Here is a 57671-nt window from a genome sequence, read left to right as displayed (position 1 = left end):
AACGCGAACCTTGTTGCCCTCGTCGTCGAAGCGGTAGCCGACACGCGTGACGACCTTGTTGCCGTCCTTCTCAACGACCAGCTGGACGTTGGAGACGTGGATCGGCGCCTCGGTCGTGACGATGCCACCGGCCTGCGAGCCCTTGGCGGTGGGGCCGGCCTTGGTGTGCTTCTTGACCCGGTTGACACCCTCGACCAGGACGCGCTCGTCGCGCGGGTAAGCGGCAATGACCTTGCCCTGCTTGCCCTTGTCCTTGCCGGTGATGACCTGAACCGTGTCACCCTTCTTGATCTTCATGCTTACAGCACCTCCGGAGCCAGCGAGATGATCTTCATGAACTTCTTCTCGCGCAGCTCGCGCCCGACCGGGCCGAAGATGCGGGTACCACGAGGGTCGCCGTCGTTCTTCAGAATGACGGCGGCGTTCTCGTCGAAGCGGATGTACGAGCCGTCCGGACGGCGGCGCTCCTTCACGGTGCGAACGATGACGGCCTTGACGACGTCACCCTTCTTCACGTTGCCACCGGGGATCGCGTCCTTGACGGTGGCGACGATGACGTCACCGATGCCCGCGTAGCGGCGACCGGAGCCACCGAGCACACGGATGCAAAGGATTTCCTTCGCACCAGTGTTGTCGGCGACGCGCAGTCGCGACTCCTGCTGGATCACGTCTATCTCCTGATCGTCTGCCGGTTCCCCAAGGGCCGTTCGGTGAACGGCCCTTGGAGCCTGGCGGAACTGTCCTGCGGGGTTAGCCCCGCAGGAAAATTACTTGGCCTTTTCGAGGATCTCGACGATGCGCCAGCGCTTCGTCGCGGACAGCGGACGCGTCTCCATGAGGAGGACGCGGTCGCCGACGCCTGCGGCGTTCTGCTCGTCGTGGGCCTTGAGCTTGTTCGTACGGCGGATGACCTTGCCGTACAGCGCGTGCTTCACGCGGTCCTCGACGGCGACGACGACGGTCTTGTCCATCTTGTCGCTGACGACGAGACCCTCACGGGTCTTGCGGAAGCCGCGGGCTTCAGCGGTCTCGGTCACGTTGCTCTCACTCATCAGGCGCTCTCCACCGTCTCGATGCCCAGCTCGCGCTCACGCATCAGGGTGTAGATCCGCGCGATGTCCTTCCGGACGGCCTTGAGCCGACCGTGGTTTTCGAGCTGACCGGTCGCCGCCTGGAAGCGGAGGTTGAACAGCTCTTCCTTGGCTTCGCGGAGCTTCGCGAGAAGCTCCTCGTCACCCAGTTCGCGCAGCTCGGACGCCTTGGTACCGGCCGACATCACGCTTCACCTGCCTCGCGCTTGACGATCCGGCACTTCATCGGCAGCTTGTGGGCTGCGCGAGTGAGGGCCTCACGGGCGATCTTCTCGTTGGGGTAGGACAGCTCGAACATGACCCGGCCCGGGTGCACGTTCGCGATCCACCACTCGGGAGAACCCTTACCGGAACCCATGCGGGTCTCGGCGGGCTTCTTCGTGAGCGGGCGGTCCGGGTAGATGTTGATCCAGACCTTGCCGCCACGCTTGATGTGGCGGGTCATCGCGATACGGGCGGCCTCGATCTGGCGGTTCGTCACGTACGCCGGCGTGAGGGCCTGAATGCCGTACTCGCCGAACGAAACCTGCGTACCGCCCTTGGCCTGACCACGACGCTTGGGGTGGTGCTGCTTGCGGTGCTTGACCCTACGGGGGATCAGCATGTCGGTCAGGCCTCCGTTCCGGTGCTCTCAGCCGGAGCGGCAGCGGCGGCGGGAGCGTCGGCCTTGGGGGCCTCGGCAGCCGGCGCGGACTGCTGCTGCGGCTTGCGGCCGCGGCCGCCACGCTCGCCACCGCGGCCACCGCCACGGGCCGGGCGGTCGCCGCCCGGGCCGCCACCGCGAGCCGGGCGGTTACCCGCACGGGCAGCGGCGTTCTCGGCGCGGACCTCGGCGATGTTCTTGACGTCGCCCTTGTAGATCCAGACCTTCACACCGATACGGCCGAAGGTCGTCTTGGCCTCGAAGAAGCCGTAGTCGACGTTCGCGCGGAGCGTGTGCAGGGGCACACGGCCCTCGCGGTAGAACTCCGAGCGGGACATCTCGGCGCCGCCGAGGCGGCCACCGCACTGGATCTTGATGCCCTTGGCGCCGGCCTTCATCGCCGACTGCATGCTCTTGCGCATGGCACGGCGGAAGGAGACGCGGGAGGACAGCTGCTCGGCGACGGCCTGGGCCACCAGCTGAGCGTCCGTCTCCGGGTTCTTGACCTCAAGGATGTTGAGCTGGACCTGCTTGCCGGTCAGCTTCTCCAGGTCGCCGCGGATGCGGTCGGCCTCGGCGCCACGGCGGCCGATGACGATGCCCGGGCGCGCGGTGTGGATGTCCACACGGACGCGGTCACGGGTGCGCTCGATCTCCACCTTCGAGATGCCGGCGCGCTCCATGCCGGACGTCATCATCCGACGGATGGCGACGTCTTCCTTGACGTAGTCCTTGTACAGCTTGTCGGCGTACCACCGGGACTTGAAGTCCGTGGTGATGCCGAGCCGGAACCCGTGCGGGTTAACCTTCTGGCCCATTACCGGGTTCCTTCCTTGCTGCTGACGACCACGGTGATGTGGCTGGTCCGCTTGCGGATCCGGTAGGCGCGGCCCTGGGCACGCGGACGGAACCGCTTCAGGGTCGGGCCCTCGTCGACGTAGGCCTCGGAAATGAAGAGGCTGTCGGCGTCGGTGTGGTCGTAGTTGTGCGCGGCGTTGGCAATGGCGCTGTCCAGCACCTTGCCGACCGGCACGCTCGCGGCCTGCGGGGCGAAACGCAGGACCGCCTGAGCCTCCGTGGCGTCCATGCCACGGATGAGGTCCACCACGCGGCGGGCCTTCATGGGCGTGACGCGGATGTACCGCGCCTGGGCCCTGGCTTCCATGGTTGTCCCTTCAGTGTTTGTCATGGTCGTTCACCCCGCGCTAGCGGCGCTTCGACTTCCGGTCGTCCTTGACGTGACCCCGGAAGGTGCGCGTCGGCGAGAACTCGCCGAGCTTGTGGCCGACCATCGACTCGGTGACAAACACCGGGATGTGGGTCTTGCCGTTGTGCACCGCGATCGTGTGGCCGAGCATGGCCGGGACGATCATCGAGCGGCGGGACCAGGTCTTGATGACGTTCTTGGAGCCGGCCTCGTTCTGTACGTCCACCTTCTTGATGAGGTGGCCGTCGACGAAGGGCCCCTTCTTGAGACTGCGCGGCATCTAAACCCGCTCCTAGCGCTTCTTGTTCGTCTTGCGGCGGCGGACGATGTACTTGTTCGAAGCCTTCTTCGGCGAACGAGTACGACCCTCCTTCTGACCCCACGGGGAGACCGGGTGGCGACCACCGGAGGTCTTGCCCTCACCACCACCGTGCGGGTGGTCGACCGGGTTCATCGCAACACCGCGGACGGACGGGCGAACGCCCAGCCAACGCTTGCGGCCTGCCTTGCCCCAGTTGATGTTGCTCTGCTCGGCGTTGCCGACCTCGCCGACCGTGGCGCGGCAGCGCTGGTCGACCAGACGGATCTCACCGGAGGGCATACGAAGGTGGGCCATGGTGCCCTCCTTCGCGAGCAGCTGCACCGAGGCACCGGCGGAGCGGGCGAACTTGGCGCCGCCACCGGGACGGAGCTCGATCGCGTGGATCGTGGTACCGACCGGGATGTTGCGGAGCGCCAGGTTGTTGCCCGGCTTGATGTCGGCCCCGGGACCGTTCTCGACGCGGTCGCCCTGCTGCAGGTTGCGCGGGGCGAGGATGTAGCGCTTCTCGCCGTCCGCGTAGTGCAGCAGCGCGATGCGCGCGGTGCGGTTGGGGTCGTACTCGATGTGCGCGACCTTCGCCGGCACGCCGTCCTTGTCATGGCGACGGAAGTCGATGACTCGGTAGGCGCGCTTGTGTCCGCCACCCTGGTGGCGAACGGTCACACGACCGGAATTGTTACGGCCGCCCTTGCTGTGCAGGGGGCGAACCAGCGACTTCTCCGGCGTGGACCGCGTGACCTCGACGAAGTCGGCGACGCTGGAGCCACGACGGCCCGGCGTAGTCGGCTTGTACTTGCGGATTCCCATTTCTCAGTCCTCGTCCGATATCGGACGATCCGACCCGCTTACGCGGCCGGACCGCCGAAGATGTCGATACGGTCGCCCTCAGCGAGGGTCACGATCGCTCGCTTGGAGCCCGCGCGCTGACCGAAACCGGTCTTGGTGCGCTTGCGCTTGCCCTGGCGGTTGATCGTGTTGACCCCGGTGACCTTGACCGAGAAGACCGCCTGGACGGCCTGCTTGATCTGGGTCTTGTTGGCGCCCGGGGCCACGATGAAGGTGTACTTGCCCTCGTCGAGGAGCGCGTAGCTCTTCTCCGAGACGACCGGCTTCAGCAGCACGTCACGGGGGTCCGTGAACGACTTGCTGATCGGCGTCTCGACGGTGTTCTTGCCCTCGGTCTCGTGGCGCTTCGCCTTGGCGATGCGTGCGACCTTCTTGGCCTTGGCGGCCTTGGAGGCAATGCTCGGGTGACGCGTAGCCATCAGGCTTCGCTCCCTTCGGTGTCAGCGGCCTGGGGGCCAGACACGAAGGACTCGAAAGCGGCCTGGGTGAAGACCACGTCGTCCGAGACGAGAACGTCGTACGTGTTCAGCTGGCCCGGCTCCAGGATGTGGACCTGGGGCAGGTTGCGCGCGGAAAGCAGCGCGGCCTCGTTGGAGCGCTCGATGACCAGGAGCACGTTCTTGCGCTCGCTGACCTTGCCGAGGAAGCTCCTGGCGGCCTTGGTGGAGGGGGTCTCGCCCTCGATCACGTCGGTGATGACGTGGATGCGAGCGTTGCGGGCCCGGTCGGTGAGGGCGTGGCGCAGGGCCGCGGCCTTCATCTTCTTCGGGGTCCGCTGCGAGTAGTCGCGCGGCGTCGGGCCGTGCACGACGCCACCGCCGGCGAACTGCGGGGCGCGGGTCGAACCCTGACGGGCGCGGCCGGTGCCCTTCTGGCGGTACGGCTTCTTACCACCACCGCGGACCTCGCCACGACGCTTGACCTTGTGCGTGCCCTGACGGGCGGCGGCCAGCTGTGCGACGACGACCTGGTGAAGCAGCGGGATGCTGATCTTCTCTACGTCGAAGATCTCGGCCGGGAGCTCGATAGTCCCGGCGGTGTCGCCGGAGGGCGACAGAATGTCAATGGTGCTCATAGTGTCCTCAGGCCCCCTTGGCCGCGGTGCGGACCAGGACGAGGCCGCCGTTCGGACCCGGGATGGCTCCCTTGATGAGGAGCAGTCCCTTCTCCGCGTCAACGGCGTGAACGGTCAGGTTCTGGGTGGTGACCCGCTCGTTGCCCATGCGGCCCGCCATGCGGACGCCCTTGAACACACGGCCCGGGGTGGCACAGCCACCGATGGAGCCGGGAGAGCGGTGCTTGCGCTGGACACCGTGACCGGCGCCGAGGCCACGGAAGTTGTGGCGCTTCATGACACCGGCGAAGCCCTTGCCCTTGCTCTTGCCGGTCACGTCGACCTTGACGCCGGCCTCGAACACCTCAGCGGTGATCTCCTGGCCGAGCGTGTACTCGGAGGCGCCCGCGGTGCGGATCTCGACGAGGTGGCGACGCGGCGTGACATCGGCCTTGGCGAAGTGGCCCTTGAGGGGCTTGTTCACCTTGCGCGGGTCGATCTCGCCGAAGGCGATCTGGACCGACTCGTAGCCGTCACTGTCGTTCGTACGGACCTGGGTCACGACGTTGGGCCCGGCCTTGACGACAGTCACGGGAACAACACGGTTGTTCTCGTCCCAAACCTGCGTCATGCCGAGCTTCTCGCCCAGGATGCCCTTGATCTGCTTAGCCATCTTCAGCTCACCGACCCCTAGAGCTTGATCTCGATGTCGACACCGGCCGGGAGGTCGAGTCGCATCAGAGAGTCAACGGTCTTGGGGGTGGGGTCGAGGATGTCGATCAGGCGCTTGTGCGTGCGCATCTCGAAGTGCTCGCGAGAGTCCTTGTACTTGTGCGGCGACTTGATGACGCAGTACACGTTCTTCTCAGTGGGCAGCGGCACCGGGCCCGCGACCGACGCACCAGTGCGGGTCACCGTCTCGACGATCTTCTTCGCCGAGCTGTCGATGACCTCGTGGTCGTAGGCCTTGAGCCGGATGCGGATCTTCTGTCCCGCCATGGCTACTCAGTAGTCCTGTCTCTAGTAACGCTCTGCACCCCGGCAAGCTCTTCTGCTCGCTTCACTCTTCGATTCCTCCGACCCACGCGGTCGGGTGTGTCGCGCTCTCACCGACACAGAAGTCCCAAGGTTCGGAACTTCCCTACTGGGAAAGCACGGCCCTTCCGGAACCGCAAGCCGAGGGCGAAGAAGCCCACCGGGTGCCTGGTCGGCGCCGCACTGACACTTCCCGAAAGATTCCCGTACGTCCGCCCCAGCGCTGCCGTTAAGACAGTTGGGACGACGAGTACCGTGGGACTCGCTTCCGGTCCTCCCGACGGGAGGCGCGCAGCATCAACACTCGACCGAGCAACTCGGACAGTCTGCCATATGGGGCAGGGCGCTGGCCAATCGGGGCGTAGAGATTACCCGGGGAGTGACGCAGGTCAAACACGGACACGTCTCAGGGCAGCTCGGCCCATGTGCTCATCGTTTCCTCCAGCGTCCAGATCCGCACTCGGGCCTGCACGCGCGACGCGAAGAGGTCACGCTCCGCGACAATGCTCAGGTCACCAGTGCCCAGCTGTTCGGTCGCGGCATGCTCGCACAAGTCCATTCCCGTACGACCCCCGTCGCAGAGGGTGGTCAGGAAGGTGCCGTCCCAGGTGCGCTCGCGAAGGCGCCACGGAGCCTCACCCGCCGCGGTCCTGCGCAGAGTTTTCATGAACACATCGGCGCAGTGGCGGCGAGCCCCGCCCGCACCGACCTGGAAGACGTGGTTTCCGGTCTCGACCACGGTCGCGGTGGGCAGCACAAAGGTCACCCCAGCTCTCAGCCGGACGTCCATCTCTGCCAGAACGTCCGCCCGGCGATCGTTCATAAAAGGAACATCGAGGATCTCGACGAAGACGGAAGTGTCCAGAAAATCGACGACGGGCAGGTCGAACCCAGTACCAGACCGCTTACTCACGCGCTCACAGGCTCCTCAGGAAGTCCTCGACGGTAGCCACTCCCGCATCACGGGGGCGTACGGCATCGAGCAGGCGCCCCTTACTCACGGCGTCCCCCAGATCCCCCGCAGCGAGGAGATCCACGTAGCCAGGCAGTTCCGTGAGCCGTGTAAGGCGACTCTCGCCGGACTCCGGGTCCCGGCTGCACACGACGACGCCAGAGTGGTCCTCGGCCGTGAGCGAGTTCAGCAGGGCAGGGCTGTGTGTGGTGAACAGGACGTCGATACGACGGCGCTGCGACTCCTCTTTCATCAGATGGAGCACACGGGAGGCCTGCGTGGGATAGAGACCGTTCTCGATCTCCTCGATCACCAGGTGGCGCTGAGCCCCCGGATGCCCCTTGTCGTCCTCTGCCGACGCACTGAGCAGCGCCGTGCCGAATGCCAGGAAGCGCAGCATGCCGTCGCTGAGGAGTCTGGCCGGGACATCGTGCTCGATCCCGTGATAGCCCGCCTCCTTCAGGATCAGTTGCACATCGCCGAGTCGCGTCTCGACCTTGCCGATGGCCCGCACGGGAAACTCCGGCATGCCCGCCACCAACTCCTTGAGCCGGGCAAAGGCCGCAGCGTCCCTTCTCATCAGCTCCACGACGGCTGCGCTGAGGTTGTCGCCGCTGCGCCGAAGATCCCCGTCACGGGAGTTCACGTACTGCCTCATCAGATGCGGGACCGGATCCAGCAGGAAGACCTCGCGCAACACATGGAGAACGTCCTGTACAGCCTGGTGCACGAGCCTGGCCGCCTCGGTCGTGGCGGGCACTCGCAGAGGTACCTGGCCCGTCAGCAAACGGTCCGAGGAGAACGGGACACCGGGATCCATCCCGCGCCGGCCGTTGAAGCACCGCACGTTGAGATCACTGCGACGCTGATCCACAGGGTCGCTGACCAGCAAGGGCCGGCCAGCGCCCAGACGTCGTCCTGCATAACGCACGCCTTCCACCGCCGTCAGTTCCTCATGCAGCACGCGGACCTCCGGGACGGTCGCGATCTCCACGTCGAGGTCGTACACGGCGTCTCCGGACCGGACCCGGCACCCCAGTCGGAACGAGTGCTGCCCGAGCGGCGCGCACCCATCCGCGCCACCTCGGATCGGCTCCTCGCCGCCGCTGCGCGGACCATCCAGAGCGTCCCGCAGCGAATCCCCCGGCGCAGCCAGACGAGAGAGCACCATAAGGGCGTCCAGGGCGTTGGACTTGCCGCTGCCGTTGCGACCAATCAGTACCGTGAGGTCGTCAAGCGGAAGACGCTGCTCGGTGAAGCTCTTGAAGGAGGTCAGGCGTACCTCCTCCAGACGGGGAGTCTCCACCGGGCACCTCTCTCACTCACGCGACACGGCTGCGGTCCCCCTCAGCTAAGCAGCAGCTTGCTCGACCCGTCCAACACCTGACACGAAGCCGGACCAGGTGTCAGGAGCGAAGGTCAGGCGGGGTCCGGCGATGTTCTTGGAGTCGCGGACGAGGATGGTGTGCGGGGTGGTGGCTATCTCGACGCAGTCGCTGGGGTTACTGCTGTCGCTGTAGCTGCTCTTGAACCAGTGGAGTTCCGAGGTGCTCATAGTGCTCCCAGCGCTTGCTCGATGAAGGCCAGCGACTCCCCTGGTGAGAGAGCCTGAGCCCGGATGATGCCATACCGCAGTTCGAGGATTCGGAGCTGGCGTGGGCTTTCGACAGGGCGACCGCCGAACTCGTCGTCGGTGCGTCCCGCTCCCGTGCCGTCCTTGAACTTCAGCACCTGAATGCGACCACTTGTTCCTGGGTGGTCCGCACGTGCGGTTGGCATCACCTGGAACTCGACGTTCGGCAACCTGGCCACCTCCAGCAGGTGTTCAAGCTGTCGGCGCAGCACCGTTGTCCCGCCGATGGGGCGTTCGAGAGTCACCTGCTCCTGGACGAAGCTGAGTTCCGGAGCGGGCTCCCGCTCGAAGATGACCCGACGAGCCATACGGGCGGCAACCGCCCGCTCCAACGCCTCCGTTGACAGCTTGGGCCGCCACGTCCCGAGGAGCGCCCGTGCGAACTCCTGTGTCTGCAACAACCCATGGATGTTGTGGTTGCTGTACAGCTGAAGCTCGACCGCGTTGTCCTCCATCTTCTTCAGATCCCGCACCTTCTTCGGGTACTGGGCCTTCTCCACATCCTCCTTGAACGCCTTCAGATGCCCACCCGCGTTCAGGACGTCGTCGGCCCGGTCCAGGAACTCCACCCGAGGGATCCGCACCCCGCGCTCGATCTTGCGGATCATGTCCTCGCCGTATCCCATGACGTGGGCGAAGTCGGCCACCCGCATCCCGGCCTGCTCTCGGCAGCACCTGACGAGTCGCCCCACCGCCTCCACCAACGGCGCGCTCTCGTCGCCGGGTTCGAGGTCCCAGCCGGCCTCGTCCACACCCTCGTTCTCGTTGCTCACGCTTTCGTCGTTCATGGCCACCCACCTCCAACGCGCACCCGTACCCGTACGTCGTCCGAGACAGCCGAGACAACGCGAGACAACGACGGGACAGCGCGGATACGTACAGGCGTCATCGCACGTCAAGGCAAGCAGCCTCGGCCACGCTGAGTGACGTGAATCAAGAAACAGCCGAGCCCGAGGCCCAACTCCCCAACCCCGTCCGCAACTTCAGCGCACTCCTGCCACCCACACCCCGGGGAGCGCACCAGGCCCGCCTGCTGGCGGTACGGCAACTCCGCGACTGGGAAATCCCATTGGCCCCGGCGGAGCAGATCGTGGCCGAGCTGGCGGCCAACGCGGCCACGCACGGCCGCGTACCGGGCCGGGACTTCAGACTCACGCTCTACGTCGTCGCCGCCACCCTGCGCATCGAGGTCACCGACACCTGCGGCGACCGCCTGCCCCGCCCCCAACACCCGGCTGCGGAAGCCGAGTCCGGCCGTGGGCTCCTCCTCGTCGAGGCGCTGGCCGACCGCTGGGGCGTAGCCCGGGGGCCGCGCCCGCGCAAGACGATCTGGGCTGAACTGAACGTCGCACCGGAATCACCGGAGCCACCGATCTCCGGAAACCCGAACTCCGGTGAAAGTGACGCCCTTCCCCAAGAACCACGACGGTGAAAGAACCCCCACCAAGCCCCACCCCACCCTCCCGCCGACTCGGCCCGCCGCTCACCCATCTGGGTGAACATCGTCAACTGGGCTGGATTCCGGGCAGGTTGCGTGATCTACGCTCAGCGCAAACAACTCCAGACATACGACGGCCCTCGCCGGGACTGGCATCCCAAGGCGAGGGCCTGACCACCAAGGAAGCAGCAACCTTCCCGATGGATACACGCGACACTACCGCGCCCCCGCACGCCCGGTCCCGGCACACCGCCGACAAACACCCGAACCAGCGGCACCGGACACCCGGAGTTGGACTCACACACGACAACTCCCGCCACACCACCCGCTTCACGGTGATCGGCAACCACCTCGCCCAGCACCCGGAGTTGTCGGCCCTGGCGATCGGCCTCGGCGTCCACATCCAGTCGCTCCCCGCAGGCTCCCGCGCCGACATCAACACCCTCGCCGCCCGCTTCCCCGAGGGCAGGACCCGAATCGCCGCCGCGCTAAGGGAGTTGGAGACCCACGGCTACCTCCGCCGCGAACGCCACCGCATCCCCGACGGCCGCATCATCACCCGCACGATCTCCTGCAACCAGCCCGGCGGCGGACGCAGAGACCACACGGAACCCCACGCACCCCACACGCCACCAAAAGCGCCCGCGCCCCGGCGCGAACGGGCACCCCGCAAGCCCCTACCCGCCGTACCGCGCCCCGCGTACCCGGCTCCCGCCCTCCTCCAAACGGCCACCGATCTCCTCACCGACCTCCGCCGCCACACCCCGGACCTCCTCCTGTCGGCCTGCGACACGGCCCACCTGGCCCAGGGGGTCGCGGCCTGGCTGGAGCGGGATGTCACCCCCACCGCCGTACGCCACGCACTCACCACAGACCTCCCACCCGAAGGCCTACGCCGCCCCGCAGCCCTCCTGGCCCACCGCCTGACGGCCCAGCTCCCGCCCCCACCACCGTTCCGCGCCCCGACACCACCACCAGCGGTCCGAAACCCACTCCAGAACTGCGACAACTGCGACCGCGCCTTCCGCTCACCCACCCCAGGACGCTGCCACGACTGCCGAACCGATCTCCCGAAGGCCGCCTAGCATGAAGGGGACGATCCAGTAGGGCCATGAGGGGGTTTCCCTCACCCCAATGCTCGGGTGTGCCGGATGGCAGGGGCGGCGGCCGGTCGGTCAAGGTTGTGAGACATGCAGGTCAAGCAGGTCGGACAGCCGCTCCACGGGGAGATCAGAACGTGCGTATCGCCACCGTCATTGCCTTGACCCTCGCCACAGGCATCGCCGCGCCGGCCGCGTCCGCCGCCGGCGCCGACCGCACCACCGACGGCCTCTGGCGCATGGACGGCTACGGCACGGTCGTGGCTGTCGGCCACGGCAGGTACGAGGAGTACCAGACCACCGCAGTGAGCTGTCTGAAGGGCGACACCGCCCGGCGGACGGGCCCGGGGACGTACACGCTGGACGGCGACGTCCTCACAGTGCGGCCGGGCAAAGACAGGAACCACGCGTCGGTGGCGGTGGCCAGTTCGGTCGGCCACCGGAACCTGCACCGCATCTCCTCCCTGCCGCCGGCCTGCACTCACCCCACCCCCAAGGACCCGCTGACCACCTTCGACGTCTTCTGGCAGTCCTACGAGGAGAACTACCCGTTCTTCGCGGCCAAGGGCATCGACTGGCACGCGGTACGGAACGAATACCGCCCGCAGGTGCACAAGGACACGACCAGGACGGAACTGTTCGGCATCTTCAGCAGGATGGTGCGTCCGCTCTACGACGCCCACGTCGCGGTCCAGGACGGCGACCGCGTGTTCGCCGAGGGCCGCCCCGGCACGGCGGTGCCCGACGAGGAACTGGACGCGAAGGTCAAGAAGTTCATCGAGACGCGGGATCTGGCGAAGGCCCCGTACCGCCAGGACTTCGCCAATGGCCGTATTACGTACGCGGACGTGGCGGGCGGCAACCGTCTCGGCTACCTCCGCATCTCCGGCTTCGACGGCTACCTGCCGGACGAGGACGCGTCGTACGCGGCCCAACTGACCGAACTGGACCGGGCGTTGAACACCGTCCTCACACCGCAACGCTCACGTCACCTGCACGGCCTGATCATCGACCTGCGCATCAACGGCGGCGGCTCCGACGCCCTCGGCATCCACATCGCGGAACGCCTCACCGACACCCCCTACATCGCGTACACCAAGCGCGCCCGCAACGACCCGGCGAACCCGAACCGCCACACCCGCCCCGAGCCGATCCCGGTGCTCCCGGCCCACGCCCCGCACTACACCGGCCCGGTGGCCCTGCTGACCGGCGGCTCGACGGTGAGCGCGGGCGAGACCTTCACCCAGGCCCTGATCGACCGCCCCGGCCACACGATCCGCATCGGCCGGCCCACCCAGGGCGTCTTCTCCGACGTCATGGAACGCAAACTCCCCAACGGCATGACCGCCTGGCTCCCGAACGAGGAGTACCTGACCAACTCGGGCCGGACGTTCGACGGAGCGGGGATTCCGCCGCAGGTGACGGTTCCTGTGTTCACGAAGGAGGAGTGCGCGGCGGGGCGGGATTCGGGGTTCGATCGGGCGGTGGAGATGCTGGGCGATGACCGTTCCTGAAGGACTGCGCGGCTTCTACGGCCACCAGATCCCTCGCGTACCTCGACAGGATCGCGCCGCCTACGCCTCGGGCGGCATGCTGAAGGTGTCCGAAAGACCGGAGCTCGTCTCGCAGTTGAGCAGGCTCGCGAGAGTACGGCTTGAGCCGTGCAGGATGCGCAGGTTGTCCGTACGCGCCGCAGCGGCTGATTCGCTCGCCTCGTACCGGCTCCGCACTTCTCCCCGTATCAGAACGGGCGCGCCTGAACTCCCGCTGAACTTGCCACTGGTGCACTCGAAATAGAGAACGCCGACTTTGACACCGGCGAGGGCCAACTTCCCCATTCGGTATTCCTTGAAAGTCTCGGCGGCCTGACCTTTTCCGGGTGAATCCTCAGGAAGGTAGTAGCTGACCATCACAGAATCGAGTCCTGACGATCCTTTGTAGGCTCCGCAGAAGGAGATACTGGAGAGATCCCCGACTCCCCCGGCCTCGTACCGTGCGACCACCTGATCAGCGGTCCGTTGCGGATGTCCGATGAAGGAGGTCTTCACGGAAACGGGAATGTCGGCCACGCGCTTCATGGCCGCCTTGACCGAGGAACTCAAAGACCTGTCGCAGGATTCGCTCGCCGGGCTCCGACTCGGCGGATCCGCCGCCTTCGATCCCCCGCCCTGGCAGCCCGCCACAGTGAGAGCCACTGCGATCAGGACTGGTGTCATCTTCGGGCACTTCATCAGCAATACCATTCGTCTGTACGGTGGCGAGAGTGACCTCCCACGCGGCGGGCAACAACTCGCGTCAGGTCTTGGGAAGCGCACCCCGCTGGCTCTCTCCGTTGGTCCCCTTCCCGTACCCGGCGTCCAGGGCATCCTCCAGGTCCTGCCCGAAGCCGTCGTCATCGTTCGAGATGCCGTGACTCAGCATGAAGCTGTTCATCGGGGCTGCCGCCGCGACTTGGCCCGCCCGATAGATCTCGGTCCGCTGCTCCTGAATGGTGCTTCCGCTGTCCTGTTGCATCGTCTCCGCGCCGTCGCCGATCACGGTGCCGATCTGCTGCGAGATGGCGCCTTCTCCCGCGCCCATGAAGACAGGAATCAGTGTGCCTGCCACACCGACGGCAGCCACGGGTGGCAGGAAAGCCGCTCCGGCGGCGATGCCGACGCCCGCGCCGAACGAGACCCAACTCGCCTTCTGGCCCAGGCTCTTGTTGTATTCAGCGTCCCTCGCGAGCCCCTCTGCCCTGACCTGATCCGCCCTGGACTGATCGAGGATTCCCTGAATCTCCGCACCGGTACGAACGATCTCCCGGGCGTGCGGCTGATTGATGTGGTTCCCGTCGGCCTGCGCTTCCAGCGCGCTCGTTCCGTAGATCTGCTGAGCGGTCGAGATGTCCGAGTAGCCGTCCGGGTGCTGGCCGACCGAACTCAGGAACTTGATGGCATTGCTCGATCCGAACTGCGCATGGCCGGCCGAATCGGTCGGAGAGAACAGGCTGTCCGCCCTGTTGTCGTTCAGCGCCCAGTTCAGATCGTCGATGTAGCCGGCCCCCATACGACCGAGACTGTCCGTAAGGGGATCCTGGACGTTCTCCGGATTGCCGTACGTCGCCACGACCTTTTCCATGATCGCGGCCGAGGTTCCGTCCCGGACCAGCTTGGGCGCGGGGTCGTCGTACGCGTGCCCCAGCGTCGCTGCCTCCAGCGCGTGCCCTAGTGCGTCCGGTCCACTGTCACGGGCATGCGCGGCAGCGTCGCTGCCGGGAGCGACAAGGCTGTCCGGCGGCCACTCGAAGTCCTTGTTCGTCAACTCGTCGAAGTACGTGTAGTCGAGGGTGCCGGCCTTCACAGTGCCGTCCTCGTTGTACACCGTGGGCTTCATGTCGTCCGAGAAGAACAGTTTCGATGCCTCGGGGCTGTGCCCGAGCCCTTCCAGCACGCTGGTGAGCGGGTCGTAGCCGGCACCGGTCTTCCCCGACGGGTTGAATCCCCAGTCGAGGTCGGAACCCCCTGTCATCGGCTTGTTGCCCAGGAAGAAGTCGGGGTCCTTGTGGTGCAGTTGAACGATGTGTTCGGCGATGGGGTTGATGAACTTCGGATCGTAGTTCCCGTACCGAAGCAGCCCACCGAGGATCTGGTAACCGTAGGGGGAGTTGATCGCGCCCGGATAGAGCTCGATCTGCTTGGTTCCCAGCTTTCTGAACTCGTCCCCCCAAGTGGTCGGCAGATGAGGTTCGTTGGCGGTGTTGGTCGCCGTGGCGAGAGCGATGCCCATGCTGCTCTGGAGCTGCCTGGTCAGGGCCAGGCGCTGCTTGTCATCGCCTTCCGTGCCGTCGAGAGCCATACGGCCGTAGAACGTGAGCGTCTCCTCGGTTCCACCGAGAGACTTGTAGAAGGCGGTGGTGAAGTCGGGATCCTTCGCGTTCCACTTCATGAGGGAGTCGAACTCGGCGAGCTGCTTGTCGGTCATCTCCGTGCCGAGTTCGGCCAGTTCGGTGGCCCGCCGTTGCTCCGCGTCGTCCAGGGACGTGTATGTCTCATGGCCGAAGTTGTGACCGTCCTTGCCGTGGCTCTTGTTGAGAGCGCGAGCCACCGAGTCGTCGATCTCCTGGGCGTGGGCCACCAGGTTGGCGATGCGACTGGCCAGGTGGTGGGCCTCGTCGAGCTGCTCCTGGGTATGCGTGTCGTCCGTGGTGCGATCGTGCGGGAAGAACACGTGGATCACCGGGCTGCCGCCCTCGTTCCCGTAGTCCTCCACCTTTACGCCGAGCCCCGGCGCTTCCTTGTGGAGCGCGGTCTCCAACTTCTTCTGGATTCCGACGAGTTCGGTGTGGGCGTCGTCGAGAACCTTGTGGATGCTGCTGGCCTCGGCATGCGCGTCCTTGAACTCCTTGGCAGTCTTTCCCACGAACTCCCGTGTGACATCCGAGTTCACGCCGGCCCAGCGGGCACCGTCCGCCTTTGCCCGCAGGCCTGTTTCGGCCCTGGTCGCCAGATCGTCGAGCTTGTCGACGACGGATTTCCAGTCGGCGACACTGGCCTCCAGCTTCCCCAGATCGACTTCCGCCAGATTCGTCATCGTGACCCCGGACACGGCCGCAACCTCCGTTACTTGAAGTACTTGTTGAGCTGCGACACCGACAGGGCGGAGCCACCGGCGTCTCGCGCCGATGCCGCGATCAGTGCGTCGTCATGAGCGTGCGTCTTCTGGGTGTAGTCGAGGTGGTTCGAAATATGGGCACACGCCTGAAGGAGTGATTGCACCTGACTCGTCCATGTCGTGACGGTCTGCGACATGGCGGGGCCCATGGAGAAGTTCTGCGCCTTCAGTTCGGCAGCGGCCCGCATCGTGGATCCGTTGCCCTGCTTGTCCGCGCCCATACCGTCGACGTCCGCCGCCCTGCGGAGATCGTCGTGGAGGGTGAACGCTTCATGGCCGACAGCGCCGAGGTCGTCCTGGTGCACCACCAGATCACCACTGCTGCCGGCGCTGTCCGCGGGAAGCTGGTTGAGCCTCATGTGCGCCGAGCCCCTCTGGGCCGCGTCGGCCTTGAGCTGCTCCCACTCGTCCCAGGCCATCGCCCCGAGTCCTCCCCTGATCCCCGTACCCCGGCAACCGGCCCGACCGGCCACGGAGTTCTTACCAGATCCTCAACTTACCCAACGGCAGGGGCGACCTGACCCTCGAAGGTCACCCCTCATCGATCCTTCACAGCTGCCTCGTGCTGCCGATGCCGACTGCTCACGCTTGTCTGCGTCGGCACGCGACGAATACCACCGCACCCCCCGCGACCAGCACCGCGGCACCGCCGCCCAACCCGATCCAGCGGACGCTTTCACCGCCGCTCCCCGAGGACGAGGTGGTGGCCGGAAGGCCGTCCCCGTTCTCCGGAGCACCTGCGGCACCGGAGCCCGAAGCGTTCGCGCTCGGAGCCGCGGAGGCCTGGGCGGCGGCAAGGTCGGGGAGCGGGTACGCCCCGGCCGGACCGGGGTTCCCCGGGTTCTGCAGAGCGACACGAGGCCGGACGATCCCGTACCCGATCGAGTCGTTGCGCTTCGCGCCGTCCGTGGGGGCGCCGATGGTGTTGAGCAGCACGCGGAGGACCTGGTTGTTGGTCCAGGTCGGGTGCTTGGACCAGATCAGGGCGGCGGAGGCGGAGGCGATGGCCGTGGCGTCGCTGGTGCCGTGGGAGTGGCAGAGGTCCTGGCCGTTCGGACAGGCGTGGTACATCTCGTCGCCGGGGGCGGCGACGTCCACCTGTGGGCCGTACTCGGACTCGGCGGTCTTGTGGAGGTCCTTGCCCACCGATCCCACGCCGACCACGCCCGGAGTGGCGGCTGGGTACTCGACCTGGTTTCCGCCGGCGCCGCTGTTTCCGACCGCCGCGAAGACGAGCGCCCCCTTGTCCAGCGCGTACTTCACGGCAGCCGAGAGCTGGTCCGATCCCTTGGACGATCCCATCGAGATGTTGATGACCTGTGCCCCGGAATCGGCCGCGTAGCGGATCGCACTGCTCAGGGTCCGGTTGAACTCCTTGTTGTACCTGCCGGCATCCCATCCCCTGTCCGGCATGCGCACGGGGAGGATCCTCGCGCCAGGTGCGAGTCCGAAGGTGCCCTCGCCTCCGTTTCCCGCGCCGGTACCAACGATCAGGAGGGCCATCGTGCTTCCGTGGCCGTCGTAGTCCGCGTGTTCGTCGCCCGGTGAATCCGGCGCCTCGTCCCTGCCCGCGAGCACCCGGCCCTGCAGATCGGCCAGGTTGTCGTCCACTCCGGTGTCGATGACCGCGACCGTGACGCCCTTGCCCGTGCTGGTCCGCCAGATCTGTTCGGCCTTCATGGCGGTGAGGTGCCACTCCTGCTCCCGAACGGACTCCGCGTACGCGGGCGTGGTCACCATGCCCGTCAACAGCAGGCCCACGGTTGCGGAGACAGCACTCCCCAGGCGGGAGTTCCTCGACGTGCTGGCCGGCATCTGCTTCCTCTTGGTCACTGGGTCTGGGGCTGGGAGCTAGAGGGATGGGGGCCACAGAGTCGGTGGCCGAGGCTTGGTGTCCGAGCGGCCGGTGGCGCTCCTTGGCTCGGCTTCCTCACTCCGGTCGCCGGCCTTCTTGCCTTGCTCGCCGTTCCGTCTGCCCTGTTCGCCGTTCCGTCGCGTGTTCGACGAACGGGAACCGGTCGGCCCGGCCCCTGAACGCTGCTGCGACTGCGGACGACCGCCCATGACACCCTCGCCGATGCCTCGACGGCCGGCCGGCGTCGCTCGCTGTCCGGCGCCTACGCCTCCCGTACCCCCGAAGGACCTAGGCCCGGCCGGACCGCGAGCGGTCGTACCGCCCGTACCACCTGTGCCGGCTGTCTCACCACCGACGACAGTGCCGCGCGGCAGCCCACCGGCACGCCGACCGGTCGACGATCCGGCCGCCGGTGGCGTGGGGCGACCACCGGTGATGCCGTTGCTGCCCCTGTTGCCGGACGCCTGCCCTGTGGTCGGCTGCGCGGCTTCCCGTCCCAGCGGCCCCACAGGCCTGCCACCGGTCACCGGACGCACGGTCCCTGCCGCCCTTCGCGCGGGTTGAGCAACAGCACGCGCGCCGGCCGTCGAGCGCCCCGTTCCCGCTTCCAGGGGGACCGAAGACGGGTTCCGTACGCCGCCCGGCACCGTCGGCGGCATCACTCCGGTGGGCGCCGAACCGCTACCGCCAGCCCAGCCCTCGTCCGACGGTCCAACCGAACTCGTCGGCAGCACTGGCGGGAGCGGGAGCACTTGAACGCCGTCGACTGTCACCGCCACCTGGTCCAGTACTTCGAGCGAGGGTCGCTGAACCGTCGCGTGCGGGCGGGCTTCACCGGCCGCCCCTCTGGTGTCGTCAACGGCCCGCGTCCTCGTCGGACGCGCTGCGGCAAGCGAAGGTGCTCCGGTCTTGGCGCCGGTGGACGACGTACGGCCGCCCCCGGCCCCAGCAGACACCACTTCGTTCTCGTCGCGTTTGACGACGGCAGGCTGGAGATCTGTCGGCGGCGGCGGAAACATCGGCCGCTCCAACCCGTCCAGCTGCGTCGCCGACAGTCGATACGACTGGCCCAGCTTGAGCATCTGCGACGCGGCCTCCTGGCGGATCTTCTCCTTGTGCGCGGCGAGGGCGGCGAGTTCGGTCGCGGACCGGACGGTGACGGGCGTGGTGTCCGGGCCGTTGTGCGCCGGTGTCGCCTCGTTCAGGTTCGCCCGTGCGGTCTTCGTGTCGCGCGGGATCGACGCCTGAGCCTGGGCGATCGCATCGGACGCCTGGCCCAGCCACTTCGCCGCGTCGTCGCTGAAGTCACCCAGGCGGAGGGTGGAGTTGGCCAGGTCGTCGGCCCAGGTGCGGAAGACGTCGGCTCCCTCGCCCTGCCAATCCACGTACTGGGGGCGGACCTTGAGTTCCTCGCCGATCTTGCGGATCTCCTTGGCGGCCGCGGTCAGGCGGTCGGCGGCGGACCGCACCGTGCGCGAGTTCGCCTGGTCGAGCCACGCGAGCATCTGCTCGTGACTCATGTCCTCGAAGGGGGTGCTGCTGCCGGTTCCGTGCGTTGTGGCGGACATCAGATCGTGCCTCCCGCGTCGCGCCCGGTCGCGGTGTGGGATTTCTTCGGGAACCTGGTGTGGGGGTGGGGGTCGTAGGTGCCTCCGTAGTGCTTCGTCGTCTCCGCGCCGATCGCGGTCATACGGTCGCGGACGTCGACGTCAATGTTCCGGTAGCCCTTGTGCGAGGCCAGCACCGCGATGTTCATGCCCTCCATCGAGTCGGAGAGCAGCTTCGAGAACGTTTCGAGTTCGCCTACGACCGTCTCGTACGCGGTGAACAGCCCGGCCGCCTCCGACCATTGACCGCCACCCCCGCCGAACTGATGCCGTACGAGCTGCTCCTGGCCCACCTTGTCCGGGCCGGCGTCCGAGCCCTTCAGATCGTGGATCAACTGGTCGACGCGCTTCTGGAACACCGTGAAGGACGAGAACTCGGTGACGACATCGGCGGCGGCGCCCCGCACCGCGCCGATGCCCCCCGACGCCCACGAGGCCCCGAAGGTCGACCCCGGTCCCGGCCCAGGCTCCGATCCGCTGTCGCTCGGCAGCACAATGCCCTCCCCCGTACGTGGCCTGCTCCGTCGTTCCTGTCGAGGTGCTGCGCCTCTGCGACCACCTTAGCTACAACCAGTGACAACACGAACTCGCGCAGTAACACGGAGCGATCAGAACCGGCCGCCGTCAGTTGGGGGTCGGGACGATGCCGGTGAACAGGAGGAACGAGAACATGACGGTGCTGGGCGCGAGGACGGCGAACAGAGCACGCCGGGCGGCGGTCTTCTCGGTCTGCGGCAGGCCCCAACTGGCGAGCAGCAGCGCCAGGGAGGTCAGAAGCCCCACCTGAAGAATGGTGAAGGCAGTGTCGAACTTCCGGTTGAAGCGATCGGCTTCCGCACCGTTGCAGGAGTCGCAGGCCATGGGGGTGAGGCTGCCGATGATGTACGCGAAGAAGGCGGCGGGAAGGGTGACCACCGTCGCGATCAGCTGTCCCACCCGTGTTCCGCGTACCGAGGTGCCCTGTGTGATCGACATGCCCCCAGCCAACTGCAGGGCACGGGGCGACACATGAGCACGAGTACTCAGGCCCGGCGGCCTCTTTACCTCACTTGCACCCCAGGGTCTTGAGAGTCGCCGGGAAGTAGGCCCGCATGAACTTCTCGATGTCCTTGCGGTGAGTGTGGTCCGTGAGGGGGACTTGGAGGGTGAGGGTGAAGTAGTCGCCACCGTTGGTCTTGCATTTGGCGATCGAGATGGCTCCGTCGGTGCCGACGATCGACTTGTAGGCGAAGTCGATGGCGCGGGGATCCGTCACGTGCGAGACCGATCCTGTGCCCTTCGCCAGGTACATCAGGTCAGTCGGGTTCGGGTCCCACGAGAACCCGAGGTCAAGGACCGGGTCAGGGCCGGACAACAACACGCAGGGAGCCGTAATTGCTTCAGAACGATCCACACGGTTGTACTCGTGCAAGTCCTCGTCGGATGTCACCAACGGACGACTCACCGAAGGATCGACGGACGTACCACAAATAGCCTTCGGAATCTCGTGGTCGGCCGATTCGGCGCAGGATACCGCGAGGACCGTAACGGAAAGCACGGACAGCCCGAGACGGATACATGATTTCACTTGGGCTGTTCCCCGGAGACACCTTTGGCGTTCGCCATCCCGTCGGTCGCGGCTCGGCGAATTTCCTGCTGCGGGTTAAAGTAGGAACTGTTATCAACTCGATGTGTCTTGCTCCACTCTTCCGAGAGGCCCATGAGCTGTCCGTTCCTCCTGTAATAGACTTTGACGTTCTCTTCGGTCTGCTTGTCATCAAGCCTCTTCTGCTCATCCGCAAGCCATTGATCCGTCACATAGTCAAACCCCATCTGCACATCCCCACTACCCATAGGGATATAACTGATCGCCTTGTCGAAGAGCGGCTTGGCCTCGAATGCCGCGACCTTTGGGTCTCCAGCAGCCTGAACCCGGGCCTCCTCCAGAAAGCCGACGGTGCGGCCGGCCGCGCTGAGAGAGTCAGCCGAGTTCGAGTGGTCGTGGTGAATGGCGGACACCATGGCCTGGTTCATCCCCCCGTTCAACGTCCCGTACGCCCCCTCATCCTTGGACACCTGTTTCGCGACCTCGAAAAGCCGGTGCTGGTCCAAGGGGGAATGGGCGACGTCGACCTCACTCATCGCCGCATGCACCGTATCCCCATGGCTGATGAGCACATTGGCCATCGGCTTCCGTAGCGACGGCGGGAAATCGTCGCCGCTGTCCGACAGATACGTCAACGCCGACTTGAACACCGCGTCGTTCGTCGCCCGGTCCCCCACCCGCGCCCCGTGCGGATCCGCAGGATCGATCCCCGTCGCCGCCGCCTGCAACGCCGCCCCGAATCCCGCCCGGTCGTCCCCGTCCAACCGGGGGACATAGTGGCCGCCCTTCGAAGGACCCTCATCGTTCAGGGTGACATTCCAGTCGCGGTCCTTCATGAGGTATTTCATGTGGGCGTCGGAATGGAGATAACGTGCGGCCTCCGCGGGGTCGCGGCTCATGATGCCGAGCATGCCGTCTACGGGGTCGTTGGCGAACCAGCCGCCGCGCGCCCCGGCGTACGTGCCCTTCACCCGCCAGATCCCCGGCTGCTTCTTCTCCGCCGCGATCATGTCGTCGGTGAGGTCCTCGACCATCCCGGGCGCGTACCCGTGGCCCTTCCGCATCAGCGTGACCAGCGACTGGTAGCCGACCGCCTTGTCGAGGTGGAGGCCCTGGGCGTCGGTGGCGTAGTGCTGGAGGCCTGCGTGCCGCATGTCGGTGCGCCACTTCCGGTACCAGTCCGACTTCGGGTGTCTTGTCGCCGCGGCGAGCGTGTTCGCCAGGCCCGTCTCGATCGTCGCGTACGTGCCCGCACCGGCGCCGCCCTGGACGTGGATACGGTCGTTCAGTTCGTTCGTCAGTTTCAGCGTCTCCGTCGCGCCCAGGTCGTCCAGGAGTGTCCGCGCGAACACCTCGTCGCCGCTGTTGTCGCGGAAGGACCTTTCCAGTTCGGCGAGTTGAGTGTCCGTCAACTCGCCGCCCCTGCTCAGTTTTTCCAGGTACTGGTCCGTCTCCTCGGCCTCGTACCGTTCCACATCACCCATCGCCCTGCCGTTGAACCCCCGCCCTCCGGCGAGCAGTTCGGAATCGATCACGGCCCCCGCCAGCGCGATCCGGACGCCCGTGTCCGTGTCCGTCACATCGCGTACCGCCTTGGTGATGCGGTCCTGCCACTGCTGTGCGGCATGCGGATCGGCGGGAGTCTCCGGCTGGTCGGGGCCGGGGCTCACCACTCCCTGTTCCGAGACCCGCATGCCCGCCCGGATCGCGTCCCCCCGCGCCGCCTCCACCCGGCCCCGCAGCTCCACGAACCGTGCGTGCGCGTCCCGCAGCAGCGACGCGATCGCCTTGGCCTCCGTCTGCGCGTACCCGAACTCCTTGAGCGTGGTGTCGAAGCGGGCGTTCGCCGCGTCGGCGCTGAGCCCCGTCCACGACGTGCCCATGGAGATGCGGTGCACATCCCGCCGGTACGCCGTCTCCTGCTTCTCGAACTCTCCCGCCATGCCGTCCCAGCGCTCGGCCGCCGTGGTCAGCGTGGCGAGGTCGGTGGTCATGATCTCGTGATACGTCGGCATCGCCCTGTCACCCCAACCTCAGTACGTGTCCAGCGAGGACCGCTCGCGCAACGTCGACCCCACCGCCAGATCCGTACTCGTCAGCACCGCGTTCCCGCTCCGCAGCGCGTCCCGCTCCGCGCCGAGCCGGTCCATCAGGTTCTTCACCTGGTCCGCCCACGCCCCGTGCGCCTTCTTGAGAGCGGCCGAGGTGAGCCACCCGTCCCCGTCCTTCGCCGCGAACTCCCGTACGGCGGCGCCGATTTCCTCGTCCGCCCAGCGCCCCGCCACGAGCGTGTCGGGCCCGATGTGCTCCTCGATCGCCTTCGCCGCGGCCCGTTTCTCCCCCGGCGAGGACACCAGCTTCCCCGGAGCCGAACTCAGAGCCGAACTCGGAGCCGAAACGCCCAACTCCCTCGGCACCCCCGACACACCCAGCACACTCGACTTACCCGCCACACCTGCCACACCCGACACGCCCACCGCAGTCCCCTCGCTACACCCGCCGGCTCTCCAACGGCCCCAGGTACAGCGCCGGCAGACCTCCCGTGTCGATCACGAGCCGCTGCAGCACCACCGTCGGGTCCACCATCCAGAACTTCAACCGGTGGACCCCGGCCTTCGTCACGGAGTGTTTCGTCGACGTCGCGTTGACGTTGTCGGAGGTGTTGCGGGCCCACACCGCGTTCAACAGCCCGTCATCAGCACCGACGTTGATGTCGACGGTCTCGATCGGCCCGTCGTCGAGCGAGACGCCGTAGCGCAGACCGCCCGTCGGCAACGCAGGGTTACGAGGGGACAGATACGCCCACACCGTCACCTCGCCCCCGGAAGCCGCCGCCAACAGACTCACCTCGTACTCCAGCCGCGGCGAACCCGCCCCGCCCGGCGTCTGCCGCGGCAGCGTCACCGGCCACGGCGTCATCCCCGCCCCGGTACGCCCGATGCCGTCGATACGACGCCACCCGCCGACCACCCGGTCGTAGTGCTCCGCGTCGATCGCCACATAACCACCCGCCTCCACGAACCCCCGCAACCTCCGGAGCTCCCGAGCCGACGGCTTCTCCGCGACGCAGGTGACAGCCACCGACGCCCCCGCACCGGTCACCGTCAGCGCCCCCTCCGCGCGCCCCACCGGCACCCGCGCCCAGTCCACCGCCACCTCGACCCGCACCTGCCGCTCCACCCGCCCCCGCGACCGCTCCACCACCAGCCACGGCGCCGACGACGTATCGATCCGGTAGTCGAAGGCCGTACGCCCCTGGTTGAACACCTCGACGAACTGCTGCGGCCGCGTCTGATACGGACTGAACACAGGCAGCACGGCCCCCACCCCCGACGCGCCTCCCGGCCACCACACCCCCACCTCCGTACCCTCCACCGCCACCCCCATCTCCGCCCCCTCCCTCACCCCAACCCGCCGCACCGCCGGAAACAGCACGTCCGCCAACGCCACGTTGTCCCGCTCCGGCTGCTGCCACCCGGCATTGGGCCCGTACCGCTCCACATCCCCGTAGTCGATGTGCGGCTGTGTCTGGAAGCCGGCCCATTTCCCGCCCGCCACCTGCGAGTTGAAGCGCTCGGCCAGGGCGAAGTCGCGCGCGAGGGCCGCCTCCGCCGCGTCCGCCAGGGAGTTCGTCGCGGCCCGGCCCTGCGCCGCGTACAGCAGGTTCGTGAACTCGGCCGACCGCAGTTCATACAGGTTGGCGGTCGCCGCCACCGCGTACCCGACGAGTTCGAACCACGCGTCCCGCACCCCACCGCCCGGCAGTCGCCGCCCGATCCGCTCGGCCCTCCGCCCCAGCTCCCGCCACTCCTCCGTGACCCGCTCCAACTCCCGGTGCCCGAAGGCGAACGGCGTCTGCTGGTCGTCGTACACCACCTGGCCGTCGACGAGAGTGATCCGCCGGTTCAGCAGTTCCGGCTTGCGGCGCGCCTGCAACTGCCCGTACTCCGCCAGGACCGAGGCGACCTCCTGCGCATGACCAGCCCCGAAGTTCTGCCGTGCGTACCGCAGTTCCCACTCACCCAAGCGCTCCAGATCCCAACCCTCCGGATTCCAGGCGTAGTTGAGGAAGAACTCCGTCGGCAGTTCGTTCCCCTTCAGGTCGCCCACATTCGCGACCCACAACCCCCGATTCCCGTACGCGTGCGCCGCGTGCAGCTGCTCCCACACGTTCCGCAGGTTCGCCGTGTCCACCCACTTGTAGTTCCGCCCGGCGCCCACATAGTCGAAGTGGTAGTACAGCCCGTAGCCCCCGGCCCGCTCGCCCTCCCCCGCCGCATCCGGATGCTTGCGGATGTTCCCCCAGTTGTCGTCCGTCAGTACGACCGTCACGTCGTCCGGCGCCCTCAAGCCCCGGTCCCAGTACCGCTGGACCTCCTTGTACAGCGTCCACACCTGCGGGGTCTCCGCCGCCGGCCGGCCCGTCACCTCCTCGATGATCTGCCGCTGGGCCGCGATGATCTCCTGCATGAGTTCAATACCGTCGCCGTCGGGGAGGCCGGTGTCTCCGTTGCCGCGCATGCCGAGCGTGACGACACCCTCGAAGCCCTGGTCGACCATGCGTTGCACTCCGGCCCGCCAATAGGCCTGTATCGCCCGGGAGTTGAGCCGGTAAGACCACTCGCCCGTCCCGCCGTACGGATCGTGGCCCGGTGTCACGATCGCGCCGGAGGAGTCCCGGACGGCGGCCACCGCGTGCCGGTTCCACTCCTCGATGCCGCGCATCATCGGCGCTTCATGAGACGTGCCCATGACAACCCCGTACTCCGAAGCCCGCCGGTGGTTCTCCGGGTCGTCCTCCGCGAAGGCCCGTCCCCACACCGCCGGCCAGAGGTAGTTCCCCTTCAAGCGGAGCAGCACCTCGAAAACGCGAGCGTAGAAGTCCGCCGTAAAGCCGCCCGGATACCCCGGCGCCTTGCCCGGTCCGAAGTACGCCGGTGCCCAGGTCCCCAGCGCCGGGTTCTCGTCGTTGATGAAGAAGCCGCGGTACTTCACCGCCGGCGTGCCCTGCGAGTAGCGGCCCGGCAGCACCCACACCTCGCTCCGCCGCGTCGGCGGCACGTCGTCCCACCAGTGCCAGGGCGAGATGCCGATGCCGTACGAGACGTCGTACGCACCGAAGATCGTGCCGCGCGGGTCGCTCCCCGCGACGACGAACGCCCGCTCCACCCCCGGCATCGGGTGCTCGACCACCGTCTGGAGCGAGGTCTCCCAGCGGCCTCGGATCCCGGAGACGTCCAGTTTTCCGGCGGTCACCAGGCCGTCGATCAGCGCGCTGCGGCCGATCGTGCCGACCAGCACCACCTCACGCGCGAGCCCCCCACCGGGGCGTAGGCCCGTGACGCGTTCGATGTCGGCCCGCAGGTCCCCCGCCACCCGTACTACTCCGGGGTGATCGTCGGGGTCCACCACGACCGGGGCGCCGACGAGGGGGAAGGCTCCCGTCGTACGCGAGAAGGAGATGTACGCACCCGCCTCCACGGGCTGCGGGCTCCGCGACGACAGCATCGGTACCGCGGCAAGTCCCGCTCCCAGAACGGCTCTTCGACTGACGGACGCAGACATGGCACACCCCTCCACACCTCTCCGGACCTCATTTGCTCAGTGGCATGACAAATGGTGGGACGGGTGGCCGGGGGCGACAACAGGTCGTACCCGCCGAATAGTTTCGTAACAGCGGGCACGGCAACGACAAAGAGGCCCGTACGACCGAAGTCGTACGGGCCTCCCCGGAAACTACAACCGGGTCAGATCAGAACTACTTGTTGATCTTGATGACCTGGCCGGCGCCCACCGTGCGGCCACCCTCACGGATGGCGAACTTCAGGCCCTCTTCCATGGCGACGGGCTGGATGAGCGAAACGGTCATCTCAGTGTTGTCGCCCGGCATGACCATCTCGGTGCCCTCGGGGAGGGTCACGACGCCGGTCACGTCCGTGGTGCGGAAGTAGAACTGGGGACGGTAGTTGTTGAAGAACGGCGTGTGACGGCCACCCTCGTCCTTGGACAGGATGTACGCCTGGGCCTCGAACTCCGTGTGCGGGGTGACCGAGCCGGGCTTGATGATGACCTGGCCGCGCTCGACGTCCTCGCGCTTGATGCCACGGAGGAGGAGACCGACGTTCTCACCGGCCTGGCCCTCGTCGAGCAGCTTGCGGAACATCTCGATGCCGGTGACCGTGGTGGTGGTCTTCTCCTGCTTGATGCCGATGATGTCAACGGTCTCGTTGACCTTCAGGACACCACGCTCGATACGGCCGGTGACGACCGTACCGCGACCGGTGATCGTGAAGACGTCCTCGACGGGCATGAGGAACGGCTTGTCGACGTCACGCTCGGGGGTCGGGATCGACTCGTCGACGGCGGCCATCAGGTCGAGGACCGTCTGGCCCCACTCCTTGTCGCCCTCAAGAGCCTTGAGCGCCGAGACCTTGACGACCGGCAGGTCGTCGCCCGGGAACTCGTACTCGGAGAGGAGCTCACGGACCTCAAGCTCGACGAGCTCAAGGATCTCCTCGTCGTCCACCATGTCGGCCTTGTTCAGGGCGACGACGATGTACGGAACGCCGACCTGGCGGGCCAGGAGCACGTGCTCCTTGGTCTGCGGCATCGGGCCGTCGGTGGCCGCGACCACGAGGATGGCGCCGTCCATCTGCGCCGCACCCGTGATCATGTTCTTGATGTAGTCCGCGTGACCGGGGCAGTCGACGTGGGCGTAGTGACGCGTCTCGGTCTGGTACTCGACGTGCGCGATCGAGATCGTGATACCGCGCTGGCGCTCCTCGGGAGCCTTGTCGATCTGGTCGAAGGCCGAGGCCTCGTTCAGGTCCGGGTACGCGTCGTGCAGCACCTTGGTAATGGCGGCCGTGAGGGTCGTCTTACCGTGGTCGATGTGACCGATGGTGCCGATGTTGACGTGCGGCTTAGTCCGCTCGAACTTTGCCTTCGCCACTGGGGTCCTCCTGCGGAGTGGTTCTGGTACGCCTTACTCATCGGCGCCAGGTGATCTTTGCTGGGATGCCGCCCGCCGGGGTCTGCCCTCCCGGGTGAGACCCGGCGGTCGGTGTCAAGCCTAAAGCGTGCAAACGGTGTGTGTTACTCGCCCTTGGCCTTCGCGATGATCTCCTCGGCGACGTTCCGGGGAACCTCGGCGTAGGAGTCGAACTGCATCGAGTAGCTTGCGCGACCCGAGGTCTTGCTGCGGAGGTCGCCGACGTAGCCGAACATCTCCGAGAGGGGCACGAGGCCCTTCACGACGCGGGCACCGGCACGCTCCTCCATGGCCTGGATCTGGCCACGGCGGGAGTTGATGTCGCCGATGACCTCACCCATGTAGTCCTCGGGCGTGGTGACCTCGACGGCCATCATCGGCTCAAGGAGCACGGGGGACGCCTTGCGCGCGGCCTCCTTGAAGGCCTGCGAACCGGCGATCTTGAAGGCGAGCTCGGAGGAGTCGACCTCGTGGTAGGCACCGTCGAGAAGCGTGACGCGGACGCCCGTCATCTCGTAGCCGGCCAGGATGCCGAACTGCATGGCCTCCTGCGCACCGGCGTCCACCGACGGGATGTACTCCCGCGGGATACGGCCACCGGTGACCTTGTTCACGAACTCGTACGCCGGGCCGTCGGACTCGGTGATCGGCTCGATCGCGATCTGCACCTTGGCGAACTGACCGGTACCACCGGTCTGCTTCTTGTGGGTGTAGTCCACGCGCTCGACGGCCTTACGGATCGTCTCACGGTACGCGACCTGCGGCTTGCCGACGTTGGCCTCGACCTTGAACTCGCGCTTCATACGGTCGACCAGCACCTCAAGGTGCAGCTCGCCCATACCGCCGAGGATGGTCTGGCCCGTCTCCTCGTCCGAGTGAACGTGGAAGGAGGGGTCCTCCTCCGCGAGACGCTGGATGGCAATACCCAGCTTCTCCTGGTCACCCTTGGACTTGGGCTCGATGGCGACCTGGATGACCGGCGCCGGGAAGTCCATGGACTCCAGGATGACCGGGTTCTTGTCGTCACACAGCGTCTCACCGGTGGTGGTCTGCTTCAGGCCCATGACGGCGACGATGTCGCCGGCGCCCACCGCCTCGATCTCCTCACGCTTGTTCGCGTGCATGCGGTAGATCTTGCCGATGCGCTCCTTCTTGCCCTTGACGGAGTTCAGCACCGCGGTGCCAGTCTCCAGGCGGCCCGAGTAGACCCGGACGAAGGTGAGCTTGCCCAGGTGCGGGTCGCTCATGATCTTGAACGCGAGCGCGGACAGCGGCTCGTCCACGGACGGCTTGCGCTTGACGACGACCTCGGGGTCCTTGACGTCGTGGCCTTCGATGGCCTCGACGTCCAGGGGGGTCGGCAGGTAGCGCACGACCGCGTCGAGCAGGGGCTGGACGCCCTTGTTCTTGAACGCGGTGCCACAGAACACCGGGGTGACCGTGACGCCGTTGGACTTGCCGGACGCGATGGTGACGCGACGGATCGCGGCGTACAGCTGCTCCTCGGTGGGCTCGATGCCCTCCAGGAACAGCTCCATGATCTCGTCGTCGTTCTCCGCGACGGCCTCGACCAGCTTGCCGCGGTACTCCTCGGCGGCCTCGGCGTGCGTGGCCGGGATGTCGACGACGTCGTACATCTCGCCCTTGGCAGCCTCGGCGGACCACACGAGCGCCTTCATGCGGACCAGGTCCACAACGCCCTTGAAGTCCATCTCGGCACCGATCGGAAGCTGCATGATCAGCGGTACCGCACCGAGGCGGTCCTTGATCATGTCGACGCAGCGGTGGAACTCCGCGCCGGTCCGGTCGAGCTTGTTGACGAAGCAGATGCGCGGCACGCCGTAACGGTCGGCCTGACGCCACACCGTCTCGGACTGCGGCTCGACACCGGCGACACCGTCGAACACCGTGACGGCACCGTCGAGGACGCGCAGCGAACGCTCCACCTCGACGGTGAAGTCGACGTGCCCCGGGGTGTCGATGATGTTGATCGTGTAGTCGTTGTCCTCAAGCGGCCAGTGACAGGTGGTGGCAGCAGAGGTGATCGTGATGCCACGCTCCTGCTCCTGCTCCATCCAGTCCATGGTGGCAGCGCCGTCGTGGACTTCACCGATCTTGTAGCTGACGCCGGTGTAGAAGAGGATCCGCTCAGTGGTGGTCGTCTTGCCCGCGTCGATGTGAGCCATGATCCCGATGTTGCGGACCCTGGCCAGGTCAAGTGAAGTGGTAGCCATAAGGCTTCGGTCTTCTCTCGGTCTCGTCGTGGGTAGCGACTACCAGCGGTAGTGCGCGAAGGCCTTGTTGGACTCGGCCATCTTGTGGGTGTCCTCGCGCTTCTTGACGGCCGCACCGAGGCCGTTCGAAGCGTCCAGAAGCTCGTTGAGCAGACGCTCGGTCATGGTCTTCTCGCGACGGGCGCGGGAGTAACCGACCAGCCAGCGCAGCGCGAGCGTGTTGGCGCGACCGGGCTTGACCTCGATCGGAACCTGGTACGTCGCACCACCGACACGGCGGGACTTGACCTCAAGCGTGGGCTTGATGTTCTCCAGCGCGCGCTTGAGCGTGATGACCGGGTCGTTGCTGGTCTTCTCGCGCAGGCCCTCCATGGCGCCGTACACGATGCGCTCGGCGGTGGAGCGCTTGCCGTTCAGCAGCACCTTGTTGATCAGGGAGGTGACAAGAGGAGAACCGTAGACCGGGTCGATGATGACCGGGCGCTTCGGGGCGGGGCCCTTACGAGGCATTTTCTACTTCTCCTTCTTGGCGCCGTAGCGGCTGCGGGCCTGCTTGCGGTTCTTGACACCCTGGGTGTCAAGGGAGCCGCGGATGATCTTGTAGCGAACACCGGGCAGGTCCTTCACACGACCGCCACGCACGAGCACGATGGAGTGCTCCTGCAGGTTGTGTCCCTCACCCGGAATGTAGGCCGTGACCTCGATCCCGCTGGTCAGACGCACACGCGCGACCTTACGCAGGGCCGAGTTCGGCTTCTTCGGGGTGGTCGTGAACACACGCGTGCAGACGCCGCGACGCTGGGGCGAACCCTCAAGTGCGGGCGTCTTGTTCTTCTCGACCTTGTCCTGCCGGCCCTTCCGGACCAGCTGCTGGATCGTAGGCACTACTTCTCCGGTTTCTGTGTGCCGATGGTGAAGCTAACCTGGAACGTCGCCGACCCACGCGGTCGGGTGTGTCGAATCCCGCAGACTTTCGCCGGGCAGCAAAAGGGGCGCAGATTGCGGTGGCCAGTGTCGGCTCCCTTAGTGCGGTTCAAGGCACGCACGGGAGCCAGGGCACACCCCAGGCACAAGGTCTGAGCGTACCTACCTCATTCGCTGCGGTCAAAACAAATGGGTGGCGCCCACGGCTCGGCACGGGACATGCCGAAGCCGCGCCCCCTCCGCGATCTTCGAATCTACGGTACGGAGACGTCAGGCGGAGCTCGCTCCGGCCACCACCAGCAGCATCAGGAACAGGCTCCAGGCGCTGACGGCGAGCCAGCCGAGGACCAGCCCGGTCAGCGCCAGCCCGTCACCCACCTCGTCGCTCCGCCGTATCTCCGCGCGGGCGGTGTGGCCGAGGATCACCGCCGGGATGCCGGTCAGACCCAGCGTCGGCACGATCAGCAGGCCGCAGACCAGGGCGCCGACCGCCTTGCCGTTGGTCGGCGGCAGCGGGGCCGGCAGGAAGGTCGGCGGCACCGGACGGAAACCCGGCGGCGGCACCTGGACGACCGCCGTCTGCGGGCCCTGGGGCAGATCGGCGACCAGCAGCATCAACTCGCCGACCGTGCGGGCGTCGTAGGCCCGCGCGACCCGCTTCTCCAGCTCGTCCTCCCGCAGCCGCCCCTCGGCGAAGCCCGCCCGGAGCACGTCCACGGTGCGCTCACGGTCGGCGGTCGCGGCCAGCATCGACGCTCCACCGTGCCCCTGCCACGGCTGCTGCGGTCCCTGTCCCTGCCACGGTGTCGGGTACGACACGGAACACCTCCCCCGGCGCCGGAGACCGAATGCCCCCATGATGCTCCAACGTGCCGAATCGGGCACTGGTTCCCGCGCAACCCGAAGGGCAGCGGATCCGGCGGTGGCGTCCGTTCCTCACGGGATCGGTCGCTGCTCTACATCCCTCTCCGCGCTCCAAGATCACCCGATGTCGGGCAACAGCAAGCAACAGAAGATGTCATCCGTGATGCGTGGAAGATCCCTGTGCCATCAGCTGGGGGAGTCGGCGAGGTCTCTGTCCGTCGCCTGAATGACGGAGTTGAACAACCACAGCAGACGGTAGGCGCGGACAGCAGCGAGGAGCAGAGCGCCCTCCACGACCCAATGGACACCTCTCGGGTCCTTCTCATTGGTGTCGAGGGCGATGGCAAGCAGGCAGACGGCGGAGATGAGCAGGGTGGCCGACAGGACGCTCACCCAGTTCCGCCGGAACTGTGAGGCCAGTTGGGGCGCTGTGCGCAGGACCCGCATACGGCGGCCGGTGGCGGACGCGTACTGCGCGATGGCGGCGGTGACAAAGCTGCCCACCAGGGCTACGACAGTGGCGCCGGTGGTGTAGATCTCTATGCGCTGTTCACGGCCGGGTGCGCCGAACACATCGCCCCGTCCCGTCAAGGCGACCACCAGACCATGTCCACCGAGGACGATCGCGGTCACCAGCCAGTCCGCTGCCGGACGTGACCGCCAAGCGTTCACCAGCCTGCGTACAGCCTCCACCACACTCGCCATGCCCGCCCCTCCCCCACACGCCCCGACCAGGGTTTTCGCCCCAGCTACCCTCCAGGCTAGAGGTCGGCACTGACAGCGGCCCGCAGCACCCGTTCGTTCTCCAGGGAGACCCTCTCCAGCTCGTTCAGGGCCACCTGGAGGTCGATGGCATGGCCGTTGGCGGAGGAGAAGGGTACGACGGCCTTCGCGGTGATGCGCTCCTTGACGAAGTCGATCTTCTCGTCGTCGGCCTCGCTGTGCCAAGCCTCCATGCGCGCCTGCGCGGAGGCGGCATCTACGGCGTCGGAGTTGTCCAGCCAGTCCGCGATGTCGTTGGCGAACACCCGTGTGGAGTCGAGAAGTTGGTGGTGCCCACGGGAGCGCCGGAGAGGTGAGAGCACACCGGACTTCTTCGGCACCTCCAGCTTCAGCGTGATGATCATGTCCGGGTTGTCCGCGTGCAGGCTGCTGAGGGCGTTGCCGAGGTTGGAGCTGGCGCGCAGGGCGGTGGGGCTGTCCGGCGGCTCGGGAGCGATGCGCACGGTCAGTTGCTCGATGGCCGCCGCATGCGCGAGCTTCTCCCGGGAGCGGGCGTTGACCACCGGCCGCAGCTCGATGTTACGGACGTCAGGGGCGGCAGCGTGCACGTCGTCCAACCAGCGCTTCAGGGCCTGGGCCCGGGGGGCCGAAATGCCGCCGGCCATCGTGGCGACGACGTTGCCGAAGGGCAGGAAGTACACCGTCGTGACGTCCACCAGCTCCTTGTCCGCGGCGAGTTGGAGACGACTGAGGGTGCCGTCGACCTGGTCGATGAGCTGCGGCACGTCCTGACGGACCTTGGCGAGGAGCAGGTGCGATGCGGTCTGGAGGGTGTCGACGGCCCCGACCAGGATCTCGTCGCCGGTGCGCGATGTGCGCTGCGCGGGCGGCTGGGCGCACAGGCTGCGGATACGGGCTCCCCAGTCGCGGTGTGGGAGACGGTGGGTGGCGGGGGCATCCGCGTCGGCGATCTCGTAGAAGTGGATAACTCTGTTGCGGTTGCGTGCGGCCATGACGGTGCTCCCCCGTGGAGGTCTCGGACGACGTGGATCGACCAGCCTATCGAGAGGGCTGGCCGACGCCGAAACGATCAGGCCGGGCCGGACGGACGCCGCCGGGCCCGGCCCACGATGCCTACTCCTCCTCGAAATGGGCCTGCAGTTTCAGGGTGTTGGAGTTTTCGGTGAGGGTGCGCACTTTGTCCGCGGGGAAGCCGCCGGGCGCGGTCGCCTGGATCTCGACCGTGATCTCGACGTCCGCCCCGATGGCTTCGAGGTGCTGGAGGATCTCGAAGGCGTACTTGGTGGCCTGCTTGCTGTACTGCTCGGTGTCCAGCCGGGCGTGGGCGTAGAAGCGGGTCGGGACGCGGGGCGACGGGGCGGGCGCCGGGCCTGGAACACCGGGCGCGGGGCGGGGCGACACCGACGGTCCGCCGGAGCCCTGACCGGTGCCGGTACCTGTGCCGGAACCGCTGCCGCTGCCCGTGCCGTCGTCGGTGTCCTCGTCCTGATCAGCCTGTGCCTGCTGCCGGGCCGCGACTGCCGCCAGGTCGGCGGCCTCCTGGGCGACGGCGAGGTCGGCCCGTACCAGCAGCGTGGTGTCGGTGATCTGACCGAAGGAGCCGCCCCGGCAGGGCAGGACGAGACCGAGGTAGCGACCGGTCGCCGGATCATGGCCGGTGGCGAGGGCGAAGCCGTCGGTCTCCCAGGTGACGTGGGTGAGGACGTCCTCGACGCCGTGGTCGAGGACCGAGCGGTCGCGCAGCCGGTTCATGTACGGGTACTTGGTGTGCAGCTCCCACAGGCGGCCGACGGAGATGTGTCCGTCCCGGTCCCACTCCTGGCCCAGCGCGTCCTCGATCCGCTGGTGGAGAACAGCGGGGGCCTGCTGGATGTAGAGCATGCCCTGGCGCTTGAGCCGGTCACCGACCTGGATGGCGGCGTCGTCGATGGCGGGCAGGTCGACCTTGAAGTTGACCCACTCGATCTTCGCGCCGGGGATCTGCTCGGGGACGAGGACCCACCGGTAGGCCTTGCCGAGCCGCAGGCTGACCGTCTCGTCCGCCTTCTCCATCCGGGTCCTGGCCTGCGTCCGCTGGTTCTCCGTCAGGTCGAGCTGGACGTGCTGGGTGAGGACCTCCTTCCAGCCCAGGTACTCGCGGACGGCCTCGGCGACCTCCTCGATCTCCTTGCGGTCGGGGGCGAGGAAGACGAGGGAGTTGCGGTGCTGCCGGGTCCCGGAGCGGTACTGGTCGAGGGCTTCCTGGGCGAAGCCCAGGGCCTCGGTGTCGGGCACGTCCCGGGCGCTGCGGTGGGTGAAGCGGGGGTGCAGCAGCACCAGACGGGCGCTGTCGTTGTCCGGGATCTCGCTCGCGGGCAAAGGTGCCGCGTGGACGGCGGTGAACTGGCCGCGCACGGCCTGGACCACGCTGAGCCGCCGCACCACGTCCGCCCACACCTTGTCGGGGTCGTCGAGGAGCTTGTTCGCCTCGTCCTTGGCTGTGCGGGTGATGTTGGCGTGGGTGTCGTACCAGTGGCGTTCGCCGTCGCCGTAGAGGTAGGTGGAGCGGTCGGCGAGGGCGTTGAGCGCGGTGCGGAAGTTGCCGAGCGGCTCGCCGGGGATGGCCATGCCGAGGCGGATGTGCGGCTCGGTCAGTCCCTTTCGGGCGGCGTGCACGCGGGGCGCGGAGCCCATGAAGACGGTACGGGCCACGCGCCGGCTCATCCCGCGCTGCCCGAGCACGGGCTTCTCGGCGTCGACGGAGGCCGGGGTGGAGTCGGGTCCGTCCACGTCGGCGTCGATGATCGGCTTCCAGCGGTCCTCCAGGTAGTACGTCAGTTCCTGGTTGACGCGGGTGTCGTGTATCGGCACGTCACCGGGCATGATCATGGGGCTGTGGTTCTCGTCCCGCCACAGGGCGTGGATGACCGTACTCATCAGCCGCAGCACGCCCCGGGTGCGCTGGAACCTGGGCAGCGTGGACCAGTCCTCGTAGAGCCGCGCGAACAGCTCCGGGTGGATCGGGTACGTCGACTTTATGCGTCGCTCGTAGTCCATGGTGTCGCAGCCGGCCGGGAACTCACGCTTCTCGGTGCCGTAGAACTGCGTGTACAGCCGCGCCACCTTGTTGATCTCGGCCTGGACCTCGCTGGTGGGCGTCTGGAAGAGGCGGCGGCGCACGATCTCGAAGGACTCGTCGGAGCTGGCGGGCCGCCATGCGTCGGCCTTGCGGTGGACGACGTTCTGCAGACGCTCCAGCGCGGTGCGGTTGTTCTCCCCGCCGATGTCGTACTGGTCGGCGGCGCTGATCTCGCCTGTCGCGGAGGCCGGGATGGACACCAGCAGCTGGGCCCCGTCGACGGAGGCGACCGCCTCGGTGAGGGACTGCGCGAAGGAGAAGTGCGTCTCGAAGGAACCGGCGGTGAGGTTGTCGTTGCCGAGCAGCGGACCGGCGTACTGCACCCATTCGTCGATGAGGATGACGCAGGGCGCGTACGCGGCGATCAGATCCTGGAGCAGCGCGGTGCCGGGGCTGGTGCTGGTGCGGTCGGCCTCAGCGATGATGTCGTACGCCGTCCGGCCGCCGAGTCCCCAGGCGAGCTGGCCCCACATGGTGTTGACGACGGTGCCGTCGGGCTTGACGTCCGGCTGCCCGATGCCCAGCTCGTTGCCGACGAGCACGGCCCGGTGCACCGTCCCGCCGGGCAGACCGCCACCCGGCGCCGCGGCGATCAGCTCCTGAAGGTCCTGCGGCAGCCGGTTCACCTTCAGGCCCGGCGCGTACAGGTGGTACAGCGCCATCATCGAGTGGGTCTTGCCGCCGCCGAAGTTGGTCTGGAGGTTGATGACGGGGGCGGCGTTCGGGTCACCGCTGATCCGGCGCAACGACTTGGCGAGCAGTTCCTCAAGACCCTCGGTGAGGTACGTCCGCTGGAAGAACTCCTCCGGTTCGGTGTACTCGGCGGCGCCCTCGCCGCGCGCCACCCGCCACAGGTCGGCGGCGAACTCGGAGGCGTTGAAGTCACCGCGCGCCACGTCCTTGTGCGGGGTGAGCACGTCACGCCAGGGCCGCAGCCCCTCGGCCGCCACGCTCGGCACGGCCCGCGCCTTCCGGGCCGCCTTCTTCGTCTCCTCCTCCGTCACCTGCCGGTGCAGCGTCTGCCGGGACTCCCGGATCTGCTCGACGAGGGCAGGGTCCGCGTGCACGGCCCGCAGCAGCCGCTCCGCCGTGTCCAGCGCGCGCAGGGTGTCGTCCGCGGTGAACGGCTCGTGGTGCGCCCACCGGTTGCGCACGTCGTTCATCTCGCTGGCGAACCCCCGGGCGCTGCCCGGCAGTTGGTGCCGGAAGTAGGTGCTCCAGTAGCGCTGGAGCAGGTTCAGCAGGAACTGCGGGTCCTGCCTGCCGATCTGCTTCCCCTGGCTCTTCGCCTCGCTCTCCGCGTCCTCGAACCAGGTGTCGCCCTGCCGCTTGACCATCTCCCGATCCAGGAAGGGCAGCAGCCCCTCCGCGATGATGTCGATCATGCTGGTGACACGGTCTCGGTTGTTCACCGCCATGGTGCGGGTGTCCTGCCTTTCCGGGTGCCTGTGGGTGGGCCGGGCGTTCAGAAGAGGGGTTGGTGCTGGGGCTTGCGCGGGCCGCGCTTCTCGGCCGCGCGGGCCTCGGTCTGGAGGTCGGACCAGGCACTGGCGAGGTTGTTGAACCGCTGTCCGCTCTCCGACCAGCGCCGCCGGTCGCACACGCTGTACAGCAGGTGGGCGAGATCACGGATGGCGTCGTCGTCGAACTCCCCGCGCCGCCGGATGCCGGCGAGCAGCTCACCGGCCGGCGTGACGCCGGACTGGGCCCCCTTGCCGTCCAGCACCCGGGACAGGTGCATGGCCGCCTCCCATACGGAGATACGGACATCGGTCTCCGGGTCGTACGACTCCGGCAGGTCGGCCGGCGCGACGAGCCACACCTTGCTGTCACCGGACCCAGTGATGTGGGCGTCCTGGAGCCCCTTCACCGACACGTTGTACGCCTTCGCGAGTGTTTCGGCGTCCCCAAACGTGCCCTTCCCCCACTGGAACTGCTCGAACCAGCGGATCGCCCACCGGGTGTCCTGGTCGAACTCGCCCTCCTGCTCGTTCAGTACGTCGGCGAGTACGTCGTTGATGAGCCCGAGTGCCGTGCGGACGCGCATCGGTGAACCGTCAGGCTCGGTCACCTTGGCGTACCGGGAGAAGACGGCAATGCCGGGGCCGATCGCGGACTGGGGGAGGTCGACGGGGGCGAGGTTGCCCTCCTGCAACTTCCTTAGCTTGTCCGGGAGTTCACTGCGCAAGGCACGGAGGAAGCCACGGCGGTCGGTGGAGACTGCGGTGGCGTGCCGGGGGCGGCAGGCGAGGACAACCGAGGAGGCGAGGGCGTTGGTGCCGATGCCGATGGAACGGGCACTGCGCTCGGTACGGACGGGCCAGGTGGCGGTGACCGTCCAGCCCGCCTGGATCAGGCCGTTGAGCATGGTTTCCCAGCCGGTGGAGGCGATGCCGTTTTCGTCGTCGGTTTCCGACTGCTTGAAGGCGTAATAGACGGTGAGCGGGTAGTCCGGGTGATGGCCTGCGCGCATGTGCGCGAACGTCCCTACGAACCCCTGCTCGAAGTAGTCCTCCGCCCTCTCCGAACTTCCGCCGTGCCGGTACGGGGAGGCGATGAGCTCGGGTTCTTTCGGGGTAAGGATCGTGCTCATGACCTCGGGGTAGATGTCACCGAGGGAACGGCGGAGCCAAACGTAGAAGTAGTCGGAAAGGTCGGCATAGCTGATGTTGTCGTAGTAAGGGGGGTCAGTGTTGATGACGGGTCTGAGTGACAGATCAACGATTCGGGCGTCCGCCTGCTGCGCCCACGCCGAGCCTGCTGCGGGCAGAACGTCAATAGTCCGTCCGACCGAGACGGCAGCTGTTTCCAAGTCACCGGCTGCACCAGCGAAGGGATTCGACTCTGCGAAGTCCCAGACCATGGGAAGAGCTTGACGAGCGAACGTGGAACGCGTAGCCCCCGTGCCATGAGAGGAACGCCAAGAGCAAATGGTGGACAAGTCGTCCGCCACAGCACTCACTAGGAACCCGAGGTACAGCGCGACCGCCTTCCCATACTCAGCTGCCTCGGCCGCCTCCATCCCGGCGTCCCTCGCGTCTTGCTCAACCCTCTCGCGGGCCACTCCTACCAGGTCGCTGAAGGTGGTCAGGGCCAGTAGCTGTCGGTTCGTGAAGAGCCGGTCCACGCTTGTCAGCCCATAGTTGGCGCACCAAATGTTGCGGGGGTCCTCAGCCAACGGTTGCTCGGGCACATCGGCGGGACGTTCAACAACAGCCGCCGTCTCTTGCTCGCCTACCGCCTCCAGATAGATCCGCTGCCGTTTCCCCTCCGCCACGGTCGCCAGCAGCCGCGCCCCCATGCGCCTGGCCATTCCTTCGGCCTTGATGTAGCCGTCGGTGGCTAGGTCCCCGCAGACCAGGCAGGTGAACCTGGCGCCGCGTCCTTGCTTCGGCGGGTCCGGCGGTCCTTCAGGGCCGTCATGGATCTCGAAGCGAACCTCTCGTCCCTCGACCACTGGCTTGATCCACCGAGGCCGGTCCTTCTTTGTTGAGAGCCACCAGGAACTCACCAACGGCATCTCCACCCCACAAGTCGGGTTGGGACAAGCCACCGTCCGCGCCCACAGCCACGCGACGACCCTCGCCTCGCTTCCGTCCTCCAGCTTGGCCTTCGGATAATGAGAACCGATGCTCGCGTACGCCTGCGCCCGCATCCACTTCCCGTACTGCCGCACATCCTCCGCAAGCCCGCTCGCCCCCCGCCAGCTCCCCTCATGCCGCAGTTCCGCAGTCGGAGACACCGGCTTACGCCCGGCCCACTTCGGCGGGATCTCGATCAGCGCCTTGTTGATGACGACCGGAACCGGATTCAGGTCACTGGCGTAAGCCTGGAGCCCCAGCCGATGCGCCTCCAGCGGAATCGTGCCGCCACCCGCGAAGGGATCGAGCACGGGCGGAAGCGGACCGTCCCCATGCGACTCGGCGATCTTCTCCCGAACCTTGCGCATGATCCGCTCATCGCGCGTGGCCTCCCAGGGGACCATCTCCTCGATGAGATCGAACAACCGCTGTCGCTCGGCCTTCTGCTCCTCTTCCGTCGGATACAGATCGGGCCGCGAGGACGGATCGTCGACGAGCTGCGCGAAAAGCATCGCGCGGGCAGCCGCCAGCGGCCGGCGGGCCCACCACAGGTGCAGGGTCGACGGGTGCCCGTGTCGGATGGACTTCTCCCGAGCCGACTCCCTGTTGATCGCCTCCAGCGGGAGGGAGACCTCGATGAGCTTGGTGCGGCGCTCCGGGGCCGGGGCCGTGTCTTCGCTTGCGCCGCTCACTGCGGGGTTCCTCCCTTGTTCCAGGCGTCCTGCCAGGACAGCAGGAGCCCTTCGGTCTTCAGGTCACCGAAATCCGTATCGGCAAAGGCATCGGTCAGGTACCGGATCTCGTCGTGGTCCGGACCGTGCGTGCTCACGGAAACCAGGGCGAGACGATGCTGCTCGCCCCGGTTCTTGGCGACGAGGACCTCGTTACGGCTGACGTAGAAGTGCTCCGCGCCCTCCCGGCGGCCCTTCACCTCGATGTGCACGAGGTGACCGTCAAGAGTAAGCGATCGGATGTCGTAGCCCGGATTGTTGTGGGCCATTTCCTCGGGGACCCTGCCCAGACCGCGCTCTGCGCCGAGAACCGCCGCAACAGCCCGCCGGTCGGTCTCGTAGCCGTCGGCCGCGTGCAGGGCGTCCAGCGCGGCCCGCTCCGCAGAGGTCTCGGCAGGCCCCAGGCGCCCCACCAGCCATCCCACCGGGACCACGAGCGCGCACCCCGCCACCACAGGCGGGCGCGCCTGAAGGGCCTGGTCCTTGTCGAGCGCGGTCAGTCGCTGCTCCCGCCGCCGTTCCAGATCCTCGGCCCACGCACGTGCGGTCTCCGGGCGGTGACGGACCTTCTTGCCCTCGGCGACGTCCAGCTCAAGCTTTCCGGCCTGCGCGTACCAGAAGCTGATCTCCTGCCGCAGGCGCTGCTCGACCTGGGCACGGGTGCGTTCGATGACCGGCAGGAGGCGTTCCCTCGTCCGGTTCAGGTGCCGAGGCACCGCCTCCCGCACCGCCCACTCCATGGCGCGGGCGGGGCCGCCGTCCCTCAGCCAGTCCTCTTTGAGGAGCACACCCGCCGCCTCGGCCTCCCTGGGCGTGGGCGGTCGGTAGTCGAGATACGGAGCCGGGCCCGCATCATGAGCCGTGCCGTCGGGGTGCAGTTCCACGAACGCGAAGGAACGGTCCACCGACCGCCCGTGCCCGTCGACGACCTCCTGGACCAGGGCCGTCAGCAGCCGGGGGCGGGCCCCCGCGTCAGAGGCGTCGACCAGGACCGTGCCCCGCACGAGCAGATCCCCATGCCGATGGACCGTCTCCTCCAGTACGGCGTCGAAGAGCGGGTGCCCGGGGGCGATCAGGTCGGCACGGGCAGCCCCCGGTACGGTGACCCGCTCGCGGTCGAAGCACACCCTCTCGTACCGCCGCTGCACGACCCCGCCGAGACCCCGTCCGAAGCGGCCCGTGTCACGCAGGACGGCCGGGACGTGAGTGATCTCGTACCGGCCGCTCTCCCGGGCCCGGAGATGACCGCCGAGACGGTCGAAGGCATCGCGGAAGAAGGCCCGTACGTAGTGCGGGTGCAGCCGCTTGGCCTGGGCTTCCTCCATGCGCAGCCGTACCGCCTCGACGTCCTCCAGGCCCATGACGTGGGCGTCGAGTGCGAGACCCTTGATCAGCTCTACGGCCCGTTCACCGACCCGGGCGTCGATGACCTGGTCGAGGCGGCTCTTGACCTCGGGCCGGTCGCCGTAACGGATGGCCTCAAGGAGGAGGCCGCGCAACGGCTCGCCCTCGAAGAGTTCGCCCAGGACGTTGTAGACCTTGCCGTCGTACGCCTTCGACTGCGCTTCGATCTTGTCGAGGAGCCGTTGGAAGACCTGGCCCTCACGGGTGTCGGCGGCGACCAGGTTCCACAGGTGGCAGACCTCGGTCTGGCCGATGCGGTGGATACGGCCGAAGCGCTGTTCGATGCGGTTGGGGTTCCACGGCAGGTCGTAGTTGACCATGAGGTGGGCGCGCTGGAGGTTCAGGCCCTCGCCGGCGGCGTCGGTGGCGACGAGGACACGGACCTCGGGGTCCTGGTTGAAGGCGTCGCGGATGTCACGGCGGTGCGGGCGCGGGGTGCCGCCATGGAGGGTGACGACTGCCTCGGGGCGACCGATCAGGGTCCTGATACGGCGGGACAGGTAGTCGAGGGTGTCACGGTGCTCGGTGAAGATGATCAGCTTGCGCGGCAGCCCCTTCTCGTCCCGCAGCAACGGGTCGTCCTGGAGCAGTCCGGACAGTTCCCGCCACTTGCGGTCGTCACCGGAGGCCAGGACCTGTGCGGCGAGCCGCTCCAGCTCGCTCAGCGCGACGATCTCCAGCTCCAGCTCCTGGAGGGTCCGGGCGGCGGTCGCCGCGTCGACGACCTGCTCCTCAAGCTCCTCCAGCTCACCGCCGGTCAGGTCGTCCAGCTCGTCTTCAGCAGGAACGGACGGTACGGCCACGGGGGCGGAGACCACCTGCGGTCCCGACAGCATCTCCTGACGGCGGGCCTCCAGCCGCAGTCTTCTGCGCTCCAAGGAGCGGTGGATCGCCGCCGGGCTGGAGGCGAGGCGGCGCTGGAGGACGGTGAGCGCGAAACCGACCTGGTTGCCGCGCCGGCCGTCCAGCCGCTCCGCCCGGTTCATCTCCTGGCGGACGTACTCCGTGACCTGCTCGTACAACTCCTGCTCGGCGAGCGACAGTTCGTACGGCACGGTGTAGGCGCGGCGCTCGGGGAAGAGCCGCTTGCCGTCGAAGGTGAGCAGGTCCTCCTTGACCATGCGACGCATCAGACCGGAGACGTCGTGCCGGTGGATGCCCGCGCGGTACCGGCCGCTGAAACGGTCGCTGTCCAGCAGGGTCATGAACAGCTGGAAGTCCTCCTCCTTGCCCGCGTGCGGGGTGGCGGTCATCAGGAGCAGATGGCGGGTGAGGCGGCCGAGGAGACGACCCAGCTCGTAGCGCTTGGTCGTCTTCAGCTCCGTGCCGAAGTAGCTCGCGCTCATCCGGTGCGCCTCGTCGACGACGACCAGGTCCCAGCCGCTCTCCCCGAGGAGCCGTCGCAGGTCCTCGGAGCGGGCCAGGGCGTCCATGCGCGCGATGAGCCGGGGGTGCCGGTCGAAGACGTTGCCGTCGATCGTCGCGTCGGTCAACTGCCGCGTGAGGAGAGTGAAGTCGAGGCCGAACTTCTCCAGCAGCTCGTCCTGCCACTGCTCGACAAGACCGCCCGGCGCGACGATCAGGCAGCGCTCCAGGTCGCCACGGAGCGCCAGCTCCTTGATGTAGAGCCCGGCCATGATGGTCTTGCCGGCGCCGGGGTCGTCGGCGAGCAGGAAGCGCAAGGGGGTGCGCGGCAGCAGCTCGTTGTAGACGGCCTGGATCTGGTGCGGCAGCGGGTCGAGGAGGCTCGTGGACACGGCGAGCATCGCGTCACCGCGCGCCGCCATCCTGATCCGCAGTGCTTCGGCAGCCAGCCGGAACAGCCCCGGGTCCGCGTCGAAACCGCGGCCCGCCGCGCCGGGGACCACCTCGGCCAGCCGCTCCGCGTCCTCCTCGTAGAGGATCCGCTCCTCCACCGTGCCGTCGGGGCGCCGGTACGTCACCTGCGCCGCCGTCGGCCCGAACATCCGCACCGCGACGATCGTGACGTCACCGCCGGTGACGATGCCCGACACGGCGCGCCCCGGCGCGAGATCGCCGAGGCCGAGCCGGCCCGGCAGCTCAGGCATCCTTGCTCTCCCCTGGTCCCGCTGGCGAAAGTGCCCCTTCCTAGGGAGTCAATGATGCCCCACCTGAAGCACGGGGCCCACGGAGTGCGCGGATATCGGTCCTACGGGGTGAGCGGCGCGAGGAACGCCGACCAGGCTTCGCCGCTCACCGTGAAGCGGGGGCCGTCAATGGTCTTGGAGTCGCGGACGTGGATGGTGTGGGGGGCTATCGCGATCTCGACGCAGTCGGGTTCGTCGCCGCCGCTGCTGTAGCTGCTCTTGAACCAGGCCAGTTCGGTCGGGTCCCCGGCGGAGGTCACGCGGTTCATAGTTCTCCCAGCACTTGCTCGATGAAGGCCAGTGACTCCCCTGGTGCGAGAGCCTGCGCCCGGATGATCCCACACCGCAGTTCGATGATGCGGAGCTGTTTCGGGTCGGAGATAGGGCGCCCGGCGTAGAGGCCGTCGCAACGTCCGATCGCCGTCCCGTCCTTGAATTTGAGCACCTCCATCTCCCCGCTCATTCCGGCGTGGTCCTCGCGGACCGTCGGCATCACCTGAATCTCGACATGCCGCAACTGGCCGACCTCCAGGAGATGTTCGAGTTGGCGCCGCAACACCATCCTCCCTCCGATCGGGCGCCTGAGCGTGACTTCTTCCTGGACGAAGCTCAAGCTGGGGGCAGGGTCACGCTCGAAGACCGACTTCCGGGCCATACGTCCGGCCACGCCGCGCTCGATCTCCTCCGGAGTCAGCGCAGGGCGCCGCATAGAGATGAGCGCGTGGGCGTACTCCTCGGTCTGTAGAAGGCCGTGCAGCTTGTGACTCCAGTACGCCGTCAGCTCGACAGCCTGCGCCTCCATCTTCCCAAGCTCCCGCACCTTCTTCGGGTAGCGGACCTTCTTCACGTCCTCCCACATCGCCGAGACCTGCCCAACGGCGTCCAACACCCTGTCGGCCTCGTCCAGATACTCCTGCCGGGGAATTCGCTTCCCGCCCTCCACCTTGTAGACAAGATCCTCGCCGTACCCGACCCGCTCCCCGAACTCCCCGGCCCGCAGCCCCGCCGCCTCCCGCCGCAGCTTCAACTGCCGCCCCACCGTGGCCAGTACCGCGAGCCCCCACTCGTCGTCCGGGTCCACCTCCCAACCCGGCTCGTCCGCCTCGGTCTTGAGCCGTCCCGCCTCACCGTCGACCATTGCGCACCCCTCTGTCGTCCCACCGCGCTACACCGCCGCCCTACCCGCACACCCCGCCCCGACAAGCCCGGACAGCGCCGGACAAACACCGGACAGTCACCGTACGCAACGGCGTGATCACCCCTAACGGTAGGCACAACCGGCCACGCTGAGTGACATGAATCAAGAAACCGCCGAGCCCGCCTCCCCGCTCGACGCCCAACTCCACAACGCCATCCACCACTTCAGCGTCTCGCTGTCCCCCACACCCCACGGCGCCCGCCTCGCCCGCCTGATCGCCACCGAGCAACTCCTCACCTGGGAACTCCCGTTGGACCCGGCGGAGCACATCGTGACCGAACTCGCCGCCAACGCGGCCACCCACGGCCGCGTCCCCGGTCGGAACTTCCGCCTGACGCTCTACGTCGTCGGCGGCACCCTCCGTATCGAGGTCACCGACACCCGCGGTGACCGACCGCCTCGCGCCCGACAAGCCACCCCGGACGGCGAGTCCGGCCGCGGTCTCCTCCTAGTGGACGCCCTCGCCGACCGCTGGGGAGTCGCCCATGGCCCCACCCCACGCAAGACCGTCTGGGCCGAAGTCGGGGTCCGTCCCACCGGAACGCGGCCCGTCACGCGCCGGTGACCCACGTCCCGGCCAAGCGCGTGATCAAAGCTTTTCCATGACCTCGGAGCGAATACCGACCCAACCCCACCCCGCCGATCCCCTCCAGCAACCCTGGTCACCCGGAAGAGTGATGATCCTCAACTCGGCTGGATTTCGGGCCGGTTCGCTGGCATATGCTCGCCGCGACCACACAACCGCAGACATGCGACGGCCCCCGCCGGGACTGCAATCCCAGTGCGAGGGCCTGACCACCGAGGAAGAAACAGGCTTCCCGATGGATACCCAGAACCTTAGCGCGCCCGCCTGCCCTCAGCAGCTCAATCCGCGCGGCGTCACCCACATCAACACCCCGCACACCACGCGCTACACGGTCGTCGGCAACCACCTCGCCCAACACCGGCAGCTCTCCCTCGTCGCGATGGGCCTGGCCCTCCACATCCAGTCGCTGCCTGAGCAGACCCGCGTCGACATCAAGACCCTCGCTGACCGCTTCCCCGAGGGCGAGACCCGTATCGCCGCCGCCCTGCGGGAGCTGAAGGCCCACGGCTACCTGGCCCAGGTCCGCAAACGCCTGCCCAACGGCCGGGTCGTCACGCACACGGTGTCGTACAACCAACCCCGGACCACGCACCACGAGGCCGCCTCAGCACCGGCCACTCCCACCGCGGCACCCAGGCAACCCGCCGCCGGCGTACCACCACGACCGGCCGCCGCACCCGAGCCCGGACCGGCAGCACCTCAGCCCGAAGCCTGCCCCGAACCCGACTCCCGACCCGCTGCCGCCAGACTCCCGCTGCCCGCACCCCAGGCACCCGACCTCGACCGGCATCGCAAGGCCACAGCCCTCCTCAGCACCCTCCACCACCAGGACCCCCGCCTCCTCCTCTCCGAGCGCGCCGTCCGCCACCTCGCCCCAGCAGTCGCCGCCTGGCTCGAACGCGGAGCCCGCCCTCAGGCCGTATGCCACGCCCTGACCGCGAACCTCCCCGAACCCCTCCGCAACCCGACGGCACTTCTCGCCCACCGCCTCACCGAACTCCTGCCACCACCCGCGCCGACCGGCCCGCCGCCCCTCCAGGACCGGCCCGCCGTCCCTCCCCCGTTCCACAACTGCGAGGGCTGTGACCGGGCGATCCGGACCCCACGGCCGGGCGCCTACTGCCGCGACTGCCGCACTGCGGGCCTCGATCCCGCCGCGGCGTAAAGCGTTGGTCCGTCCAGCTCCTCTCCAGACAAGGAACTACATGGTCAGCCCGCCCCACGAGGCGATGCACCGCATCTTCCAGGAGTACCCCGGCCTGTTCACCGGCGTGTCCAAGGCCCTCGATCTCGACTTCGCCCGGCCCACCTCCGTCACGATCCTGCCGACGGACCTCACGGAGACCCGACCCGTCGAACGGCGCGTGGACACCCTGCTCCGCTTCGACTCCGAGCAGGACGACCCGTTCCTGCTGGCCATCGAATCGCAGGGCAAGAAGGTCGCGGACAAACCCGCCGCCTGGGCCTACTACCTGTCCTACCTCAGCACCAAATACAAGCTCCCTGTGCTGCTGCTGGTCGTCTGCCAGGACCGCGCCACAGCCGAATGGGCCGCCCGGCCGGCGTCCCTGGGCCCCCGGCAGTGGCCCGCGCTCACCCTGCGCCCGCTCGTCGCCGGTCCGCACAACATGCCGGTGATCACTGATCCGGCCGAGGCCCGCGCCGACCTGGCACTTGCCGCGTTGTCCGCTATCACCCACGCGAAGGAAACGGTCGTCGATGTGATACTGAAAGCACTGTCCACCGCGCTGCGGGACGAACCGCAAGCAGTCGTAGACCCCATCGTCGAATTCATCGCACAAGGTATCGGCGGCAACAGCCGTGCCGTAGAAATCTGGAGGAGCCTGATGGCCGTGGACCTCTCCTTCTACAAGTCCTGGCTCTCCGAGGAGATCCGCGACGAAGGCCGCGTCCAGCGCGGGGCCGAGGACATCCTCGTCGTCTTGCAGGCCCGCGGCATCGACGTCCCCGACGACCTCCGCGAACGCATCACCGACTGCGACGACCCGGACATCCTGCGCCGCTGGCTCACCCGCGCCGCCGTTGTGCCGTCCGCCGAAGAGATCTTCAGAGACGAAGAGGCCTGAGACCCGAGCGCTGGACACGCCGAAGGGCGGCCACCCCGTACGAAACGGGGTGACCGCCCTTCAGTTCAACTCAGCCTGCTCGCTTACTGGTTGTACGGACCGTAGTCGTAGTCCTCCAGCGGGACGGCCTGGCCGGAGCCGGTGCCGAACGGCGAGTAGTCGATGTCGTCGTAGCCGACGGCCGAGTACATCGCGGCCTTGGCCTCCTCGGTGGGCTCCACCCGGATGTTGCGGTAGCGGGACAGGCCCGTACCGGCCGGGATGAGCTTACCGATGATGACGTTCTCCTTGAGGCCGATCAGGGAGTCGGACTTGGCGTTGATCGCCGCGTCCGTCAGCACCCTGGTCGTCTCCTGGAAGGACGCCGCCGACAGCCAGGACTCCGTGGCCAGCGAGGCCTTGGTGATACCCATGAGCTGCGGACGACCGGAGGCCGGGTGACCGCCCTCCTGCACCACACGACGGTTCTCCTGCTCGAAGCGGGAGCGCTCGACCAGCTCGCCGGGCAGCAGCTCGGCGTCGCCAGACTCGATGATCGTCACGCGGCGGAGCATCTGCCGGATGATGATCTCGATGTGCTTGTCGTGGATCGACACACCCTGCGAGTTGTAGACCTTCTGGACCTCGCCGACCAGGTGGACCTGGACGGCACGCTGACCCAGGATGCGCAGCACGTCGTGCGGGTTGGTGGCACCCACGGTGAGCTTCTGGCCCACCTCGACGTGCTCGCCCTCGCTGACCAGAAGACGGGCGCGCTTCGAGATCGGGAACGCCGTCTCGTCGCTGCCGTCGTCCGGGGTGACGACGATCTTCTTGGTCTTCTCGGTCTCCTCGATCCGCACGCGGCCCTGGGCCTCGGAGATCGGGGCGACACCCTTCGGCGTACGAGCCTCGAAGAGCTCGACGACACGGGGCAGACCCTGGGTGATGTCGTCACCGGCCACACCACCGGTGTGGAAGGTACGCATCGTCAGCTGCGTGCCGGGCTCACCGATGGACTGGGCGGCGATGATGCCGACCGCCTCACCGATGTCGACCAGCTTGCCGGTGGCCAGCGAGCGGCCGTAGCACATGGCGCAGGTGCCGACGGCGGACTCGCAGGTCAGGACCGAGCGGGTCTTGACCGTCTCGATGCCGTGCTTGACCAGCTCGTCGATGAGGACGTCGCCGAGGTCGGTGTTGGCCGGGGCCAGCACCTTGCCGTCGACGGTGATGTCCTCGGCCAGCGCACGGGCGTACACGCTGGTCTCGACGTTCTCCGCCTTGCGCAGGACACCGTCCGCGCCGCGCTCCGCGATGTGCAGCTTGAGGCCGCGGTCGGTGCCGCAGTCCTCCTCGCGGATGATGACGTCCTGGGAGACGTCGACGAGACGACGGGTGAGGTAACCCGAGTCGGCGGTACGGAGGGCCGTGTCCGCCAGACCCTTTCGAGCACCGTGGGTCGAGATGAAGTACTCCAGCACCGACAGGCCTTCACGGAAGGAGGCCTTGATCGGACGCGGGATCGTCTCGTTCTTGGCGTTCGACACCAGACCGCGCATACCGGCGATCTGGCGCATCTGCATCATGTTTCCTCGGGCACCCGAGTCGACCATCATGAAGATGGGGTTCGTCTTGGGGAAGTTCTCGTTCATCGCCTCGGCGACCTCGTTGGTCGCCTGGGTCCAGATCTGGATGAGCTCCTGCGTGCGCTCTTCCTTGGTGATCAGACCGCGCTCGTACTGCTTCTGGACCTTCTCGTCCTTGGCCTCGTAGCCGGCGACGATCGCCTTCTTCGCCTCGGGCACGACGACGTCGGAGATGGCCACGGTGACACCGGAACGGGTCGCCCAGAAGAAGCCGGCCGCCTTCAGGTTGTCGAGCGTCGCCGCCACGATGACCTTGGGGTAGCGCTCGGCCAGGTCGTTGACGATCTCGGAGAGCTGCTTCTTGCCCACCGAGTAGTCGACGAACGGGTAGTCCTCGGGCAGCAGCTCGTTGAAGAGCGCGCGGCCCAGGGTCGTACGGAGGCGGAAGGTGTCACCCTGCTGCCACTCCGGCTCGCCCTCCTCGCGGACCGGCGGCACCCAGCCACGCGGCGGGATGGTGCCCACCGGGAAGCGGATGTCGACGGCCGACTGGAGCGCCAGCTCGCCGGCGTCGAACGCCATGGTCGCCTCGGCCGTGGAGCCGAACGCGCGGCCCTCGCCCTTGACGTCACGCAGCTCGCCGTCGGTGGTGAGGAAGAACAGACCGAGGACCATGTCCTGGGTCGGCATCGTCACCGGACGGCCGTCGGCGGGCTTCAGGATGTTGTTCGAGGACAGCATCAGGATGCGGGCCTCGGCCTGCGCCTCCGCGGAGAGCGGCAGGTGCACGGCCATCTGGTCGCCGTCGAAGTCCGCGTTGAACGCGGTGCAGACGAGCGGGTGGATCTGGATGGCCTTGCCCTCGACCAGCTGTGGCTCGAAGGCCTGGATGCCGAGGCGGTGCAGCGTGGGTGCACGGTTCAGCAGCACCGGGTGCTCGGCGATGACCTCTTCGAGGACGTCGTAGACGACCGTACGGCCGCGCTCGACCATCCGCTTGGCGCTCTTGATGTTCTGCGCGTGGTTCAGGTCCACCAGGCGCTTCATCACGAACGGCTTGAAGAGCTCCAGCGCCATGGCCTTCGGCAGACCGCACTGGTGCAGCTTCAGCTGCGGACCGACGACGATCACGGAACGCGCGGAGTAGTCCACACGCTTGCCGAGCAGGTTCTGACGGAAGCGGCCCTGCTTGCCCTTGAGCATGTCGGACAGCGACTTCAGCGGACGGTTGCCGGGGCCCGTCACCGGGCGGCCACGACGGCCGTTGTCGAAGAGCGCGTCGACGGCCTCCTGGAGCATGCGCTTCTCGTTGTTCACGATGATCTCGGGCGCACCGAGGTCGAGAAGGCGCTTCAGGCGGTTGTTGCGGTTGATCACACGGCGGTACAGGTCGTTCAGGTCGGAGGTCGCGAAGCGGCCACCGTCCAGCTGCACCATCGGGCGGAGGTCCGGCGGGATGACCGGGACGCAGTCGAGAACCATGCCCTTGGGACTGTTGGAGGTCTGCAGGAAGGCAGACACGACCTTCAGCCGCTTCAGCGCACGGGTCTTCTTCTGGCCCTTGCCGGTGCGGATGATCTCGCGAAGCCGCTCGGCCTCTTCATCCAGGTCGAAGGACTCCAGGCGCTTCTGCAGCGCCGCGGCACCCATCGAACCGTCGAAGTACGTGCCGAAGCGGTCCCGCAGCTCGCGGTAGAGCAGCTCGTCGCCTTCGAGGTCCTGGACCTTGAGGTTCTTGAACCGGGTCCACACCTCGTCCAGGCGGTCGATCTCGCGCTGCGCACGGTCGCGCAGCTGCTTCATCTCCCGCTCGGCACCTTCGCGCACCTTGCGGCGCACATCGGCCTTGGCACCCTCGGCCTCCAGCTCGGCCAGGTCGGCCTCAAGCTTCTTGGCACGGGCTTCGAGGTCGGAGTCACGCCGGTTCTCGACCTGCTGACGCTCCACGGAGACATGCGCCTCCAGGGAGGGCAGGTCGCGGGTGCGGCGCTCCTCGTCGACGAACGTGATCATGTACGCCGCGAAGTAGATGACCTTTTCGAGGTCCTTCGGGGCGAGGTCGAGCAGGTATCCCAGACGCGACGGGACACCCTTGAAGTACCAGATGTGCGTGACGGGCGCGGCCAGTTCGATGTGGCCCATCCGCTCACGGCGCACCTTGGCGCGGGTCACCTCGACGCCGCAGCGCTCACAGATGATGCCCTTGAAGCGGACGCGCTTGTACTTGCCGCAGTAGCACTCCCAGTCCCGGGTCGGACCGAAGATCTTCTCGCAGAAGAGTCCGTCCTTTTCGGGCTTGAGCGTGCGGTAGTTGATGGTCTCGGGCTTCTTGACCTCGCCGTGGCTCCACTGACGGATGTCGTCAGCGGTGGCCAGACCGATCCGGAGCTCATCGAAGAAGTTGACGTCGAGCACTATGCGTCAATCCCTCTCAGGGTTGTAAGTCTTGGGGTCTGATACGGGGGTCCTGGGGCCGGAGACCTGCGCGCGGCAGGTCTCCGGACTCCCGTCAGACCTCTTCGACGCTGCTCGGCTCGCGCCGGGACAGGTCGATGCCGAGCTCCTCCGCTGCGCGGAAGACATCCTCGTCGGTGTCACGCATCTCGATGGACATACCGTCACTGGACAGCACCTCCACGTTCAGGCAGAGCGACTGCATCTCCTTGATGAGCACCTTGAAGGACTCGGGGATGCCGGGCTCAGGGATGTTCTCGCCCTTGACGATGGCCTCGTAGACCTTCACGCGGCCGGTGACGTCGTCGGACTTGATGGTCAGCAGTTCCTGGAGGGCGTAAGCGGCGCCATAAGCCTCCAGCGCCCACACCTCCATCTCGCCGAAGCGCTGACCGCCGAACTGCGCCTTACCACCCAGCGGCTGCTGGGTGATCATCGAGTACGGACCGGTCGAACGGGCGTGCAGCTTGTCGTCGACCAGGTGGTGCAGCTTCAGGATGTACATGTAGCCGATCGAGATCGGCTCCGGGAACGGCTCGCCGGAGCGGCCGTCGAACAGGTTGGCCTTTCCGGACGCCTGGACGAGGCGGTCGCCGTCGCGGTTCGGGATCGTGGCCTCGAAGAGACCGGAGATCTCGTCCTCGCGAGCACCGTCGAAGACCGGGGTCGCGACGTTGGTGCCCGGGGCGACCTGGTCGGCGCCGATGACCTGCAGGCGGCGCGCCCAGTCCTCGCTGAGACCGGAGACGTCCCAGCCGCGGCTGGCGAGCCAGCCGAGGTGGATCTCCAGGACCTGTCCCGGGTTCATTCGGGACGGGACACCCAGCGGGTTGAGGATGATGTCGACCGGGGTGCCGTCCTCAAGGAACGGCATGTCCTCGATCGGGAGGATCTTGGAGATGACGCCCTTGTTGCCGTGACGGCCGGCCAGCTTGTCGCCGTCGGTGATCTTGCGCTTCTGCGCAACATACACCCGGACCAACTGGTTGACGCCGGGCGGCAGTTCGTCGCCCTCCTCGCGGTCGAAGACGCGGACGCCGATGACCTTGCCGATCTCGCCGTGCGGCACCTTCAGCGAGGTGTCGCGCACCTCGCGCGCCTTCTCACCGAAGATCGCGCGGAGCAGGCGCTCCTCGGGGGTCAGCTCGGTCTCACCCTTGGGCGTGACCTTGCCGACGAGGATGTCACCGGCGACGACCTCGGCACCGATCCGGATGATGCCGCGCTCGTCGAGGTCGGCGAGGACCTCCTCGGAGACGTTCGGGATGTCCCGGGTGATCTCCTCGGGGCCGAGCTTGGTGTCACGGGCGTCGACCTCGTGCTCCTCGATGTGGATCGAGGAGAGGACGTCGTCCTGCACGAGGCGCTGCGACAGGATGATCGCGTCCTCGTAGTTGTGACCCTCCCAGGGCATGAACGCCACGAGCAGGTTCTTGCCGAGCGCCATCTCGCCGAACTCGGTCGCCGGACCGTCGGCCAGCACCTGGTTGGCGACGACGCGGGCGCCCTCGTCCACGACAACCTTCTGGTTGACGGAGGTGCCCTGGTTGGAGCGGGAGAACTTGGCGAGGCGGTACGTGGTGTACGTGCCGTCGTCGTTGGCGGTGGTGATGTAGTCCGCGGAGACCTCCTGGACCACACCGTCCTTCTCCGACTTCAGGACGTCACCGGCGTCGACCGCGCAGCGGTACTCCATGCCGGTGCCGACCAGCGGCGCCTCGGACTTGATGAGGGGCACGGCCTGACGCATCATGTTCGCGCCCATGAGGGCACGGTTGGCGTCGTCGTGCTCCAGGAACGGGATCATCGCGGTCGCGACCGACACCATCTGGCGCGGGGAGACGTCCATGTAGTCGACGTCGTCACCGGGGACGTAGTCGACCTCGCCGCCGCGGATGCGGACCAGGACGCGGGACTCCTCGAAGCGGAACTCGTCCGTCAGCGGCGCGTTGGCCTGCGCGATGACGAATCGGTCCTCTTCGTCGGCCGTCAGGTAGTCGACCTCGTCGGTGACGACACCGTCGGTGACCCGGCGGTACGGCGTCTCGACGAAACCGAACGCGTTGACGCGGCCGTAGGAGGCGAGCGAGCCGATCAGGCCGATGTTCGGGCCTTCGGGGGTCTCGATCGGGCACATGCGGCCGTAGTGCGAGGGGTGCACGTCACGGACCTCGAAGCCGGCCCGCTCACGGGAGAGACCACCCGGGCCAAGAGCCGACAGACGGCGCTTGTGGGTGAGACCCGACAGCGGGTTGTTCTGGTCCATGAACTGCGACAGCTGGCTGGTGCCGAAGAACTCCTTGATGGAGGCGACGACCGGCCGGATGTTGATCAGGGTCTGCGGCGTGATCGCCTCGACGTCCTGGGTCGTCATCCGCTCGCGGACGACTCGCTCCATACGCGCCAGACCCGTACGGACCTGGTTCTGGATGAGCTCGCCGACGTTGCGCAGACGACGGTTGCCGAAGTGGTCGATGTCGTCGGTCTCGACGACGATCGTGGTGCCGTTGTCACCGACGGTCTCGGTCTCGCCGGCGTGCAGCTTCACCAGGTACTTGATCGAGGAGATGATGTCCTCGACGGTCAGCACACCGGCGTCCAGCGGGGCTTCGCCGCCGAGCTTCTTGTTGACCTTGTAGCGGCCGACCTTGGCGAGGTCGTAGCGCTTCGGGTTGAAGTAGAGGTTCTCCAGAAGCGTCTGCGCGGCCTCACGGGTCGGCGGCTCGCCCGGACGCAGCTTGCGGTAGATGTCGAGGAGCGCGTCGTCCTGGCCCTGGGTGTGGTCCTTCTCCAGGGTGGCGCGCATGGACTCGTACTCGCCGAACTCCTCCAGGATCTGCTCGGTCGTCCAACCGAGAGCCTTGAGCAGGACGGTGACGGACTGCTTGCGCTTGCGGTCGATACGGACACCGACCATGTCGCGCTTGTCGATCTCCATCTCCAGCCAGGCACCCCGGGACGGGATCACCTTGGCGGAGAAGATGTCCTTGTCGGACGTCTTGTCGATGGAGGAGTCGAAGTAGACACCCGGCGAACGGACCAGCTGCGACACGACGACACGCTCGGTGCCGTTGATGACGAAGGTGCCCTTGTTGGTCATGAGCGGGAAGTCGCCCATGAAGACCGTCTGGGACTTGATCTCGCCGGTCTCGTTGTTGGTGAACTCAGCGGTTACGAAGAGCGGGGCGGCGTACGTGAAGTCGCGCTCCTTGCACTCGTCGATGCTGTTCTTGGGAGGTTCGAAACGGTGGTCGCGGAACGTCAGCGACATCGACCCGGAGAAGTCCTCGATCGGAGAGATCTCCTCGAAGATCTCCTCCAGACCGGACTTGGTGGGGACGTCCTGACCCGACTCCAGAGCCGCCTCGACCCGACTCTGCCAGGCGGTGTTGCCGAGCAGCCAGTCGAAGCTCTCGGTCTGCAACGCGAGCAGGTTGGGAACCTCAAGGGGCTCCTTGATCTTTGCAAAGGAGATGCGCAGCGGGGCGGTGCTGGCGCCGTTGTTCATATTCGCGGTCGAGGCAGTGCGCGAGGCGGCCAAGAGGGGGTCCTTCCGAGGGCTCGGACTCACTACGCGCGTACCGGCCCCCCACTCGCGCACAGAGACAGAAGTCCCAGGTCAGGGACGATCCGATCGTCGGTGCTAGAGCGAGGGCATGCCCCTGGTGACGGGCAGGGAGCAGCTAACAGGCAGCGCAAAGGGTCAGTGTAGCCACTTGGCGCACTGATGTCCAGCCCCGCTTTTTTGAGACCCTCGTCGTGCTCAACACCCTCGGCAAGCTCACGTCCTCAACGCGTTGATACTGCCCTCTTCGTCGCCGATCCATGCCTCGGATTCGGATCGTTGTGACGACGCGTCCTGAGAATTGCGCGCTGCGTGCGGTTCGTCAAGACCTCCATGGCCCACCCCACATGCCACCAGGGTGCTCGGAGGCACGAAGAAGATCACCATACTCCGCGAACCCCTGGCCGCAAGGCCGCCGCTCGCCCGACCCAGGAACGCCGAAGAGCGACCACCCAGATGGATGATCGCTCTTCAGTGCTCAGGCGTTACAAGGTCCTTGGGACCTCGTCCACGACCTGGAAGGTGTTACTTGACCTCGACGGAGGCGCCGGCGGCCTTGAGGGACTCGGCGGCCTTCTCGGCGACGTCCTTGGCGACCTTCTCGACGACGGGCTTCGGGGCGCCGTCCACGAGGTCCTTGGCCTCCTTCAGGCCCAGCGAGGTCAGCTCACGCACGACCTTGATGACCTGGATCTTCTTCTCGCCGGCACCCGTGAGGATGACGTCGAACTCGTCCTGCTCGGCCTCGGCCTCGACCGGGGCGCCCGGGGCGGCGGGGCCCGCGACGGCGACCGCGGCGGCGGCGGTGACGTCGAACTTCTCCTCGAACGCCTTCACGAACTCGGAAAGCTGGATGAGGGTCATGGTCTCGAACTCGGCGAGCAGTTCGTCCTGGGTGAGAGCCACGATGGCTTCCTTCCACTAATTTTCGGCTGGTGCCGGTGTGTACATGTCTGGCGGGCGTACGTTCGGCCCGCTACGACCGTTGCCGTGCGGCGCGGAGCCTCAGGCGGCGGTCATGCTGCGAGCCGAATTACTCGGCACCGCCCTGCTCTTCTTGCTTGGCGCGAAGGGCGTCCACCGTGCGGACGAGCTTCGACGGGAGCGCCTGGAAGAGCTGCGCAGCCTGAGTCTGCTTGCCCTTGAAGGCACCCGCCAGCTTGGAGAGCAGAACCTCGCGGGACTCAAGGTCCGCGAGCTTCTTGATCTCGTCGGCGGACAGCGCCTTGCCGTCAAGGACACCGCCCTTGATGACGAGGTTCGGGTTGTCCTTGGCGAAGTCACGAAGACCCTTCGCCGACTCCACCGGGTCACCGGTGATGAAGGCGACCGCCGTCGGACCGTTGAACAGGTCGTCGAGCGTAGAGATCCCGGCCTCGTTGGCCGCAATCTTGGTCAGCGTGTTCTTCACCACGGCGTACTGGGCGTTCTCACCGAGCGAACGACGCAGCGTCTTGAGCTGCGCCACGGTGAGACCCCGGTACTCGGTCAGCACGGCGGCGTTCGAGTCGCGGAACTGTCCCGCGAGCTCGGCTACCGCGGCAGCCTTGTCGGGCCTTGCCATAGAGCGTCGGCCTCCTTCCGGGTGATGAGGACCGCTCAGAAGGGGCTGGGACAGAGAAAACGCCCCGGCGCAGGCGCACGGGGCGTAGCTCAACCGGAAACAGCGTTCCCGGGAGCACATCCAGTTCACCTGCGCGGGTCGTCCACTGTTCAGCGGATCCTTCGGTCACCGCGCCCTCTTACGAGCACACGGCAACGACCAGCGGTCTTTGGCTTCTCCCGAAGAGTACGGGACCCACACACGCCCAAGCAAATCCGCCCGTACGGCTCAGCCCCGGGCGTCCTTCATCAGCCGGGCGAGGTCGGTGGTGTCCTTCACCGACGGGACGGTGACCGTCCCCAGTGCTTGCCGCCCAGCTCCTTGGCCGCCTCGGTCACGGCCGCCGCGGGCGCCATGTCCGGCGAGGAGCGGAGCGGCGAGACCTGCACCGGTCTCTCGTGAATTCCCTTGGTTCCAGGGCGAGTTGGGCGGCTCAGGAGCTGGTGCCCGACCCGGTCGCCGTGTCGGAGCTGCCCGGGGTCACGCCCTGCTTCTTCAGCAGCGTCATGAAGTCCTCGGTGTCGCTCGCCGGAGGCACGGTGGCCTCGACCTTCACGCCGTAGTCGCTGTAGTAGGCGGTCTGGCTGTACTCGCCCGACGACATCTCGCCCTTCTCGACCTTCTTGACCAGCAGGTCCTTGGCGTTGATCCAGATGTCGACCTGCTCCGTGGAGACACCGGCCGAGGTGAGCTGCTTCTTCAGGCCTTCGAGCTGGCTCGCCGTGAGGTTGGAGTTCTTCGAGGCGAGGTCGGCGACGTTGACCGTGCCCGAGTAGTGCGTGGTCTGCTGGCCGCGGACCGACTCCGTACCGACCTTCTTGACGTCCCCGGAGGCGAGCAGGAGCTTCACCGACTGGTTCGGGGTGGAGTTCTGCATCTGGTCCTTGAGG

Annotated in this window: 51 protein-coding genes (2 of these 51 cut by a window edge); 6 read left to right on the top strand and 45 right to left on the bottom strand. The window is 67.2% G+C overall.

Annotated features, from left to right (window positions below; genetic code table 11):
- From rplX to ACIBJH_RS23935, 17 genes are all read right to left on the bottom strand, one after another.
- Positions 1 to 297, bottom strand: partial view of a 50S ribosomal protein L24 gene (gene rplX / locus ACIBJH_RS24015; protein WP_019072281.1) — the 5' portion only. The gene continues 27 nt to the left of window position 1, outside the view; 297 of the gene's 324 nt are visible here — the first part of the coding sequence; its start codon is at positions 295 to 297; the stop codon falls past the left edge of the window.
- 2 nt (positions 298 to 299) lie between these two features.
- A complete protein-coding gene (gene rplN / locus ACIBJH_RS24010; protein WP_003998823.1) occupies positions 300 to 668 on the bottom strand; it encodes a 50S ribosomal protein L14 in 369 nt (122 codons plus the stop codon).
- A 99-nt stretch (positions 669 to 767) separates the two neighbouring features.
- Complete coding sequence (gene rpsQ, locus ACIBJH_RS24005; RefSeq protein WP_399118878.1) at positions 768 to 1052, bottom strand: 30S ribosomal protein S17; 285 nt, start codon at positions 1050 to 1052, stop codon at positions 768 to 770.
- Entirely contained in the window at positions 1052 to 1276 is a 225-nt protein-coding gene (gene rpmC, locus ACIBJH_RS24000; RefSeq protein WP_003998824.1) for a 50S ribosomal protein L29, read from the bottom strand. The genes rpsQ and rpmC overlap by 1 nt, the downstream gene beginning before the upstream one ends.
- Positions 1276 to 1695: a 50S ribosomal protein L16 gene (gene rplP / locus ACIBJH_RS23995; protein ID WP_010986348.1), complete on the bottom strand. Its 420-nt coding sequence runs from the start codon at positions 1693 to 1695 to the stop codon at positions 1276 to 1278. Before rplP ends, rpmC begins: the two co-directional genes overlap by 1 nt.
- A 5-nt stretch (positions 1696 to 1700) precedes the next feature.
- Positions 1701 to 2552: a 30S ribosomal protein S3 gene (gene rpsC, locus ACIBJH_RS23990; protein ID WP_093627312.1), complete on the bottom strand. Its 852-nt coding sequence runs from the start codon at positions 2550 to 2552 to the stop codon at positions 1701 to 1703.
- The gene (rplV, locus tag ACIBJH_RS23985) at positions 2552 to 2899 is read right to left on the bottom strand and encodes a 50S ribosomal protein L22 (RefSeq protein ID WP_003974262.1); all 348 of its coding nucleotides are present in this window, start codon (positions 2897 to 2899) and stop codon (positions 2552 to 2554) included. The genes rpsC and rplV overlap by 1 nt, the downstream gene beginning before the upstream one ends.
- Before the next feature lie 40 nt (positions 2900 to 2939).
- Entirely contained in the window at positions 2940 to 3221 is a 282-nt protein-coding gene (gene rpsS / locus ACIBJH_RS23980; RefSeq protein ID WP_019055518.1) for a 30S ribosomal protein S19, read from the bottom strand.
- Positions 3222 to 3233: 12 nt separating this feature from the next.
- Positions 3234 to 4070, bottom strand: coding sequence for a 50S ribosomal protein L2 (gene rplB, locus ACIBJH_RS23975; protein WP_262064199.1), 837 nt, complete (start codon positions 4068 to 4070; stop codon positions 3234 to 3236).
- A 38-nt stretch (positions 4071 to 4108) separates the two neighbouring features.
- Positions 4109 to 4528, bottom strand: coding sequence for a 50S ribosomal protein L23 (rplW, locus tag ACIBJH_RS23970; RefSeq protein WP_200681734.1), 420 nt, complete (start codon positions 4526 to 4528; stop codon positions 4109 to 4111).
- Entirely contained in the window at positions 4528 to 5184 is a 657-nt protein-coding gene (gene rplD, locus ACIBJH_RS23965; protein WP_399118877.1) for a 50S ribosomal protein L4, read from the bottom strand. Before rplD ends, rplW begins: the two co-directional genes overlap by 1 nt.
- 7 nt (positions 5185 to 5191) lie before the next feature.
- Positions 5192 to 5836, bottom strand: a complete 645-nt coding sequence (rplC, locus tag ACIBJH_RS23960) for a 50S ribosomal protein L3 (RefSeq protein ID WP_033280016.1) — start codon at positions 5834 to 5836, stop codon at positions 5192 to 5194.
- A 17-nt stretch (positions 5837 to 5853) separates the two neighbouring features.
- Positions 5854 to 6162 (bottom strand): 30S ribosomal protein S10, encoded by a 309-nt coding sequence (gene rpsJ, locus ACIBJH_RS23955; RefSeq protein ID WP_003948644.1) that lies wholly within the window; start codon positions 6160 to 6162, stop codon positions 5854 to 5856.
- A 442-nt stretch (positions 6163 to 6604) separates the two neighbouring features.
- Positions 6605 to 7111, bottom strand: a complete 507-nt coding sequence (locus ACIBJH_RS23950) for a hypothetical protein (RefSeq protein WP_399118876.1) — start codon at positions 7109 to 7111, stop codon at positions 6605 to 6607.
- A gap of 4 nt (positions 7112 to 7115) precedes the next feature.
- Complete coding sequence (locus ACIBJH_RS23945) at positions 7116 to 8456, bottom strand: AAA family ATPase (protein WP_399118875.1); 1341 nt, start codon at positions 8454 to 8456, stop codon at positions 7116 to 7118.
- A 45-nt stretch (positions 8457 to 8501) separates the two neighbouring features.
- Positions 8502 to 8705: a DUF397 domain-containing protein gene (locus ACIBJH_RS23940; RefSeq protein ID WP_399118874.1), complete on the bottom strand. Its 204-nt coding sequence runs from the start codon at positions 8703 to 8705 to the stop codon at positions 8502 to 8504.
- Positions 8702 to 9571 carry a Scr1 family TA system antitoxin-like transcriptional regulator gene (locus ACIBJH_RS23935; protein WP_399118873.1) on the bottom strand — a complete coding sequence of 290 codons (870 nt, stop codon included), beginning with the start codon at positions 9569 to 9571 and terminating at the stop codon, positions 8702 to 8704. Before ACIBJH_RS23935 ends, ACIBJH_RS23940 begins: the two co-directional genes overlap by 4 nt.
- A 140-nt stretch (positions 9572 to 9711) precedes the next feature.
- On the opposite strand from ACIBJH_RS23935, the gene ACIBJH_RS23930 reads away from it, so the two are divergent.
- From ACIBJH_RS23930 to ACIBJH_RS23920, 3 genes are all read left to right on the top strand, one after another.
- Positions 9712 to 10215 carry an ATP-binding protein gene (locus ACIBJH_RS23930; RefSeq protein ID WP_399118872.1) on the top strand — a complete coding sequence of 168 codons (504 nt, stop codon included), beginning with the start codon at positions 9712 to 9714 and terminating at the stop codon, positions 10213 to 10215.
- Positions 10216 to 10421: 206 nt separating this feature from the next.
- Entirely contained in the window at positions 10422 to 11306 is an 885-nt protein-coding gene (locus ACIBJH_RS23925; protein WP_399118871.1) for a helix-turn-helix domain-containing protein, read from the top strand.
- Positions 11307 to 11458: 152 nt separating this feature from the next.
- A complete protein-coding gene (locus tag ACIBJH_RS23920; RefSeq protein ID WP_399118870.1) occupies positions 11459 to 12835 on the top strand; it encodes a S41 family peptidase in 1377 nt (458 codons plus the stop codon).
- A 60-nt stretch (positions 12836 to 12895) separates the two neighbouring features.
- Here the strand turns inward: ACIBJH_RS23920 and ACIBJH_RS23915 are convergent, their stop codons facing one another.
- The 23 genes from ACIBJH_RS23915 to ACIBJH_RS23805 all read right to left on the bottom strand — a co-directional run bounded on the left by ACIBJH_RS23915 (position 12896) and on the right by ACIBJH_RS23805 (position 44858).
- Complete coding sequence (locus ACIBJH_RS23915) at positions 12896 to 13564, bottom strand: hypothetical protein (RefSeq protein ID WP_399118869.1); 669 nt, start codon at positions 13562 to 13564, stop codon at positions 12896 to 12898.
- Between the two features lie 52 nt (positions 13565 to 13616).
- Positions 13617 to 15908 (bottom strand): hypothetical protein, encoded by a 2292-nt coding sequence (locus ACIBJH_RS23910; protein WP_399118868.1) that lies wholly within the window; start codon positions 15906 to 15908, stop codon positions 13617 to 13619.
- A 14-nt stretch (positions 15909 to 15922) separates the two neighbouring features.
- Positions 15923 to 16393, bottom strand: coding sequence for a hypothetical protein (locus ACIBJH_RS23905; RefSeq protein ID WP_399118867.1), 471 nt, complete (start codon positions 16391 to 16393; stop codon positions 15923 to 15925).
- Between the two features lie 163 nt (positions 16394 to 16556).
- Entirely contained in the window at positions 16557 to 17789 is a 1233-nt protein-coding gene (mycP, locus tag ACIBJH_RS23900) for a type VII secretion-associated serine protease mycosin (RefSeq protein ID WP_399118866.1), read from the bottom strand.
- 36 nt (positions 17790 to 17825) lie between these two features.
- Entirely contained in the window at positions 17826 to 19397 is a 1572-nt protein-coding gene (locus tag ACIBJH_RS23895) for a translation initiation factor IF-2 (protein WP_399118865.1), read from the bottom strand.
- A complete protein-coding gene (locus ACIBJH_RS23890; protein ID WP_399118864.1) occupies positions 19397 to 19930 on the bottom strand; it encodes a hypothetical protein in 534 nt (177 codons plus the stop codon). The genes ACIBJH_RS23895 and ACIBJH_RS23890 overlap by 1 nt, the downstream gene beginning before the upstream one ends.
- 130 nt (positions 19931 to 20060) lie before the next feature.
- Positions 20061 to 20411, bottom strand: a complete 351-nt coding sequence (locus tag ACIBJH_RS23885; protein WP_399118863.1) for a hypothetical protein — start codon at positions 20409 to 20411, stop codon at positions 20061 to 20063.
- A gap of 70 nt (positions 20412 to 20481) precedes the next feature.
- Positions 20482 to 20691: a hypothetical protein gene (locus tag ACIBJH_RS23880; protein ID WP_399118862.1), complete on the bottom strand. Its 210-nt coding sequence runs from the start codon at positions 20689 to 20691 to the stop codon at positions 20482 to 20484.
- A 308-nt stretch (positions 20692 to 20999) separates the two neighbouring features.
- Entirely contained in the window at positions 21000 to 23015 is a 2016-nt protein-coding gene (locus ACIBJH_RS23875) for a hypothetical protein (protein WP_399118861.1), read from the bottom strand.
- Between the two features lie 39 nt (positions 23016 to 23054).
- Positions 23055 to 23375 carry a hypothetical protein gene (locus ACIBJH_RS23870; protein ID WP_399118860.1) on the bottom strand — a complete coding sequence of 107 codons (321 nt, stop codon included), beginning with the start codon at positions 23373 to 23375 and terminating at the stop codon, positions 23055 to 23057.
- 136 nt (positions 23376 to 23511) lie between these two features.
- The gene (locus ACIBJH_RS23865) at positions 23512 to 26586 is read right to left on the bottom strand and encodes a glycosyl hydrolase 115 family protein (protein ID WP_399118859.1); all 3075 of its coding nucleotides are present in this window, start codon (positions 26584 to 26586) and stop codon (positions 23512 to 23514) included.
- Between the two features lie 193 nt (positions 26587 to 26779).
- Positions 26780 to 27973: an elongation factor Tu gene (gene tuf, locus ACIBJH_RS23860; RefSeq protein ID WP_200710711.1), complete on the bottom strand. Its 1194-nt coding sequence runs from the start codon at positions 27971 to 27973 to the stop codon at positions 26780 to 26782.
- Positions 27974 to 28116: 143 nt separating this feature from the next.
- Positions 28117 to 30246 (bottom strand): elongation factor G, encoded by a 2130-nt coding sequence (fusA, locus tag ACIBJH_RS23855; RefSeq protein ID WP_399118858.1) that lies wholly within the window; start codon positions 30244 to 30246, stop codon positions 28117 to 28119.
- 39 nt (positions 30247 to 30285) lie between these two features.
- Positions 30286 to 30756 (bottom strand): 30S ribosomal protein S7, encoded by a 471-nt coding sequence (gene rpsG, locus ACIBJH_RS23850; protein ID WP_005481264.1) that lies wholly within the window; start codon positions 30754 to 30756, stop codon positions 30286 to 30288.
- A 3-nt stretch (positions 30757 to 30759) separates the two neighbouring features.
- Entirely contained in the window at positions 30760 to 31131 is a 372-nt protein-coding gene (gene rpsL / locus ACIBJH_RS23845) for a 30S ribosomal protein S12 (protein WP_003948652.1), read from the bottom strand.
- 309 nt (positions 31132 to 31440) lie between these two features.
- On the bottom strand, positions 31441 to 31989 hold the full coding sequence (locus ACIBJH_RS23840) for a DUF1707 and DUF4190 domain-containing protein (protein ID WP_399118857.1): 549 nt from the start codon (positions 31987 to 31989) through the stop codon (positions 31441 to 31443).
- 231 nt (positions 31990 to 32220) lie between these two features.
- Complete coding sequence (locus tag ACIBJH_RS23835; RefSeq protein ID WP_399118856.1) at positions 32221 to 32739, bottom strand: hypothetical protein; 519 nt, start codon at positions 32737 to 32739, stop codon at positions 32221 to 32223.
- A gap of 56 nt (positions 32740 to 32795) precedes the next feature.
- Entirely contained in the window at positions 32796 to 33770 is a 975-nt protein-coding gene (locus ACIBJH_RS23830) for a hypothetical protein (protein WP_399118855.1), read from the bottom strand.
- 121 nt (positions 33771 to 33891) lie between these two features.
- Positions 33892 to 37314, bottom strand: coding sequence for a DUF499 domain-containing protein (locus ACIBJH_RS23825; RefSeq protein ID WP_399118854.1), 3423 nt, complete (start codon positions 37312 to 37314; stop codon positions 33892 to 33894).
- A 47-nt stretch (positions 37315 to 37361) separates the two neighbouring features.
- Positions 37362 to 40169 (bottom strand): DUF1156 domain-containing protein, encoded by a 2808-nt coding sequence (locus ACIBJH_RS23820; protein WP_399118853.1) that lies wholly within the window; start codon positions 40167 to 40169, stop codon positions 37362 to 37364.
- Positions 40166 to 43681, bottom strand: a complete 3516-nt coding sequence (locus ACIBJH_RS23815; RefSeq protein WP_399118852.1) for a helicase-related protein — start codon at positions 43679 to 43681, stop codon at positions 40166 to 40168. Before ACIBJH_RS23815 ends, ACIBJH_RS23820 begins: the two co-directional genes overlap by 4 nt.
- A 101-nt stretch (positions 43682 to 43782) precedes the next feature.
- Complete coding sequence (locus ACIBJH_RS23810; RefSeq protein ID WP_399118851.1) at positions 43783 to 43989, bottom strand: DUF397 domain-containing protein; 207 nt, start codon at positions 43987 to 43989, stop codon at positions 43783 to 43785.
- On the bottom strand, positions 43986 to 44858 hold the full coding sequence (locus ACIBJH_RS23805) for a helix-turn-helix domain-containing protein (RefSeq protein WP_399118850.1): 873 nt from the start codon (positions 44856 to 44858) through the stop codon (positions 43986 to 43988). Before ACIBJH_RS23805 ends, ACIBJH_RS23810 begins: the two co-directional genes overlap by 4 nt.
- A gap of 157 nt (positions 44859 to 45015) precedes the next feature.
- Between ACIBJH_RS23805 and ACIBJH_RS23800 the strand changes: the two genes are divergently transcribed.
- The 3 genes from ACIBJH_RS23800 to ACIBJH_RS23790 all read left to right on the top strand — a co-directional run bounded on the left by ACIBJH_RS23800 (position 45016) and on the right by ACIBJH_RS23790 (position 47591).
- Positions 45016 to 45483, top strand: coding sequence for an ATP-binding protein (locus ACIBJH_RS23800; protein WP_399118849.1), 468 nt, complete (start codon positions 45016 to 45018; stop codon positions 45481 to 45483).
- 256 nt (positions 45484 to 45739) lie between these two features.
- A complete protein-coding gene (locus tag ACIBJH_RS23795) occupies positions 45740 to 46669 on the top strand; it encodes a helix-turn-helix domain-containing protein (RefSeq protein ID WP_399118848.1) in 930 nt (309 codons plus the stop codon).
- Positions 46670 to 46709: 40 nt separating this feature from the next.
- Positions 46710 to 47591, top strand: a complete 882-nt coding sequence (locus tag ACIBJH_RS23790) for a hypothetical protein (RefSeq protein WP_399118847.1) — start codon at positions 46710 to 46712, stop codon at positions 47589 to 47591.
- Positions 47592 to 47674: 83 nt separating this feature from the next.
- Here ACIBJH_RS23790 and ACIBJH_RS23785 read toward each other — a convergent pair whose 3' ends face one another.
- From ACIBJH_RS23785 to ACIBJH_RS23765, 5 genes are all read right to left on the bottom strand, one after another.
- Entirely contained in the window at positions 47675 to 51574 is a 3900-nt protein-coding gene (locus ACIBJH_RS23785) for a DNA-directed RNA polymerase subunit beta' (RefSeq protein WP_262063989.1), read from the bottom strand.
- Between the two features lie 94 nt (positions 51575 to 51668).
- Positions 51669 to 55154 (bottom strand): DNA-directed RNA polymerase subunit beta, encoded by a 3486-nt coding sequence (rpoB, locus tag ACIBJH_RS23780; RefSeq protein ID WP_399118846.1) that lies wholly within the window; start codon positions 55152 to 55154, stop codon positions 51669 to 51671.
- A 549-nt stretch (positions 55155 to 55703) separates the two neighbouring features.
- The gene (gene rplL, locus ACIBJH_RS23775) at positions 55704 to 56087 is read right to left on the bottom strand and encodes a 50S ribosomal protein L7/L12 (protein WP_399118958.1); all 384 of its coding nucleotides are present in this window, start codon (positions 56085 to 56087) and stop codon (positions 55704 to 55706) included.
- Between the two features lie 124 nt (positions 56088 to 56211).
- Positions 56212 to 56742, bottom strand: a complete 531-nt coding sequence (rplJ, locus tag ACIBJH_RS23770; protein ID WP_033279978.1) for a 50S ribosomal protein L10 — start codon at positions 56740 to 56742, stop codon at positions 56212 to 56214.
- A 472-nt stretch (positions 56743 to 57214) separates the two neighbouring features.
- A protein-coding gene (locus ACIBJH_RS23765) for a hypothetical protein (RefSeq protein WP_399118845.1) crosses the window boundary here: on the bottom strand, positions 57215 to 57671 show its 3' portion. 485 nt of this gene lie beyond the right edge of the window; 457 of the gene's 942 nt are visible here — the last part of the coding sequence; its start codon lies beyond the right edge, outside the window; the stop codon is at positions 57215 to 57217.

Origin of the sequence: Streptomyces sp. NPDC050548, from assembly GCF_044457385.1 — a bacterium.
GTDB lineage: Bacteria > Actinomycetota > Actinomycetes > Streptomycetales > Streptomycetaceae > Streptomyces.
Note: the sequence above shows the minus strand (reverse complement) of the source record. Positions and strands in the feature narration are given on the sequence as shown.

Excerpts from the sequence above, each read along its gene's own strand:
- rpsQ (WP_399118878.1), bottom strand. The coding sequence starts at position 1,052 with ATGAGTGAGAGCAACGTGACCGAGACCGCTGAAGCCCGCGGCTTCCGC.
- rpmC (WP_003998824.1), bottom strand. The coding sequence starts at position 1,276 with ATGTCGGCCGGTACCAAGGCGTCCGAGCTGCGCGAACTGGGTGACGAG.
- rplP (WP_010986348.1), bottom strand. The coding sequence starts at position 1,695 with ATGCTGATCCCCCGTAGGGTCAAGCACCGCAAGCAGCACCACCCCAAG.
- rpsC (WP_093627312.1), bottom strand. The coding sequence starts at position 2,552 with ATGGGCCAGAAGGTTAACCCGCACGGGTTCCGGCTCGGCATCACCACG.
- rplV (WP_003974262.1), bottom strand. The coding sequence starts at position 2,899 with ATGGAAGCCAGGGCCCAGGCGCGGTACATCCGCGTCACGCCCATGAAG.
- rpsS (WP_019055518.1), bottom strand. The coding sequence starts at position 3,221 with ATGCCGCGCAGTCTCAAGAAGGGGCCCTTCGTCGACGGCCACCTCATC.
- rplB (WP_262064199.1), bottom strand. The coding sequence starts at position 4,070 with ATGGGAATCCGCAAGTACAAGCCGACTACGCCGGGCCGTCGTGGCTCC.
- rplW (WP_200681734.1), bottom strand. The coding sequence starts at position 4,528 with ATGGCTACGCGTCACCCGAGCATTGCCTCCAAGGCCGCCAAGGCCAAG.
- rplD (WP_399118877.1), bottom strand. The coding sequence starts at position 5,184 with ATGAGCACCATTGACATTCTGTCGCCCTCCGGCGACACCGCCGGGACT.
- rplC (WP_033280016.1), bottom strand. The coding sequence starts at position 5,836 with ATGGCTAAGCAGATCAAGGGCATCCTGGGCGAGAAGCTCGGCATGACG.
- rpsJ (WP_003948644.1), bottom strand. The coding sequence starts at position 6,162 with ATGGCGGGACAGAAGATCCGCATCCGGCTCAAGGCCTACGACCACGAG.
- ACIBJH_RS23940 (WP_399118874.1), bottom strand. The coding sequence starts at position 8,705 with ATGAGCACCTCGGAACTCCACTGGTTCAAGAGCAGCTACAGCGACAGC.
- ACIBJH_RS23935 (WP_399118873.1), bottom strand. The coding sequence starts at position 9,571 with ATGAACGACGAAAGCGTGAGCAACGAGAACGAGGGTGTGGACGAGGCC.
- ACIBJH_RS23925 (WP_399118871.1), top strand. The coding sequence starts at position 10,422 with ATGGATACACGCGACACTACCGCGCCCCCGCACGCCCGGTCCCGGCAC.
- ACIBJH_RS23915 (WP_399118869.1), bottom strand. The coding sequence starts at position 13,564 with ATGGTATTGCTGATGAAGTGCCCGAAGATGACACCAGTCCTGATCGCA.
- ACIBJH_RS23905 (WP_399118867.1), bottom strand. The coding sequence starts at position 16,393 with ATGGCCTGGGACGAGTGGGAGCAGCTCAAGGCCGACGCGGCCCAGAGG.
- mycP (WP_399118866.1), bottom strand. The coding sequence starts at position 17,789 with ATGCCGGCCAGCACGTCGAGGAACTCCCGCCTGGGGAGTGCTGTCTCC.
- ACIBJH_RS23895 (WP_399118865.1), bottom strand. The coding sequence starts at position 19,397 with ATGTCCGCCACAACGCACGGAACCGGCAGCAGCACCCCCTTCGAGGAC.
- ACIBJH_RS23885 (WP_399118863.1), bottom strand. The coding sequence starts at position 20,411 with ATGTCGATCACACAGGGCACCTCGGTACGCGGAACACGGGTGGGACAG.
- ACIBJH_RS23875 (WP_399118861.1), bottom strand. The coding sequence starts at position 23,015 with ATGACCACCGACCTCGCCACGCTGACCACGGCGGCCGAGCGCTGGGAC.
- ACIBJH_RS23865 (WP_399118859.1), bottom strand. The coding sequence starts at position 26,586 with ATGTCTGCGTCCGTCAGTCGAAGAGCCGTTCTGGGAGCGGGACTTGCC.
- fusA (WP_399118858.1), bottom strand. The coding sequence starts at position 30,246 with ATGGCTACCACTTCACTTGACCTGGCCAGGGTCCGCAACATCGGGATC.
- rpsG (WP_005481264.1), bottom strand. The coding sequence starts at position 30,756 with ATGCCTCGTAAGGGCCCCGCCCCGAAGCGCCCGGTCATCATCGACCCG.
- ACIBJH_RS23835 (WP_399118856.1), bottom strand. The coding sequence starts at position 32,739 with ATGGCGAGTGTGGTGGAGGCTGTACGCAGGCTGGTGAACGCTTGGCGG.
- ACIBJH_RS23830 (WP_399118855.1), bottom strand. The coding sequence starts at position 33,770 with ATGGCCGCACGCAACCGCAACAGAGTTATCCACTTCTACGAGATCGCC.
- ACIBJH_RS23825 (WP_399118854.1), bottom strand. The coding sequence starts at position 37,314 with ATGGCGGTGAACAACCGAGACCGTGTCACCAGCATGATCGACATCATC.
- ACIBJH_RS23815 (WP_399118852.1), bottom strand. The coding sequence starts at position 43,681 with ATGCCTGAGCTGCCGGGCCGGCTCGGCCTCGGCGATCTCGCGCCGGGG.
- ACIBJH_RS23810 (WP_399118851.1), bottom strand. The coding sequence starts at position 43,989 with ATGAACCGCGTGACCTCCGCCGGGGACCCGACCGAACTGGCCTGGTTC.
- ACIBJH_RS23805 (WP_399118850.1), bottom strand. The coding sequence starts at position 44,858 with ATGGTCGACGGTGAGGCGGGACGGCTCAAGACCGAGGCGGACGAGCCG.
- ACIBJH_RS23800 (WP_399118849.1), top strand. The coding sequence starts at position 45,016 with ATGAATCAAGAAACCGCCGAGCCCGCCTCCCCGCTCGACGCCCAACTC.
- ACIBJH_RS23795 (WP_399118848.1), top strand. The coding sequence starts at position 45,740 with ATGGATACCCAGAACCTTAGCGCGCCCGCCTGCCCTCAGCAGCTCAAT.
- ACIBJH_RS23790 (WP_399118847.1), top strand. The coding sequence starts at position 46,710 with ATGGTCAGCCCGCCCCACGAGGCGATGCACCGCATCTTCCAGGAGTAC.
- rplJ (WP_033279978.1), bottom strand. The coding sequence starts at position 56,742 with ATGGCAAGGCCCGACAAGGCTGCCGCGGTAGCCGAGCTCGCGGGACAG.